Origin of the sequence: Shinella granuli (genome assembly GCF_004341885.1) — a bacterium.
Taxonomy (GTDB): Bacteria; Pseudomonadota; Alphaproteobacteria; order Rhizobiales; family Rhizobiaceae; genus Shinella; species Shinella granuli.
In genome coordinates this window covers 388,157-444,833 of the sequence record NZ_SLVX01000002.1, presented here as the reverse complement: position 1 = coordinate 444,833, position 56,677 = coordinate 388,157, and the positions used below count along the sequence as shown (strand labels likewise).

Here is a 56,677-nt window from a genome sequence, read left to right as displayed (position 1 = left end):
GTCCTCGCGGGTCAGCAGCAGAAGCGCCACGCCGACGAGCGGGAGGAAGGTGACCGCTGAAAGAATGGGCCAATCGGTCATCAGAGGGAGCTCCCGAGCATCATCCAGGTGACGAGTGCTGCAATACCGAGCAGCATCGCGAATGCGTAGTGATAGAGGTAACCGGTCTGGAGGCGGACGACGCGATCCGTGACGTCCACGACGCGGGCGGCGACACCGTTCGGGCCGAGGCCGTCGATGACGGCGCCGTCACCCTTCTTCCAGAGGAACTTGCCGATCCACATGGCGGGACGGACGAAGATGAAGTCGTACAGTTCGTCGAAGTACCACTTGTTGAGCAGGAACTGGTAGAGGCCGCGATGCTGCTCGGCGAGGTATTTCGGCGTTTCCGGCGAACGGATGTACATGTACCAGGCGGTGACGAAGCCGATGGCCATGGCCGCGAACGGGCTCCACTTCACCCACAGCGGCACGTTGTGGAACTCGTGCACGAGGTGGTTTTCGGGAAGCGTGAAGAGCGCGCCCTGCCAGAATTCGTCGTAATGGTGGCCGTAGAAATATTCGACGAAGACCACGCCTGCGACCACCGCACCGGCGGCCAGCAGATAAAGCGGCACCAGCATGACGGACGGCGATTCATGCACATGATGCATGACGTCGGCCGAGGCGCGCGGCTTGCCGAAGAAGGTCATGAAGGCCAGGCGCCAGGAGTAGAAGCTGGTGAACAGCGCGGCGACGACCAGGAGCACGAAGGCGAAGCCGGCAACCGGGCTGTGCGAGGCGAAAGCCGATTCGATGATCGCATCCTTCGAGAAGAAGCCGGCAAAGCCGATGACGGTGCCCGGAATGCCGACGCCGGTCAGCGCCAGCGTGCCGATCGTCATCATCCAGAAGGTGATCGGGATATGCTTGCGAAGGCCGCCCATGTGGCGCATGTCCTGCTCGCCGTCGACGGCATGGATCACGGAGCCGGCGCCGAGGAACAGCAGCGCCTTGAAGAAGGCGTGCGTGAACAGGTGGAAGATCGCCGCGCCATAGGCGCCGATGCCGAGCGCGACGAACATGTAGCCGAGCTGCGAGCAGGTCGAATAGGCGATGACGCGCTTGATGTCGTTCTGCACGAGGCCGACGGTCGCCGCGAAGAAGGCGGTGATGGCGCCGACGAGCGTCACGACCACGAGGGCGTCATGCGACAGTTCGAAGATCGGCGACATGCGGGCGACGAGGAAGACGCCGGCGGTGACCATGGTCGCGGCATGGATGAGCGCCGAAACCGGGGTCGGGCCTTCCATGGCGTCCGGCAGCCAGGTGTGCAGCAGGAACTGCGCCGACTTGCCCATCGCGCCCATGAAGAGCAGGAGGCAGGTGGCGGTCAGCGCATGCGACTTGTCGAGCGTCATGCCGAACAGCGTGATGACCGGGTCGGCGGCATCCGCGGCGCCCTCGGCCGGCAGATAGGTCGCGGCCGTTGCGAAGATCGTCTCCAGGTTGATCGAGCCGAAGAGCACGAACACGCTGGAAATGCCGAGGATGAAGCCGAAGTCGCCGACGCGGTTGACGATGAAGGCCTTCATGGCGGCGGCGCAGGCCGACGGCTTCTTGTACCAGAAACCGATGAGGAGGTAGGACGCAAGGCCCACGCCTTCCCAGCCGAAGAACATCTGCAGGAGGTTGTCCGACGTCACCAGCATGAGCATGGCGAAGGTGAAGAGCGACAGGTAGGCGAAGAAGCGCGGCCGATGCGGGTCATGATGCATGTAGCCGATCGAATAGACGTGCACGAGCGTCGAGACCGAGTTGACGACGACGAGCATGACGGCCGTCAGCGTATCGACGCGGAACGCCCATTCGACATCCAGGCCGCCGGACTGGATCCAGCGCAGCACGCTGACCTTGACCATCTCCGTCTCGCCCATGGCGACGTCGAAGAAGACGATCCACGACAGCACGGCCGCGATGATCATGAAGCCGGACGTGACATATTCGGACGCCTTGGCGCCGATGGCATTGCCGCTGAGCCCGGCGATCAGGAAGCCGATCAGCGGAAGGAAGACGATTGCCTTGATGATGGTATCCATGACCCGATCAGCCCTTCATCATATTGACGTCTTCGACGGCGATCGAACCGCGGTTGCGGTAGAAGACGACGAGAATTGCAAGACCGATGGCCGCTTCCGCAGCCGCGACGGTCAGAATGAACAGCGCGAAGACCTGGCCGACGATGTCGTTCAGGAAGTGCGAGAATGCGACCATGTTGATGTTGACCGACAGCAGGATGAGTTCGATCGACATCAGGATGACGATGACGTTCTTCCGGTTCAGGAAGATGCCGAAGACGCCGAGGGTGAAGAGGATGGCGCTGACGGTGAGGTAGTGGGAAATACCGATTTCCATGATGCTTTTCCTTGGTCTCGCGCTGCCTCAGATGCCCTGCCCGGGCTTCACCTTGACGATCTCGACGGCGGTCTCCGGCGTGCGGGCGACTTGGGTCGGGATATCCTGGCGCTTGATATGCGGCTTGTGGCGCAGCGTCAGCACGATCGCGCCGATCATGGCGACGAGCAGCACGAGGCCGGCAATCTGGAAGAAATAGGCGTAATGCGTATAGAGCACGTCGCCGAGGGCGGCCGTGTTCTGGCGCTCGGCGGCCGGCGGGATCGGCATCGCGGCATTGCTGGCGATTTCCGGCGAGAGCGTCGAGCCGCCGACGACGACCACGAGCTCGATCGCGAGGATCAGGCCGATCAGCGCGCCGACCGGCGCATATTCCAGTGCACCTGCCCTCAGTTCGGCGAAATCGATGTCGAGCATCATGACGACGAAGAGGAAGAGGACCGCGACCGCGCCGACATAGACGACCAGCAGGATCATCGCCAGGAACTCGGCGCCCGTCAGGAGGAAGAGGCCCGCCGAATTGAAGAAGGTGAGGATCAGGAACAGCACGGAATAGACCGGGTTCCTGGACGCGATCACCATGAAGGCGGACGCCACCGCCACGAAGGCGAACAGATAGAAGAATAGAGCCTGCAGACCCATTTTGGTGCCTTTTCGTCTTCCCCGGAGAAGGTTCCCCCTGCCCCGTCGAAGCCTGACGACCGCTCGTCAGGCACTTCACGTTCGTTATGCCTTCCGCCCGAAATCAGCGGTAAGGCGAATCCATAGCGATGTTGCGGGCGATTTCCCGCTCCCAGCGATCGCCGTTCTCGAGCAGCTTCTGCTTGTCGTAGTAGAGTTCTTCGCGCGTTTCCGTCGAGAACTCGAAGTTCGGGCCCTCGACGATGGCGTCGACCGGGCAGGCCTCTTGGCAGAAGCCGCAATAGATGCACTTCACCATGTCGATATCGTAACGCACCGTGCGGCGCGTGCCGTCGTTGCGGCGGGGGCCGGCCTCGATGGTGATGGCCTGAGCCGGACAGATGGCTTCGCACAGCTTGCAGGCGATGCAGCGTTCCTCGCCGTTCGGATAGCGGCGCAGCGCATGCTCGCCGCGGAAGCGCGGGGAGACCGGGCCCTTTTCGAAGGGATAGTTCACCGTCGCCTTCGGACGGAAGAAGTAGCGCATCGACAGGAAGAACGCGCCGACGAATTCCTTGAGGAACAGCGAATTTACGGCTTGCGAAAGACTAGCCATTTCAAGCTCCAATGCTGCTGAAATCGCGGGCGGTCATGCGGACCAGCCCGTGAGCTTCAGCACGAATGCAACGATGACGACCATGGCGAGCGAGATCGGCAGGAAGACCTTCCAGCCGAGACGCATGAGCTGGTCGTAGCGGTAGCGCGGCACGAAGGCCTTCACCATCGCGAACATGAAGAAGACGAAGGACGCCTTCAAGACGAACCAGATGATGCCCGGGACCCAGTTGAGGAACCAGACGTCGACCGGGGGCAACCAGCCGCCGAGGAAGAGGATCGTGGTCAGCGCGCACATCAGGCAGATGGCGGCATATTCACCGAGCATGAACATCATGTACGGGGTAGAGCCGTATTCGACCATGAAGCCGGCGACGAGTTCGGATTCGGCTTCCGGAAGGTCGAAGGGCGGGCGGTTCGTCTCGGCCAGCGCCGAGATGAAGAACACCACGAACATCGGGAACAGCGCCAGCCAGTGCCAGTCGAGGAAAGAACCTGGCAGGCCGATCATCGTGCCGAGGCCGTCGCGCTGCGAATTGACGATATCCGTCAGATTCAGCGAGCCGACGCAGAGCAGCACGGTGACGATGACGAAACCGATGGAGACTTCATAGGAGACCATCTGCGCGGCGGAGCGCAGCGCGCCGAGGAACGGGTACTTCGAGTTCGAAGCCCAGCCGCCCATGATGATGCCGTAGACTTCGAGCGAGGAGATCGCGAAGATGTAGAGGATGCCGACATTGATGTTGGCGATCACCCAGCCGTCGTTCAGCGGCACGACCGCCCAGGTGGCGAGCGCCAGCGTCACGGAGACGAGCGGCGCGAGCAGGAAGATCACCTTGTTGGCCGTCGCCGGGATGACCGGCTCCTTGAAGACGAACTTCAGGAGGTCGGCGAAGGACTGGAAGAGACCCCAGGGGCCGACGACGTTCGGGCCGCGGCGAAGCTGCACGGCCGCCCAGATCTTGCGGTCTGCGAGAAGCACGTAGGCGATGAAGACCAGGAGCGCGACCAGGAGCAGCAACGACTGCGCCACCATGATCACGCCGGGCCAGACATAGGTCGAAATGAAAGCGTCCATTACCGTCTATTCCTTCGCGCTCATTCCGCCGCGGCTTTGAAATTGTTGCGGGCAAGCGCCGAGCACTCGGCCATGACCGCGGAGGCGCGCGCTATCGGGTTCGTCAAATAGAAGTCTTTGATCGGAGACGCAAACCCGGAATTCGCCATCGTCCCGCCTTTTTTCGCAAGCGCGGAAAGATCGGCGATTTCACCCGCAGCAATCTCGTCGATCGCAGCGAAATGCGGGTGCGCCTCGTAGAGCTTCGCGCGCAACTGGACGAGCGAATCGAAGGGCAGCTTCTTGCCGAGCACGTCGGACAGCGCGCGCAGGATCGCCCAGTCCTCGCGGGCGTCGCCCGGCGCGAAGCCGGCGCGGTTGCCCATCTGGACGCGGCCTTCGGTGTTGACCCAGGTGCCCGACTTCTCGGTATAGGTCGCGCCCGGCAGGATGACGTCGGCGACATGCGCCGCATTGTCGCCGTGCGAGCCGATATAGACCGTGAAGGCGGTCTTCTTCGAAAAATCCATCTCGTCGGCGCCGAGCAGGAAGAGCACGTCGGTGCCGGTGAGCATGTCGGCCGCCGTCTTGCCCCCCTCGCCCGGCACGAAGCCGAGGTCGAGGCCTCCGACACGCGCGGCTGCGGTGTGGAGGACGGCAAGGCCGTTCCAGTCCGCCTTCACCGCGCCGACCTTCTCCGCCAGCGCGGAGACGGCCGAGAGGACGGCGAGGCCGTCAGGACGCGACAGCGCGCCCTGGCCGATGATGATCATCGGGCGTTCGGCCTTCTTCAGCTTGGCGGCGAACTTGACGGAACCGTCGAGGAGGCCGGAGAGCGTGTCCGTGCCGGCGCCGAGATACTCGTAGCCGTAGCGCAGCTCGCCCTCGACGCCGATCACGCCGATCGGGAAGTTGTCCATGCGCCAGCGCTTGCGGATGCGGGCGTTGAGCACGGCGGCTTCAAGGCGCGGATTGGCGCCGACGATGAGCAGCGCATCGGCCTGCTCGATGCCTTCGATGGTCGGGTTGAACAGGTAGCTGGCGCGGCCGAGCGACGGGTCGAGCACCGAACCGTCCTGGCGGCAGTCGACATTGACGGAGCCGAGGGCGGTCATGAGTTCGCGCAGCGCGTAGATCTCCTCGACCGAGGCGAGGTCGCCGGCTATCGCACCGATGCGCTCGCCCGGCTTGCCGGCGACGGCAGCCTTGATGGCGCCGAAGGCCTCGGCCCAGCTTGCGGGCTGCAGGCGGCCGTCCTTGCGGACATAGGGGCGGTCGAGGCGCTGGGTCTTCAGGCCGTCCCAGATGAAGCGGGTCTTGTCGGAGATCCACTCCTCGTTGATCTCCTCGTTGACGCGCGGCAGGATGCGCATCACCTCGCGGCCGCGGGTATCGACGCGGATGGCCGAGCCGACGGCGTCCATGACGTCGATCGATTCGGTCTTGCTCAGCTCCCACGGGCGGGCCGTGAAGGCGAAGGGCTTGGAGGTCAGCGCGCCGACCGGGCAGAGGTCGACCACGTTGCCCTGCAACTCCGAGGTCATCGCCTGTTCGAGATAGGTGGTGATCTCGGCATCCTCGCCGCGGCCGATGAGGCCGAGCTCGGTGATTCCGGCCACTTCCGTCGTGAAGCGGACGCAGCGCGTGCAGTGAATGCAGCGGTTCATGATCGTCTTGACGAGCGGACCGATATACTTGTCCTCGACCGCGCGCTTGTTCTCCGCGTAGCGCGACGAGTCGATGCCGAAGGCCATCGCCTGGTCCTGCAGGTCGCATTCGCCGCCCTGGTCGCAGATCGGGCAATCCAGCGGGTGGTTGATGAGCAGGAACTCCATCACGCCTTCGCGCGCCTTCTTGACCATCGGCGTGGTCGTGAAGACTTCCGGCGGCTCGCCGTTCGGGCCGGGACGCAGGTCCCGTACGCCCATGGCGCAGGAGGCCGCCGGCTTCGGCGGGCCGCCCTTCACCTCGACGAGGCACATGCGGCAGTTGCCGGCAACCGACAGCCGCTCGTGGAAACAGAAGCGCGGAACCTCGGCGCCGGCCTCCTCGCACGCCTGAAGCAGCGTGAAGTGATCCGGGACTTCGATTTCTTTTCCGTCGACTTTCAGCTTTGCCATATCTCAATCCCGCTTTTGACGCGGGAAAACCCCGCGTCTCGCCAGCGCCATTCTGTCCAGCCTCAGGTCCGGGTCCCGTCCCTTCGGCCTTGTTCCATCTGCCGGTTCCGGCGGGGTCTCAGCCCCTGCCCTTCGCCAGCGCCCTTGCCTGCTCCACCCAGCCATCGCGGGCGATGCGCCCTGCGAAACCGAGTTCGGCTTCGATCCTTGCGACATCGGCGGGCTTCAGGCCCGCGATGTCGGCATAGCGTCGGAAGCCCATGCCGTTCAGCACCTGCTCCAGCTTCGGCCCGATGCCCGAAATCGCTTTCAGGTCGTCGGCCTTTGCGGTCCTTGCCGCCGGAGCCTTGCGCACCGGCCTGGCCTCCGCCGTCTTCGGCGTCGCACTTTTCTCGCGCGCCACCGTCACCGTCTTCGCCACGGCGGGCTTTTCCGCCTTCGGCACCACGGTCAGCACCGGCTTCGCCTTGACCGGCTCCACCGGCTGCGGCTGCGCTTTCGCCTCCGCGGCCTCGTCCAGCGCCACCTTGGCCCGCTCCGCCGCGCTCTGCATCAGGCCCAGCATCGCACCGGCCATCTGGCCCGCAATGCCCAAGCCGATCGCGGTCGTCGCGGCCATCGCCGCCACCGGATGGGCCATCAGCGGGTGCAGTGGCACGTCCGGCATCGTTCTCAGCCAGGGCGCGAGCCCGAAAGGATCGCTCCCGCCGGCTTCCGCCGGCTGAACCCTGGTTGCATTCGCATCCTGTCCTGCCGGCGTCTTCATCACCTTACTCCGCTGCTTCGAGCACGGCGCCATGCGCCATGGCGTTGGCCGTGTACTGGTCGATGCGTGCTTCGATTTCCGGGCGGAAATTGCGGATGAGGCCCTGGATCGGCCAGGCCGCCGCATCGCCGAGCGCGCAGATCGTGTGGCCTTCGATCTGCTTCGTCACGTCGAACAGCATGTCGATTTCGCGCTTCTGCGCATTGCCCCGCACCATGCGCTCCATGACGCGCATCATCCAGCCGGTACCTTCGCGGCACGGCGTGCACTGGCCGCAGCTCTCGTGCTTGAAGAAGGCCGAGATGCGCCAGATCGCCTTGATGATGTCGGTCGAGCGGTCCATGATGATCATGCCGCCGGTGCCGAAGGAGGATTTCACCTCGCGCAGGCCGTCGAAGTCGAGCGTCACGTTCATCATGTCCTCGGCCTTGACGACCGGGCAGGATGCGCCGCCGGGGATGACGGCAAGCAGGTTGTCCCAGCCGCCGCGGATGCCGCCGCCGTGCTTTTCGACCATTTCCTTGAAGGAGATGCCCATGGCCTCCTCGACCGTGCAGGGACGATTGACGTGGCCGGACATCATGAACAGCTTGGTGCCGACATTGTTCGGGCGGCCGAACGAGGAGAACCAGCTCGCGCCGCGGCGCAGGATGGTCGGCGTCACGGCGATCGATTCGACGTTGTTGACCGTCGTCGGGCAGCCATAGAGGCCCATATTCGCCGGGAACGGCGGCTTCAGGCGCGGCTGGCCCTTCTTGCCTTCCAGGCTTTCGAGCAGCGCGGTCTCTTCCCCGCAGATATAGGCGCCGGCGCCGTGGTGGACATAGATGTCGATATCATAGCCGAGCTTGTTGTTCTTGCCGAGAAGGCCGGCGTCGTAGCACTCGTCGATCGCCGCCTGCAGCGCCTCGCGCTCGCGGATGAACTCGCCGCGCACATAGATATAGGCGGCGTTCGCGCCCATGGCGAAGGAGGCGACGACGCAGCCTTCGATCAGCGTGTGCGGATCGTGGCGCAGGATATCGCGGTCCTTGCAGGTGCCGGGCTCGGATTCGTCGGCGTTGACGACGAGATAGTGCGGACGGCCGTCGGATTCCTTCGGCATGAAGGACCACTTAAGGCCGGTCGGGAAGCCGGCGCCGCCGCGGCCGCGCAGGCCCGAGGCCTTGACCTCGTTGACGATCCAGTCACGGCCCTTTTCGAGCAGCTGCTTGGTGCCGTCCCAATGGCCGCGGGCCATGGCGCCCTTCAGCGACTTGTCCTTGGTGCCGTAGATGTTGGTGAAGATGCGATCCTGGTCCTTAAGCATGATTCACCCCTTTACCGCGGCTTCTTGCCGAAGACGCGGATGTATTCCGCTTCGCCGCCCTTGGCGAGCGCCTTGGCCTGCTTGACCCAGTCGTCGCGCTCGATGCGGCCCTTAAAATTCAGATAGGAATCGACCCATTCGCGCTCCGCCTTCTTCCAGGCCGCGACCTGCGCGAAAGTGAAGATGCCGAGCTCGTGGAGAATGCCCTCGATCTTCGGGCCGACGCCGGAGATGAGCTTCAGGTCGTCGGGCGTTTGCGGGCGGGCGATGCCGGCCGGACGGTTCTTGTCTTCCAGCGACGGCTTGCCGGTAGCGGCCGCGATCGGCTGCTTGGCGGCGTCATCGCCGCCTTCGGCGCGCGTGTCGCCGGTCACCTTGGTGTTGGCGGCCGCTTCGGCCTTGGCGGTCGCCGGCGTCTTCAGCTTGGGATCGGTCTCGACGGCATCCGTCTTCGGCTTTGCGGCATTCGACGGGGGAACGCTGACGCTCTCCTCCTCGGTCTTCCGGGCACGGGCCGGCGCCTTCTTCGCGACTGCTTCCGGCTCGTTGAGGCTGGTGAGGCCGCCGACCGGGGCGGAGAAGATGCGGTCGACCTGCGGGCCGGGCGTGATGTCGGCGCCCTTGCCGGCATCGAAACGGTCGATGATGTGCTCGAGCTGCGTCGCTGTCAGGTCCTCATAGCTGTCCTTGAAGATCATGATCATCGGCGCGTTGACGCAGGCGCCCTGACACTCGACCTCTTCCCAGGAGAGCGTGCCCGTCTCATTGAGATGGAAGGGCTCGGGATGGATGCGCTTCTTGCAGACATTGATCAGGTCTTCCGCGCCGCGCAGCATGCAGGGCGTCGTGCCGCAGACCTGGACATGGGCGCGCGTACCGACCGGCAGCAGCTGGAACTGGGTGTAGAAGGTCGCGACCTCGAGCACGCGGATATAGGCCATGCCGAGCATGTCGGCGACGGATTCGATCGCCGCCTTGGTGACCCAGCCGTCCTGCTCCTGCGCCCGCATCAGAAGCGGGATGACCGCCGACTGCTGGCGGCCCTTCGGATACTTGTTGATCGTTGCCTTGGCCCAGGCCGCGTTCTCCTTGGTGAAGGCGAAGCTGGCGGGCTGGACATTGTCATCGGCTAGTCGACGAACGGACATTCTGTAACGCCTTGTCTCAATTGATCTGCCGGCACTGCGTTTGCGTCGTGTTGACGAATTCGCAGGCGTAGGCCGACGTGTCTTTCTGCATGAATACGACGTAGCGGCTGCCGTTCGGCGCCGCCGCCTTGATCTCGTAGCCCTGGCTCGCCAGTGCACCCATGGTGGTGCCGGACGCACCGATCTGCACCTCCTGCTGCGCGTTGGCGGCAGCGGCGGTCCCCAAGAGGATCAGCGTGGCAAGGGCAACGTTCGGCATCAGCGATCGACCTCGCCGAACACGATGTCGAGCGAGCCGAGGATCGCCGAGACATCGGCGAGCTGGTGGCCGCGACAGATGAAATCCATCGCCTGCAGGTGGGCGTAACCCGGGGCGCGGATCTTGCAGCGATACGGCTTGTTGGTGCCGTCGGCGACGACGTAGACGCCGAACTCACCCTTCGGCGCCTCGACGGCCGCATACACCTCGCCGGCCGGCACGTGGTAGCCTTCGGTGTAGAGCTTGAAATGGTGGATGAGCGCTTCCATCGAGCGCTTCATCTGGCCGCGCTTCGGCGGCACCATCTTGCCGTCGATCGAGGAGACCGGGCCGACCTTGGCATCGCCGAGCAGGCGGTCGACGCACTGGCGCATGATCTTCGCCGCTTCGCGCATCTCGATCATGCGGATGACGTAACGGTCGTAGCAGTCGCCGTTCTTGCCGATCGGGATGTCGAAGTCGAGGTCGGAATAGCACTCGTAGGGCTGCGAGCGGCGCAGGTCCCAGGCCGCACCCGAGCCGCGCACCATGACGCCCGAAAAGCCCCAGGCCCAGCAGTCCTCCAGCTTCACGACGCCGATATCGACGTTGCGCTGCTTGAAGATTCGGTTGCCGGTCAAAAGTTCGTCGATATCGTCGACGGTCTTCAGGAACGGGTCGATCCACTTGCCGATGTCTTCCACCAGCTCGTGCGGCAGGTCCTGGTGCACGCCGCCGGGGCGGATATAGGCCGAGTGCATGCGCGCGCCGCAGGCCCGCTCGTAGAACACCATCAGCTTTTCGCGTTCCTCGAAGCCCCAGAGCGGCGGCGTCAGCGCGCCGACGTCCATGGCCTGCGTTGTGACGTTGAGGAGGTGCGAGAGGATACGGCCGATTTCGGAGTAGAGCACGCGGATGAGCTGGCCTCGGATCGGCACTTCCGTGCCCGTCAGCTTTTCGACGGCAAGCGCGAAGGCGTGCTCCTGGTTCATCGGCGCCACGTAGTCGAGGCGGTCGAAATAGGGCACGGCCTGGAGATAGGTCTTCGTCTCGATCAGCTTCTCGGTGCCGCGGTGCAAGAGGCCGATATGCGGATCGACGCGCTCGACGATTTCGCCGTCGAGTTCGAGCACGAGGCGCAACACGCCGTGTGCTGCCGGGTGCTGCGGCCCGAAGTTGATATTAAAGTTGCGAACGTTGTGCTCGTTCATGGGCGCGCTCCGCGCTGGGAGGAATTAGCCAATAGGCAGTAGGCAGTAGGGGTTAGTTCATTCCGTGCGTTCATTTCGTCCATCCTGCAAACTGCGGATCAGCGATCTGAGCATCCTTCCTACTTCATCACTCGACTTCATCAAGGAAATCACCTTCTCAGGCGAAGCAATTCCAACGCGGGATGAAAGTATCAGATGCGTCTCCAACTCCTTCAGCGAACCCTGGGCGAACTTGAGATGCTGGACATAGTGCCCTGTAGCATCTCGGCCATGACCTTCCGCAATGTTGGCGGCAACCGAGGCCGCCGACCGGCGTATTTGCGATACCATTCCATAAACCTCTTCACGGGGAAACCGCCGCGTCAGTTCATAGCTTTCGACCGCTAGATCCATGGCACGCTGCCAAACCTTCAGGTCCTGATAGGAATTGATCGTCGTCCGCTTGCTCCTTCCTACTGCCTATTGGCTATTGCCTACTTCCTGATTACTGCTTCGCCTTCTCATCGCCCGGCAGCACATAGTCCGTGCCTTCCCAGGGGGAGAGGAAGTCGAAGTTGCGGAATTCCTGCTTCAGTTCGACGGGCTCGTACACGACGCGCTTGACCTCGTCGTCGTAGCGCACTTCCACGAAGCCGGTCGTCGGGAAATCCTTGCGCAGCGGGTGCCCCTCGAAGCCGTAGTCGGTGAGGATGCGGCGCAGGTCCGGATGGCCGGTGAAGAGGATGCCGTACATGTCGTAGGCTTCGCGCTCGAACCAGTCGGCGCCCGGATAGACCGCGCAGGCGGAGGGAACGGGCTGGTCCTCGCCGGTCGCCACCTTGACGCGGATGCGCACGTTCTGGCGCGGCGACAGGAGGTGGTAGACCACGTCGAAACGCTCGGCACGGGCCGGCCAGTCCACGCCGCAGATATCGACGAGGTTGACGAAGCCGCACTGCACGTCGTCGCGCAGGAAGGTCAGAAGCTCGACGACGCGGGCGCCGTCCGTCTTCAGGGTGAGTTCGCCAAAGGCGATATCGGCGGCGGCGACGAGGTTGCCCGCCGCTTCGCCGATATGGGAGGAAAGCTCCTGGAGGGCTTCGCTCATATCTAAAGTCCCCTGCCCTTAACGCTCGATCGTACCGGTCCGGCGGATCTTCTTCTGCAGCAGGAGCACGCCGTAAAGGAGCGCTTCCGCCGTGGGAGGACAGCCTGGTACATAGATGTCGACCGGCACCACGCGGTCACAGCCGCGCACCACCGAATAGGAATAGTGATAGTAGCCGCCGCCGTTTGCGCAGGAACCCATCGAGATGACGTAGCGCGGCTCCGGCATCTGGTCGTAGACCTTGCGGAGCGCAGGCGCCATCTTGTTGGTCAGCGTGCCGGCGACGATCATGACGTCGGACTGGCGCGGCGAGGCGCGCGGGGCAAATCCGAAGCGCTCGACGTCGTAACGCGGCATGGAGAGCTGCATCATCTCCACCGCGCAGCAGGCGAGACCGAAGGTCATCCACATCAGCGAGCCGGTGCGGGCCCAGGTGATAAGCTCATCCGTCGAGGTGACGAGAAAGCCCTTGTCGGCGAGTTCGTTGTTGATCTCGCCGAAGAAGGCGTCGTTGCTGCCGACGGGCTTGCCGGTGTTGGGATCGATGATCCCCTTGGCCTGCGGCGCGACGAGCGTCGTGTTGGTGTGGGCTACTCCCATTCGAGCGCTCCCTTCTTCCATTCGTAGATAAAGCCGATGGTCAGCACACCGAGGAAGACCATCATCGACCAGAAGCCGAACCAGCCCATGTCGCCGAAGGAGACGGCCCAGGGAAAGAGGAAAGCGACTTCGAGGTCGAAGATGATGAAGAGGATCGACACCAGGTAGAAGCGGATATCGAATTTCATGCGCGCATCGTCAAACGCATTGAAGCCGCACTCGTAAGCGGAGAGCTTTTCCGAATCGGGGGCCTTGTATGCGACGGCAAACGGCGCGACCAGCAGCGCAAGGCCGATCACGAGCGCAATACCGATGAAGATGGCGATCGGGATATAGGAACCGAGAAGTTCAGTCATTGGCGTCCATCCTGCCTGCTCGTGGCGCCGGAGAGACGCCTGTTGGTCCAAGACCTGCAAGCCGAGAAAGTATGTTGCAACGCCCCGTCGTTAGCGCAGTGAGCGGCCCCGCGCAAGGCTTTGTCCGGCTTTCGCCCCATTCATTGTGTTGTTTTCCGGGCGGCCGCGAAACCCCGGACGCAAAGCCATTTAAATCGTTACGATTTCAGGATGGGTGCAATGCGGGACGTTTCGCCGCAGATGCGAAGAAAAAGGGCCGCAAACCGCCGGCATTGTGATCGGACACATGATCGTCCCACCGTATCGCCGCTGCGCGCGGGGAGCATCCACATCCCCAGATTTCAAGAGCTGGCCCGGAGGCGGAAGCCTCTCCCTCTCCGCATGGAATCGCCGTCCTTCATGCCCAGGGCAGGAATTCCGGAACATGCGAGTCCGTCGCAAGGAATATGGGTGAATCTTATAAAGAGAGGAACGGCGACCAGACGCAAAGCATCACGCGAAGAAACTGCGGCAACACCTTGGGGAGAAAGAAGAATGGCGCGAGTGACGGGGCTCGAACCCGCGACCTCCGGCGTGACAGGCCGGCACTCTAACCGACTGAGCTACACCCGCGCATCTTGTGACCCTGCGGCCCCCGCATGTTTCGTCCGGCCCTTCGAGTGGCGCGAGTGACGGGGCTCGAACCCGCGACCTCCGGCGTGACAGGCCGGCACTCTAACCGACTGAGCTACACCCGCATCCTCGAAAGCGACCGGAAGGCGAACCATCCGTCCCGAGCGGCCTGAGCCGTTCGATGAGCGGCTAACTAAGGGGTTCGCCTTTGGGTGTCAAGCAGGTTTCACGACAAAAGAATGACGCGTCCGAAAATGTTTCCACAGCCTCGGGCATCTTCATGGCCGCATTCAAAAAAATGCAAAAACTTTGCGATTGCCTCTTGCGGTTTGATCCGGTTCCGCATAGATCACGGCCACCAACGCGGCGGGCGATTAGCTCAGTTGGTAGAGCGCCTCGTTTACACCGAGGATGTCGGGAGTTCGAGTCTCTCATCGCCCACCATTTTCCCTCAGAAATTCAAGTTCATCTGTGATTTCAACGCGCTCTGCGCGGAGAACCGTCGCTGCGGGGCCCGCCGCCACTGACGCCTGTCCTGTGCCCACGCCCTTTCGGGCCGCGCCCTCCCGTTCGAAGATCGCGGAGAATTGTCCCGTGGCGCATCAAATTCCGATTGCAATCAGGGCCCGAGCCGCTAGTTGACTCCAGAAAGAGCGGATTTGCACCGAGAGTTCCGTCGATGATGTCCATACACCGGCAATCTGCCGACAAACCGGGCAAGACGCCGCGCCATCCTGCGGGTGGATTCTGGATCTCACGCCTATGAGGGGTTTTGCTTGAGCGGCAAGGTCGCGCCGGAGCAGCGTTTTGGCAGCGAAACCGGCGAACGCCCGGCGGTCTCCCGGGCGTTTTTGCGCCGGCTTCGGCTGTGGACGGGCCTGACCCTTTTTCTCTACGCGGCGATGCACCTTCTCAACCAGGCCTTCGGCATCCGCTCGATCGAGGCGATGGAAATGGCGAGCCGGGTGCTCTTCCAGCCGTGGCAGAGCCTGCCGGGGCGGGCCCTGCTGTACGGCGGGCTCGCCATCCACGCGGCACTCGGGCTGCGCGCCCTCTATCGGCGACGGCATCTGCGGCTTCCCGCGGTCGATGCGGTGCAGCTGGTCTTCGGGCTGGCCATTCCGGCCGTGCTCTTCGCCCATGCCGGGGCGATCGCCTATCTGAAGGGCGTCTACGGCGCGCGAATCGATTTCGACAAGACCGTCTACGCGCTCTGGGTCGCCAGTCCCGAGGTCGGCCTGCCCCGCCAGTTCCTGTTGATCGTCGTCGTGTGGATCCACGGCTGCATCGGCGTGCGCGCCTGGTTGCGCGGCAAGTCCTGGTATCCGCGTTCCGTGCCGATCCTGATGTCGCTCGCCACCCTGCTGCCCGTGCTGGCCGTGCTCGGCTTCATCAATGCGGGCCTCGACATGCGCGATCTCGCCGCCCAGGGCATGGAAGCCCTGCGGCCGGGGCTTCACGACCTGCCGGGTTCGCCTGCCGCCGTCGCCGCGGCCGAGGCCAATGCCGTCGCGAACCGTCTCACCATGGGCTATCTCGCGCTGCTGGCCGGCATCGTCATCCTGCGCATGGCACGCGGCTGGCATGCCACGCGGTTCGATTCGGTCCGGATCACCTATCCCGGCGGCCGTGTCGTCTCCGTTCCCGCCGGTTTCAGCGTGCTGGAGGCGAGCCGCTGGTCGGCCATTCCGCACGCGTCCGTCTGCGGCGGCCGGGGCCGGTGTTCGACCTGCCGCGTCGAGGTCACCGCCGGCGGCGAAACGCTGCCGGCCCCGGCGGGCGACGAGCAGCGCCTCCTGCGGCGCATCGGGGCGCCGCCATCCGTGCGGCTCGCCTGCCAGATCCGGCCGGAACACGATCTCACCGTCGTTCCGCTCGTGCATTCCGCCACCGCGGCGCAGTTGCCGAAGGGCCGGTTCGGGCCCGTGACGGCCGCCCGCCGGGAGGTGGAGGTGGCGGCACTCTTCGTCGACCTGCGCCAATCCACGCGCCTTGCCGACGATCGCCTGCCCTACGACACCTTCTTCATCGTCGAACGCTACATCAAGGCCGTGTCCTCGGCCGTGCGGGCGAGCGGCGGCCATGTCACCAACATTGCCGGCGACGGCGTCATGAGCGTCTTCGGCACCGACGGGCCGACGCATGACGCCGCGCGCGACGCCTTTCGCGCCGCGCTGCGGCTTTGGGAGGGGATCGACGCCCTGAACGAGGAGCTGCGGCAGGAACTGAGCGAGCCGCTGCGCATCGGGATCGGCCTGCATGTCGGGGTGGCGGTCGTCGGCACGGAGTGGACGGGCGGCCTCGAAGGCATGCCCTTCCTCGGCGATACCGGCAATGTCGCCGCGCGCCTGGAGGCCCAGACCAAGCAACTGGGCGCGACCCTGATCGCCTCCAGGGAGGCGGTCCTGATGGCGGCGGGCGAACCGCACACCTTCACCTTCGCCCCCGTGATGCTGGCCGGGAAGCAGGAACCGATAGAGGTCCTGTGCTTTCGCGACAGCGAGGCGCTTCGCCAGCTCGTCGGCGCCGCCGTTTCCGGGTGACGCCTCGCCGGGGCCTTTATCCCGGCATCACAGCCATGGCCTTCCCGTCTTTCCGCCGGCCGTGTTCCGCACGGGCGCCAGACGCCGCTTGACAGTTGCCGTCAAAAATAAGAACATAAAGGGAACAAATGGAGGTGCCGATGCAAAGCGATGCCATCGAACGGGCCCTGGCCGAAGTTGCTGCCTGCCGGGCCCTGCGCGAAAAGCAGCAGGCGCACCGGGCGGAGTTCCAGCGCAAGCTGGAGGCGGTCGCGCGGCCCCTCTATGTGCTGAAGTCCAAGACGCAACTGGAGCTGCGGCTGCAATGATGCACATTGTGAGACGACAGGGCGCTATCGTGCGCGAGGAAGCCGCCGAAATCCTCGCCCTTCACAATGGCGATGCCCTGGAGGCGCTGCGCACGCTGATTGCCGAGCGGGACGCCGTCGAGGAACGACTTGCCGTCGCAACGCTCATCATGCGCCGGCAATACAAGGCCGAAGGGCGACCGTGATCCACGCCGGTCCGCGCCGGAAAGCGGCGCGATCCGTCACATACGCAGCAAGACGGCCGCAGCCGGCCTAAAGAACGAAATCCGTCACCTTCAGGCTGACGCTGGTGTCGAGCAGGATGGAGAAATCGGCCTTTCCGTCGCCGTTGACATCCGCATAGATGAACGTGTCGCCGCTCTTCTTCTCATAGCGCAGTTCACCTGCCTTCTTGTGGAAGGAATCGGTGCCGATGAACGTGAAGGCCTGGTCGCCGGCGGACTTCGTGTTCGCATCGATCGCCTTGAGATCGATCTTGTCCTTCTGGGCGCGATTGAAATCCGCGATCGTGTCGCGGCCGGACGCTGACGTGGTCGAATCCCGGATCGAGGCGAAGACGAAGACATCGGCGCCGGAGCCGCCGTGGAGACTGTCGGCACCGCCGCCGCCGCTGATCCTGTCGTTGCCGGCCTCGCCCATCAGCTTGTCCTTGCCGGCGGCGCCGCTGATCGTGTCGTTGCCGGTGCCGCCCAGCACGTAATCGGCGCCGGCGCCGGCATAGATACGGTCATTGCCGCCATTGCCGAAGATCAGGTTGTCGCCGGACGTGCCCTTCAGCACATCGGCACCCGCCTCACCGAAGAAGTCGCCGGGGCTCCATTTTCCCTCGCCGTAGATCTTCTTCAGGATGGCATAGGCCTTCGGGTCGTATTTCGCGAGCTCGGTGCGGGTGTTGATCTCGTTGTGGATGCCGTCCGCGCCCTCCCGCTCGGGATTGTCGTTGAAATAGGCCTGGCTCAGCTCCGCGAAATATTCGTCGAGCGTGTCGTCCGCATAGGTGTTCTTCCACAGGCCCGCGCGCTTGGCATTGTCATAGGCGGCGGCGAAAGCATCCATCAGCCCCTTGTCGACCGTCGATACGCCGAGATTGTCGATCGCGTGCGCCCATTCGTGCAGCGCGATGCTCTCGCTGCCGCCATAGGGGTCGGTCGGATAATTGAGCAGGTTCTCCTCGCCGGACGACGAGGTCGGCCGCCCCAGCACGGCCCCCAGCCCCCGATAGATGTCCCAGGACGCACCGAGATCAGCGTAATCCGGCAGTTTGGTGATCTTGGTGCCTTCCGGGATGATGGCGAAGCGGCCGCCGGCATCGACGATCGCGGACACGTATTTTCCAGCCCCGGCGATCGAGTTGAAGACGATCTCCGCAGCCCGGTAGACCGCCTCGTCGGGAACGGCGTCGTTGGCAAGGATATAGATGCCCTTCCACTCGAACGCCTTGGTGTGAAAGCCTCGTGCATAGTCCGACGGTGGCTTCTTCAGCATCGCCCTCTCTCCCCAGCTCCCCAATCCCGGCAAGCGTAGGCTAATATTCCTCCCGCTAAAAGATGGCGTCGCGCCGTATTTGCGGCAAAGCCCGCCGCCGACGCGGAATTTTCCGGGATGAGCGGCATGGCGCCGCCGGCAGCAGGCTCAGCGCGTCGCCAGCAGCGCGACATAGGCGATGACCGTCATCAGCAGGCCGCGGAAGGCGAAGCCGACGAAGCGGTACTTGTCGCGGGCGATGGAGGCCATGGCATCGGCGTTCTGCATGTACTGCTCGAAGAGATAGCCGATATCGCGGTCGTGCGCTGCCTTGCGGAAGCCCTCGCGGTGATGCGGCCAGGCGCCCCAGAACAGCGAGGTCGCCTTGTCCACCCGGCGCGGCAGCACGACGAGGATCGCCGAGACGATGGAGAAGATCAGCGCGAAGGCGAGCAGGCCGGAAAAGACGATCGCCGCCGGGTTGCCCTCCGCATAACGCGACCAGGTGAAGACGGCGCGGCTTTCGGTGGACGTGACCAGCAGCGCGATCATGAAGGTGAAGATATAGGCGGCCTTCTGGTCGGAGATCTTCACCTGGTCGTAGAAGACGTCGTTGATGCGGCGGATATGGTCGAAATGCTCAAGGGCGATGCCCTGCGTGCCATCGAGGGCCCGTTCGAGGATGGTCTGCCGCGTTTCCAAAGCCGTCATGTCGCTTCTATCCTTCCTGCACTCATTGCGTGATAGCCGAGTGCCTTGGGAAAGCAACGGCCTGCCCGCCGCACCGCTTGACTTTTTCAGGGGGATGTCGAGTTCTGGTTGCATGCAGAACCTCGCCCCGCCCCCCGGCCCGTCGTCCCCAGCAGTCCAGCGCCGCGCCGCCCGGAGCTGCGCATGAGCGCGGCGCTGCGCCTTCCCCACCTTTGGTCGCGCCGCACCCGCCGGCTTGCCATGCTCGCCCTTGCGGTCATCGCGCTCGTCTCGGCCCTGACGCAGCTTCCGGCCTGGTCCCTCGCGGATTTGCGCGCCTTCGACTATCTTTCCACCGTCGACGATCCGCGCCCGCCGGCCGGCGGGCCGGTGGTCGTCGCGATCGACGAGCCGTCGCTGGCGGAAATCAATGCGCAATGGCCCTGGCCGCGCGAGCTGCATGGCCGGCTGGTGGAAAGCCTGCGCAAGGCCGGCGCCACGGCGATCGGCCTCGACATCATCTTCGCCGAACCCTCCAATCCCGCCTCCGATGCCGCCTTTGCCGCGACGCTCGGGCCGGATGTCGTTCTGGCCGGCGACGAGAGCGTCATCGTCACGCCGCAGGCCGAACAACTCCTGCGCACGACGCCGCTGCCGGCATTCACCGAAGCGGGCGCGGTGACGGGCATCGCCTCGATCGCGCTCGGCGGCGACGGCGTCTTTCGCGACCTGCCGCGCTATGCGGACGGCTTTGCGCTCGCGCTCGCCCGCATCGCCGGCAAGCCGGCGGTCTCGCCCGAGGGCAAGCTTCTGCAGTCCTTCGGCCCGGCACGCAGCTATCCGACGGTTTCCTATTACCAGGCGCTCGATCCGGAAAACATGCTGCCGCAAGATACGTTCAAGGGCCGCGTGGTGATCGTCGGACTCAGCCTGCAGAATGCGCCCGTCATCAATTCCGGCGGTGCGGACGCCTTCGCCACGCCCTATACGGTCCATACCGGCCGGCTGGTGGCGGGGGCGGAAATCCAGGCGACGATCCTCGACAATCTCACCGCCGGCGCCGCGATCACCCGGGCCGGCACGCCGCTCGCCATCACTGCCGTCACGCTCGCCGCCCTGCTTTCAGCGGCGATCGTGCGCCGTGCGACGCGCTGGCAGACGGTCGTGCTCAGCGTCCTTGCAAGCGCCGTGCTCGGCCTCCTCAGCTTCGCGCTGATCCGCGAGGCCAATCTCTTCGTCTCACCCATCGGCCCCACCATCGCGCTTCTCCTGGTCGCCGCCGGCCAGACGGCGCTCGACTATGCGGAGGAGCGGCGCCGGCGCCGCGAGATCGTGCGCGCCTTCTCGCAATATCTCTCGCCCGCCCTCGTCGAGCGCCTCGCGCGCGATCCTTCGCAGCTGAAGCTCGGCGGCGAGCGGCGCACGCTCTCCATCCTGTTTTGCGACGTGCGCGGCTTCACCACGATCGCCGAGACGATGAAGGACGACCCGGAACAACTGACGACGCTGATCAACCGGCTGCTGACCCCGCTCTCCGACATCGTGCTCAAGCACGGCGGCACGATCGACAAATATATCGGCGACTGCGTGATGGCCTTCTGGAACGCGCCGCTCGACGACGAGGACCATGCCCGCCATGCGGTGGCCGCCGCGCTCGACATGCTCGACGTGATGGCGACACTGAACGCAAAGCTCCAGGCGGAAGCCGCGGCGAGCGGCAGCTCCTATCATGCGCTGCGCATCGGCATCGGCATCAACACCGGCGAATGCGTGGTCGGCAACATGGGCTCCTCGCAGCGTTTCGACTATTCGGTGCTCGGCGATGCGGTGAACCTTGCCTCGCGCCTCGAAGGCGCCTCGAAGGCCTATGGCGTGCCGCTGCTCATCGGCGAAAGCACGGCAAAGCTGGCGGCGGCCGATTTCGCGGTGCTCGAACTCGACCGGATCACCGTCAAGGGCCGCAGCGTCGCCGCCCCCGTCTTCACCGCCATCCGCGGCCTACCGGAAGAGGCAAAGGCGCTGCATGCCCGGTTCGTCGAGGACAAATATGCCGGGCGCCTCACCGTCGATGACGCGGCCTTCGACACGCTGATCGAGGCCGCCCCGGCACTCGCCCCCTATTACGCGACCATCCGGACCGAACACGTCGCCGGCGGGGCTTAGGCCGGCGCGCCCTGCTTGGGATGCGAGGGGGCGAACTCGGCGACGAGCTCGTGTTTTTCGCCGGGATAGGTCAGCCGCACATGGGTGACATAGAGGCCGCCGCTCCAGGTGCGGCGCTCGACGACGAGGCAGGGCGTGCCGGGCGCGATCGCCAGGAGTTCGGCGGCGCGGACGTCGGCCCCGACGGCGCGTATGCGGTGTTCGGCGGCGCTCCAGGGCACGCGGCTGATCAGCCAGGCGCCCGGCGCGATGTCGTCGAAGCTCTCGTCGGCCGCTTCCGGCACGGCTTCGAGGTTGATCAGGCGGTCCTCCAGGCAGAACGGCTGGGCGCCGGCAAAATGCAGGGCACAGATGTCCGTCAGCCGGGCCGATTCGGAAAGCTCCATCAGCCGCCGGTCGGCGGCCTTCGCAGCACGGTTTACCCGCGTGCGCCGCTCGTAGCGATACGGCAGGCCGAGCGATTCGACCTCCAGGCGGATGTCGTGGATTTCGAGAACCGCCGACTGGGCGTGCGGGTGGGTGACATAGCTGCCGGACTTGCGCCGGCGCTCGATCAGGCCGCGCTTGACCAGCTCGGTGATCGCCTTGTTCACCGTCATGCGCGAGCACTGATACTGCTCGGTCAGTTCGTGCTCGAAGGGGATGCGGTGGCCCGGCGGCCATTCGCCCGAAAGGATCCTGCCCTCCACATCCTCCAGGATGCGGCGGTGCAGCGACGGTTCCTTGGCCTCGGCCTGCCTGTTGTCCCCGAGAGTGGAAATGGTCGCCTCCGCGCTTGCCGGGCGCAGATTCGCCCGGTCCGGAAAAGTCATAGGAAAGGCGGGGCCGCCTTTCAATACGTCCTCAGGCCTCGGCCAGGGCCCGCATGGTGGCCGTGAAGCGCCGGCCGACCGCCGCGCGCGCCACATGGCGGCCGCCCTCGACCTGCCGGCGGCCATTCACCCAGACGCAATCGACCGCCGCGCCATTGGCGAAGATCCAGCCGTCGAGCAGCGCGTCGCCGGCAAGGTCGAGGCCGTGGCGGGCCTTGAGGCTGACGAAATCGGCGGGGCTGCCGGCCGAAAGGCCCGGTTCGACGCCGAGCGCCGCCGCACCGCCGAGCAGCGCGCCGTCGAACAGCGCCCGGCCCGTCGAGCCACCGGGAGCGGCGAGCACGTTGCGGGCGCGATGGGCGAGTCGCTCAGAATATTCGAGCTGGCGCAGCTCGTCCGGCAGGCCGATCAGCACGTTGGAATCCGAACCGACGCCGAAACGGCCGCCATGGGCAAGGAAATCCGGCGCCGGGAAGGTGCCGTCGCCGAGATTGGCCTCCGTCACCGGGCAGAGGCCGGCAATCGCGCCGGCCTTCGCCATGCCGCGCGTCTCGGCCTGCGTCATGTGCGTCGCGTGGATGAAGCACCAGCGGCCGTCGACCGCCTGGTTGTCGAGCAGCCATTCCACCGGGCGGCGGCCGGACCAGGCGATGCTGTCCTCCACTTCCTTGACCTGCTCGGAAATATGGATGTGGACCGGCGCGTCGCCCGCCATACCCACGACGTCGGAAAGCTCGTCCGGGGTGACGGCGCGCAGGCTGTGCGGGGCGACGCCGGTGATGCCTCCCGGCAGCGCATCGGTCAGCGCACGGCAGCGCTCCAGCAATGCGGCATAGGACTGCCGGTCGCTGATGAAGCGGCGCTGGCCCTCGCCCGGCGCGGTGCCGCCGAAGCCGGCATGGGCGTAGAAGACGGGCAGCAGCGTCAGCGCGATTCCGGTCTTAGACGCCGCGGCGGCGATGCGCGCGGCCATCTCGGCGATATCGGCATAGTGCCCGCCGTCCTTGTCGTGGTGCAGGTAGTGGAACTCGCCGACGCGGGTGAAGCCCGCCTCCAGCATCTCGACATAAAGCTGGCCGGCGACCGCCTCCACATCGTCGGGCGTCATGGACAGCGCGAAGCGGTACATGACGTTGCGCCAGCTCCAGAACGAATCGCTGCCCGGCCCGCGCGTTTCCGCCAGTCCCGCCATGCCGCGCTGGAAGGCGTGGCTGTGCAGGTTGGGCATGCCGGCGACGATGGTGTCGTGGCGCTCGTCGCCCGGTGCCGGCGCGGCGCCGGTTTCGAGCGTGGCGATGCGGCCATCCGCGATGCCCATGCGGACATCCTTCGCCCAGCCGCCCGCAAGCAGCGCCTGCCTTGCATGAATGATCGCCATCGCCCGTTCCTTCTCCCGATTGTACATCCTGGCGCCGCGCCGGCAAATTGGCTCTTGCGCCCTCGCAATTATGTATATACATTATCCCTATCGCAGGGAAGAGGCAATCACGATGACGACACCGGAAAAGGACAGTCCCCGAGTCTGGCGCAATGCCCGGCTTGCGACGCTCAAGGAGAGCCTGCCGGACCTCGGCATCGTCGAGAACGGCGCGATCGCCGTCCGCGACGGCCGCATCGCCTTTGCCGGGCCCGAGGCCGAGCTTCCCGCCGAATTCTCCGCCGCCGAGACCATCGACTGCGAAGGCCGATGGATCACGCCGGGCCTCATCGACTGCCATACCCATCTCGTGCATGCCGGCGACCGCGCCCACGAATTCGAGCTGCGCCTTGCCGGCGCCTCCTATGAGGAGATCGCGCGGGCCGGCGGCGGCATCGTCTCCTCCGTCAAGTCGCTGCGCGCCGCGAGCGAGGACGAGCTGGTGCGCCAGACCCTGCCCCGCCTCGACGCGCTGATCGCCGAGGGCGTGACGACGGTCGAACTGAAATCCGGCTACGGCCTCGACACCGAGAACGAGGTGAAATCCCTGCGCGCCGCGCGGCGCCTCGCGGAGATGCGCGACGTTACCGTGCGCACCACCTTCCTCGGCGCCCATGCGCTGCCGCCGGAAATGAACGGCGACAAGGCGGCCTATATCGACAAGGTCATCCGTGAGATGCTGCCGGCCGTCGCGACCGAGGGGCTTGCCGATGCCGTCGACGGCTTCTGCGAGGGCATCGCCTTTTCGCCGGAGGAGATGGCGAAGGTCTTCGATGCCGCGAAGGCCCATGGCCTTCCGGTGAAGCTGCATGCCGATCAGCTTTCCAACCTCCACGGCGCGGAAATGGCCGCCCGTTACGGCGCGCTGTCGGCCGACCACCTCGAATATACCGACGATGCGGGCGCGGCCGCCATGGCGACGGCCGGCACCGTCGCCGTCATCCTGCCGGGCGCCTTCTACTTCATCCGCGAGACGAAGAAGCCGCCGGTCGATCTCTTCCGCAAGCACGGCGTCAGGATGGCCATCGCGACGGACGCCAATCCCGGCACCTCGCCGCTCACCTCGCTGCTCCTCACCATGAACATGGCCGCGACGCTCTTCGGCATGACCGTTGCGGAATGCATCGCCGGCACGACGCGCGAGGCGGCCCGTGCCCTCGGCCTCGTCGACGAGGTGGGAACGCTCGAAGCCGGGAAATGGGCCGATTTCGTCCTCTGGGACATCGGCCGGCCGGCGGAACTGGTCTATCGCATGGGCTTCAACCCCATGCATGCCCGTATCCGCAGCGGACACTGATCCATTCAATACGCAGCACAGCGCTGCATCGGGGAATGCACCATGACGATCACGCTCCATCCGGGCTCCGTGCCCCTCAAGACCCTTGAAACCATCTACTGGACCGGCGAGGCCGCCAGGCTCGACGCCTCCTTCGACGCCGGCATTCAGAAGGCCGCCGCGCGCATCGCGCAAATCGCCGGCGGCGACGAGCCGGTCTACGGCATCAATACCGGCTTCGGCAAACTCGCCTCCATCAAGATCGCGCCGGCGGACGTCGCGACGCTCCAGCGCAACCTGATCCTGTCGCATTGCTGCGGCGTCGGCAAACCGCTGGCCGAAAACATCGTGCGCCTCATCATGGCGCTGAAGCTGATCTCGCTCGGGCGCGGCGCGTCCGGCGTGCGCATCGAGGTCGTGCGCCTCATCGAGGCGATGCAGGCCAAGGGCGTCATCCCGGTCATTCCGGAACAGGGCTCCGTCGGCGCCTCCGGCGACCTCGCCCCCCTCGCCCACATGACGGCGGTGATGATCGGCGAAGGCGAGGCCTTTTACGCCGGTGAGCGCCTTTCCGGCGGCAAAGCGCTGGAAAAGGCCGGCCTGAAGCCCGTCGTCCTCGCCGCCAAGGAGGGCCTTGCCCTCATCAACGGCACGCAGGTCTCGACCGCCCTGGCGCTCGCCGGCCTCTTCCGCGCCCACCGCGCCGCCCAGGCCGCCCTTGTCACCGGGGCGCTTTCCACCGACGCCGCCATGGGTTCCTCCGCGCCGTTCCATCCGGATATCCACACGCTGCGCGGCCACAAGGGCCAGATCGACGCCGCATCCGCCCTGCGCGCCCTGCTTGCCGGCTCTGTCATCCGCGAAAGCCACATCACCGGCGACGAGCGTGTGCAGGACCCCTATTGCATCCGCTGCCAGCCGCAGGTCGACGGCGCCTGCCTCGATCTGCTGCGTGTTGCCGCCCGCACGCTCGAAATCGAAGCCAATGCCGTCACCGACAACCCGCTCGTCCTCTCCGACGACAGCGTCGTGTCGGGCGGCAACTTCCATGCCGAGCCCGTCGCCTTCGCCGCCGACCAGATCGCCATCGCGGCCTGCGAGATCGGGGCCATCGCCCAGCGCCGCATCGCGCTGCTCGTCGATCCCGCCCTCTCCTTCGGCCTGCCAGCCTTCCTCGCCAAGAAGCCGGGCCTCAATTCCGGCCTGATGATCGCCGAGGTCACCTCGGCCGCGCTGATGAGCGAGAACAAGCAGATGGCGCATCCGGCCTCGGTCGATTCGACGCCGACCTCCGCCAACCAGGAAGACCACGTCTCCATGGCCTGCCACGGCGCCCGTCGCCTGCTGCGCATGACGGAGAACCTTTCGGCCATCATCGGCATCGAGGCGCTGACGGCCGCGCAGGGCATCGAGTTCCGCGCCCCGCTCGTCACCAGCCCGGAGCTGCAGAAGGTCGTCGCCGCGCTGCGCACCGTCGTCGCGACGCTGGAAGAGGATCGCTACATGGCGCCCGACCTTGCCGCCGCCAGCACCTTCGTCTCCTCCGGCGCGCTCGCCGCCTCCGTCACCAAGGGCATCCTGCCGGTTCTGGAGGCGTAAGGTGGCGATGTTCGAACTTCACCAGGGCACCTCGCCCGTCATTCTCGCCTTCCCGCATACCGGCACGGATGTGCCGGCCGACATATGGGAACGCCTGAACGACAACGGCCGCATCCTTGCGGATACGGACTGGCACATCGAGCGCCTCTATGCCGGCCTGCTGACGGAGGCGACGACGGTGCGCGCCACGTTCCACCGCTATGTCATCGATGCCAACCGCGATCCGGCCGGCGTCAGCCTCTATCCCGGCCAGAACACGACCGGCCTCGTTCCGGAAACGGATTTCGACGGCAAGCATATCTGGAAGGACGGCGCGGCGCCGACCGAGGCGGACATCGCCTACCGGCTCGCCCATTTCCACGCGCCCTACCATGCGGCCCTTGCCGCCGAGATCGAGCGCGTCAAGGCGATCCACGGCGTGGCGATCCTCTACGATTGCCACTCGATCCGCTCGCTGATCCCCTTCCTCTTCGAAGGCCGGCTGCCGGACTTCAATGTCGGCACCGACATGGGCCGCACCTGCGCCAAGGAGATCGAAACGGCGACGTCCGAAATCTGCGCCAGGGCCGAGGGCTATACCAGCATCCTCAACGGCCGCTTCAAGGGCGGCTGGACGACGCGCCACTACGGCAGGCCGGAAACCGGCGTGCACGCCATCCAGATGGAGCTTGCGCAGGCCAGCCACCTTGCCACGGAGGCGCCGCCCTTCGCCCTCGACGAGGCGAAGGCTGCAAGACTGCGCATTCCCCTCAAAGACATCCTGAACCGTATCGAGGCCCTCGCCTCCACCCTTGCACGCTGATCCGGGAGAACCAGCCATGACCGACAATCCCCGCCACAACATCCGCGAGGTCCGCGCCGCCACCGGCACCGAGCGCACCGCCAAGAGCTGGCTGACCGAAGCGCCGCTGCGCATGCTGATGAACAACCTCGATCCCGACGTCGCGGAAAACCCGCACGAGCTCGTCGTCTACGGCGGCATCGGCCGCGCCGCCCGCACCTGGGCTGATTTCGACAGGATCGTCGCCTCGCTGCGCGACCTCGAGGACAACGAGACGCTGATCGTGCAGTCCGGCAAGCCGGTCGGCATCTTCCGCACGCACAAGGATGCGCCGCGCGTCCTCATCGCCAATTCCAACCTCGTGCCGCACTGGGCCACCTGGGACCATTTCAACGAGCTCGACAAGAAGGGCCTTGCCATGTACGGCCAGATGACGGCCGGCTCGTGGATCTATATCGGCAGCCAGGGCATCGTGCAGGGCACCTACGAAACCTTCGTTGAGGCCGGCCGCCAGCACTATGGCGGCAACCTCAAGGGCAAGTGGGTGCTGACCGGCGGCCTCGGCGGCATGGGCGGCGCCCAGCCGCTCGCCGCCGTCATGGCCGGCGCCTCGTGCCTTGCCGTCGAGTGCAACCCGGATTCGATCGATTTCCGCCTGCGTACCCGCTATATCGACGAGAAGGCCGAAACGCTCGACGAGGCCATGGCGATGATCGACCGCTGGACGAAGGCCGGCGAAGCCAAGTCCGTCGGCCTGCTCGGCAATGCCGCGGAAATCCTGCCGGAGATGATCCGCCGCGGCATCCGCCCCGACATGGTCACCGACCAGACCTCCGCCCATGACCCGATCAACGGCTACCTGCCGAAGGGCTGGACCATGGCCGAGTGGAAGGCCAAGCGCGAAAGCGACCCGAAGGCCGTCGAAAAGGCCGCCCGCGCCTCGATGCGCGAGCATGTCGAAGCGATGATCGCCTTCCAGGACATGGGCATCCCGACCTTCGACTACGGCAACAACATCCGCCAGGTCGCGAAAGACGAGGGCCTCGAAAACGCCTTCGCCTTCCCGGGCTTCGTGCCGGCCTATATCCGCCCGCTGTTCTGCAAGGGCATCGGCCCGTTCCGCTGGGCGGCGCTGTCCGGCGATCCGGAGGACATCTACAAGACCGACGCCAAGGTGAAGGAGCTCTTGCCCGACAACAAGCACCTTCACAACTGGCTGGACATGGCGAAGGAGCGCATTTCCTTCCAGGGCCTGCCGGCGCGCATCTGCTGGGTCGGCCTCGGCGACCGCCACCGCCTCGGCCTCGCCTTCAACGAAATGGTGAAGAACGGCGAGCTGAAGGCGCCGATCGTCATCGGCCGCGACCACCTCGATTCGGGCTCCGTCGCCTCGCCGAACCGCGAGACGGAAGCGATGAAGGACGGTTCGGACGCCGTGTCCGACTGGCCTCTGCTCAATGCCTTGCTGAACACCGCATCGGGCGCGACCTGGGTCTCGCTCCACCACGGCGGCGGCGTCGGCATGGGCTTCTCGCAGCATTCGGGCGTCGTCATCTGCTGCGACGGCACGGATGAAGCCGCCGAGCGCGTCGGCCGCGTCCTGTGGAACGACCCGGCGACCGGCGTCATGCGCCACGCCGACGCCGGCTACGACATCGCGCTCGACTGCGCCCGCGAAAAGGGCCTGCGCCTGCCGGGCATCCTCGGCAACTGATGACCCGCCTTTTGCGCAACGGCGACCATCGCCGCATGCCGTGGAAGAACGGCGGCGGCGAGACGGTCGAGGTGATCGTCCATCCGGAAGGCGCGAGCCTTTCGGATTTCGGCTGGCGCGTCAGCATGGCGCGCGTGGCGGGCGACGGGCCCTTCTCCGTCTTCCCCGGCATCGACCGCACGCTGGCCGTGCTTTCGGGCGACGGCATGGCGCTCTCGATCGGGGGACTTGGCGAGACGCTGCTGACGCCCGCCTCCACGCCCCTCGCCTTCCCGGCCGATGCGCCGACCACGGCGCGCCTCACGGGCGGGCCGATCACCGACCTCAACGTGATGACCCGACGCGGCGCCTTCCGACACCGGCTGACGCATCACGTCACGCGTGATGCACTGGCGCTGCCGGAAACGATGGGAGAACGTCTGCTGCTGGCGCTGGAACCGCTCGGCGTCTCCACGCCGGAAGGCCTCGTCGGGCTCCAGCCGCTCGATGCGCTCGTGCTCGACGGCGCATTGGCGGCGAAGGTCGTGCCGATCGGCGATGAGGCGACCTTCTATCTGGTGGAAATCATCCAGGACTGACCCTTTGCGGGGACGCGATTTCCTTGTCCGCGCCGGAGCGGAGTGCTACCTCCCGACACATTCATTCATTGGGCATTTGTCGGGAGAGATTTTCATGAGACATCGCAAATTCGGCCGCACGGGTTTCACCACCACGGATATCGGCTTCGGCGCCTGGCAGATCGGCGGCGCCTGGGGTGATGTCAGCGAGGCGGACGGCCGTGCCGCCCTCAACGCCGCGCTCGATGCCGGCATGTCCTTCATCGACACCGCCGACGTCTATGGCGACGGCCGATCGGAAAAGATCATCGCCGACGTCCTGAAGGACCGCGGCGGCCAGCGCCCTATGGTGGCCACCAAGGCCGGGCGTCGCCTCTCCCCGCATGTCGCCGACGGCTACACCCGGGAAAACCTCGAAGGCTTCATCGACCGCAGCCTGAAGAACCTCGGCGTCGAGCGGCTCGACCTCGTGCAGCTGCACTGCCCGCCGACGGAGGTCTACTACCGTCCGGAGGTCTTCCATGCGCTGGAAGAGATCAAGGCCGCCGGCAAGATCGCCAATTACGGCGTCAGCGTGGAGAAGGTCGAAGAGGCGCTGAAGGCGATCGAATATCCCGGCGTCGTCAGCGTGCAGATCATCTACAACATGTTCCGCCAGCGCCCGGCGCAGCTCTTCTTCAAGGAAGCCGCCCGCCGCCAGGTCGCCGTCATCGCCCGCGTGCCGCTGGCAAGCGGCCTGCTCTCGGGCAAGATCACGCGCGACACCGCCTTTGCCGCGGACGACCACCGCAACTTCAACCGCCAGGGCGATGCCTTCGATGTCGGCGAGACCTTTGCCGGCGTGCCCTTCGAGACCGGCCTTAAGGCCGTCGAGGAAATCCGTGCGCTGGTGCCGGCCGGCACCGCCATGGCCGCCTTCGCGCTGCGCTGGATCCTGATGGCCGATGCGGTCAGCGTCGTCATCCCGGGCGCGCGCAACGCCGCGCAGGCCGAGGCGAATGCCCGGGCCGCAAGCCTGCCGGCGCTCTCGGAAGACGTGATGGAGGCGACACGCGAGGTCTACTACCGGCTCGTCGCGCCGCATGTGCACGATCGCTGGTAGGGCCAGCCCCTGCGGCCTCGCGCATCAACTGAAATGATAGCCGACATCATGGCTATCTATTTCGTTTATGTGCGAGGCCGCGCTACCGTTCCCCATCGGTCACAATCACAACAGGGGAACGACCATGAAGACAATGCTGCTCGCGCTGGCTCTCGCAGGCTCCACGCTGCTTTCCGGCCCGGCTTTCGCTGAGACGCTGAAGATCGGCACGGAAGGCGCCTACCCGCCCTTCAACTTCCAGGATTCCGCGGGAAAACTCGGCGGCTTCGACGTTGAGATCGGCCTTGCGCTCTGCGAGAAGATGGAGGTCGAGTGCGAGGTGGTCGCGCAGGACTGGGACGGCATCATTCCCGGCCTCGTCGCCAAGAAGTACGACATGATCATCGCCTCGATGTTCATCACCGAGGAGCGCAAGAAGCAGGTCAACTTCACCGATCCCTACTATCTCGCCGCCATGACCCATGCCGCGCCGAAGGGCGCCGGCATCACCGACTTCACCAATGAAGGCATGAAGGGCAAGACGATCGGCGCCCAGTCCGGCACCACGCAGGCCGATTTTGCCGCCGCCGTCTATCCGGATGCGGACATCAAGCTCTACCCGACGCAGGACGAGGTGAACCTCGACATGGCGAACGGCCGCCTCGACCTGCAGGTCGGCGACATGATCCCGCTGCTCGACTGGGTCACCAAGAACGACGACGGCAAGGCCTGCTGTGAACTGATCGGCGAGCCGATCACCGATCCGAAATTCGTCGGCGACGGCGTCGGCATCGCCGTGCGCCAGGAAGACAACGACCTGCGCGAGAAGCTGAATGCCGCGCTGAAGGCGATCCGCGAGGATGGCACCTACCAGAAGATCAACGACAAATACTTCTCCATCGACATCTATACGATGAAGTAATCCCCCGACCCGATCATCCACAGCCGCGGGGGCCGCGTGGGTCCTCCGGTTGAATTCGCGGATGACGCGAGTGGTCGGGGTAATGTTGCGATCAAATCGAGGCGGCTTCGGCCGCCTTTCACCTGCCCGGGCTCAGGGATGGAAGCGGGTGCGGTTTTCACTGCGCACACCCTCGATGGGCCGCGTGAAGAAGGCCTCGCCTCTACCCTCGCTGTCAAGGCTGACCAGAAACGGGTGTGGGTCCAGCGCCCGCCGCGGGCGAAACTCCATGCGCGCCTCCACGCCGGCTGCCAGGAGCTCGTCGAGATAGGCTCCCGCGAGGCCGCTGGTGCTAAACCGTTCCCGCATAACGCATTTCCCCCTCTTTCGGCGACCGGAATGCGCCAGGCTCCTTTTTGGTTCCGCGAAAAACGGCGCGCGCGGATCACATTTCGGGCCACGCCATCCCGCCGCCTCTTGCCTTTCCCGACACCCTGGCCGTAGCTACGCGCATGCCGATCAACCGCCTCGAACGCTTCGCGCACAATCTCGACTGGAACCTCCTGCGTACCTTCGTGGTCGTGGTGGAGGAAGGCTCGATCACGCGGGCGGCGAACCGGCTGCTGCTGCAGCAGCCGGCCGTCAGCATGGCGCTGAAGCGGCTGGAGCAGTCGGTCGGCCACCGGCTGATCGACCGCAGCCCCGGCCGCTTCGAGCTGACGGAGGCCGGCGAGCGGCTGCATGCGCTCTGCCACGACATCTTCACCGCCATCGTGCGCCTGCCCGAGGCCATGCAGCCTTCCGGCGAGGATATTTCCGGCCACATCACCCTCCATTCCGTCAGCCATGCCATGAACCCGGCCTGGGACCGGGCGATCGCCGAGTTCTTCCGGCTGCATCCGCGCGTCACCATGGGTGTGACGATCGAGACGACGACGGACGTCATCCGCTCGGTGGAACGGGGCGTCGCGACGCTCGGCCTTTCCGACGGCATCATTCCGGAAGGGCTGGAGAAGACGCCCTTCTGCTACGAGCGCTACGCGCTCTATTGCGGCCGCGGGCACCGGTTGTTCGGCGTGCGGGATGCCCGGCTGGAGGACCTGCGGGGCGAGCCCTATGTCAGCTTCCTCGCCGACGTGCTCGGCGGGCCGCATATGGGGCCGGTGACGGCCGTGCGCGCCATCGGCTCCTTCGGCCAGCAGGTACGGGCGCTGGCCTTCAACGTGGAAGAGGTGTTGCGGCTGGTGGTGGCCAATGCCGGCATCGGCATGCTGCCGGTGCACCTCACCGGCGCGGCGCTGGCGGCCGGCGAGCTCTGGCAGTTGCCGCCCTATGACGACCTGCCGGTGACCGAGACCTTCCGCATCACCAATCCCGGTTCGGCGCTCAACCCGGCCGAACGCGCCTTCCTCGCCCATATGGCGGATGTGCCGCCCTGGCGCTGGGGCGAATGACATCAATCCTGATGATACCGACCTTCATCTCTATAAATTTGAAGAATGCCAACGGCTTGCTTAGGCAGGAGGAAGACGTTCATAGCGGAGGCAGGCCATGCGGACAATCGACATCGCGATCATCGGCGGCGGCATTGCCGGCCTTTCGCTCGCCTATTTCCTGAGCCCGCACCGCTCCGTCGTCGTGCTGGAGCAGGAGGGCGCGCTCGGCTATCACAGCACCGGCCGGTCGGCGGCGGAATTCACGCTGCGCGACAATGCACCACCGGTGAATGCGCTTGCCCGCGCCAGCCATGATTTCCTGATGCGGCCGCCGGAGGGGTTTGCCGCCGTGCCGCTGCTCATCGAACGGGGCAGCATCATCCTCGGCACGGCGGAGAAGGCGGCGCTGGTGCGCGAGCGCTTCGAAGCCGCCCAAGCCCTCGGCGTGGCGGTGGAATGGCTGGACGAGGCCGCGATGCTCGCCCGTGCGCCGATGCTGGACCCGGCCTATGCGGCCGCCGCCTATTTCGACCCCGACTACTGGGATATCGAGGTGGACGCCCTGCTGCAGGCCTATGCCCGCCATGCCCGCCGTCATGGCGCGCAGATCCTCGAAGGCCGGGCATTCTCCGGCGCCCGGCGGGACGCAGGCGCATGGCGGATCGAAGCCGGCGACGAGACGATCTCCGCCGGCATGCTGGTGAACGCGGCCGGTGGCTGGGCGGATACGGTCGCGACGCTTTCCGGCGTCAGACCCGTCGGCATCGTGCCACACCGCCGCACGGCCATCACCGTCGATCTGCCCGACGGCATCGATGCGAGCCGCCTGCCGGAGATCAACGAGGTCGAGGAGCTGTTCTACTTCAAGCCGGAAGGGGGCCGCCTGCTGGCCTCGCCCGCCGATGCGACGCCCTGCGAGCCGGCGGACGTGCAGCCGGAAGAGCTCGACGTCGCCTATGCCGCCCATTATGTCGAGGAGGCGACGACGCTCGCGGTGCGCCGCGTCTTCAGGAGCTGGGCCGGCATGCGCAGCTTTTCCGCGGACCGCCTGCCCGTCATCGGCCCGGCCAGGGACGAGCCGTCCTTCTTCTGGCTCGCCGGCCAGGGCGGTTACGGCATCCTGACGTCACCCGCCCTCGGCAGCCTTTCCGCCGCCCTCCTCACCGCAAGCCCGGTGCCCGAACCGCTCGCCCGCGAAGGCATAACGGCGGAAACCTTCAGTCCCCACCGCTTCTCCTGAGACGAAACGGGCGCCGCAAGGGCGCCCGTTCGTTTTCATGCTTCCGTTGCCGGTGTCGTCGCCGCGCCGCCCGCCCGCGCTGTGTCGCGATCCTTCCACCAGCGGCTGAGGAAGAGCAGGATCGGACCGCCGATATAAATCGACGAGGTCGTGGCGACGACCACGCCGAACAGCATCGGCCAGGCGAAGGGTTTCACCGTGTCGCCGCCCCAGATCGCCATCGGCAGCAGCGAGGCCGCGACGGCGACGGAGGTGAAGATGCATCGCATGACAACCTGGTTGATCGACAGGTCGATGAGGTCCGAGAAGGGCATCGACTTGTACTTGCGCAGGTTCTCGCGCATGCGGTCGTACACCACCACCTTGTCGTTGACGGAATAGCCGATCAGCGTCAGCACGGCGGCGATGGCCGTCAGGTTGAAGTCGATCTGCATCAGCGCGAAGAAACCGACCATCTTGGTGATGTCGAGGATCAGCGTCGCGATGGCGCCCACGGCGAAGTGCCATTCGAAGCGCCACCAGATGTAGATCAGGATCGCCAGCATGCCGAGGCCGACGGCCAGGAAGCCGGACCGGGCAAGCTCGGTGCTGACGGTCGGGCCGACCACTTCGGTGCGCTCGAAATTGGCGTCCGGGATCACTTCGGCAACGCCGTCGCGGACCTGCTGGAGGGCTGCGGTCTGCGCCTCTTCGCCGCCCGGCTGGCGCTGGACGCGCACGAGGACGGACGTGCCCTGGCCGAACTCCTGCAGGGCCACTTCACCGAGGTTGAGGCCTTCCATCTTCTCGCGCAGCGGGGCGAGGTCGATCGGCGTCTTGGACGTCGCCTCGACCTGGATGCCGCCGACGAAGTCGATGCCGTAGTTGAGGCCCGGCGTGAAGAACAGGATGACCGAGCTGATCGAGATGAAGGCCGACATGGCGATGGCGATGTAGCGGCCACGCATGAAGGAGAAGCTCGGAATGCTCCAGACCTTGCCGAAGATCGAGTGGATGTCGATCCGCTTCATCTTGCGGCGGATCACCACCTCGCGCATCAAGAGGCGCACGAAGGTGATCGAGGTGAACATCGAGATCGCCAGGCCGATGATCATGGTGATGGCGAAGCCGCGCACCGGGCCGGAGCCGAACATGAAGAGCAGGATCATGCCGACCATGGTCGTCATGTTGCCGTCGACGATGGTCGCATAGGCCTTGTTGAAGCCGACGTCGAGCGCCTTCATGGCCCCCGCCCCGGCCGCCGTCTCCTCTCGGATACGGGCGTTGATCAGGATGTTGGCGTCAACGGCCATGCCGATGCCGAGGATGATGCCGGCGATGCCGGGCAAGGTGAGCGTCGAGCCGAGCAGGCCGAGCGTGCCGATGGTCAGTACCGTGTGCAGCACGAGGCCGAGATTGGCGATGAGGCCCCAGGAACCGTAGAGCACCTGCATCAGCACGACGACGGCGGCAAGACCGGCAAGGCCGGTATAGAGGCCCATGCGGATCGAGTCGGAGCCGAGGTTCGGGCCGACGGTGCGCTCCTCGATGATGGTGAGCGGAGCGGGCAGCGCGCCGGAGCGCAGCAGCGCCGAGAGAACGGTGGCTTCCTGCGGGTTGAAATTGCCGGAGATCTGGCCCTGGCCGCCGATGATCGGCTCGCGGATGACCGGCGCCGTCAGCACCTTGCCGTCGAGCACGATGGCGAAGGGTTTACCGACATTCGCCTGGGTGATTTCTGCGAACTGGCGCGCGCCCGTCGAATCGAAGCTGAACGAGACGATCGGCTCGTTCGTGCGCTGGTCGAAGCCGGCCTTGGCATCGGCAAGGCGATCGCCCGAGATGGCGACGCGCTCTTCCACGGCATATTTGCCGGGGTCATTGGCGCCGGGCAAGATCATCACGCCGCGCGGGGCGACGCCGTTCGGGTCCACGGTCTGGTCGACCATGTGGAAGCTCATCTGCGCGGTCGAGCCGAGCAACTGGCGCAGGCGCGTCGGGTCCTGCAGGCCGGGAAGCTGCACGAGGATGCGGTCGCCGCCGACGCGCTGGATCAGCGGTTCGGCAACGCCCACCTGGTCGACGCGGCGGCGGATGATCTCAAGGCTCTGCTCGACGGCGGCGGACATGCGCTCGTTGATGCCGGCTTCCGTCAGCGTGACGTTGATCAGATTGCCGCTGGTCGCCACATCGATATCGGCGCTGCCGGCGGAAAAGCCGAGCGTCGTCGTCGGCGTCGCCAGCTTGCGCACTTCCGGCAGCACCTTGTCGAGCGTGGCCTGGTCGGGCAGCGTGATCGTCAGCGTCGTGCCGGCGAGGCGGGCGGCGGAGGCGCGCTCGCCGGCCGTGCGCAGGATGGCGCGGGAATCGTTCAGCAGCACGTCCATGCGCGCCTTGCGTAGCGCTGCGGAATCGACCTCCAGCACGAGATGCGAGCCGCCCTTCAGGTCGAGGCCGAGGGTGACGGGATTGGCGGGCAGGTAGCGCCCGAATTTCGCCTGCTGCTCAGGCGTCAGCACGTTGGGCACGGCCGCGAGCACCCCGAAGAGGATGATCGCGATATAGACCAACAATGCCCATTTGGAGGTTTTCATGGGTCTTTTCCATCTAGACTGCCGGACGGGCGCGACGTGAAGCCGGCGCCGTCCGCGGGAATCGGAATTTCGAATGAATGGCGCGGCGTGCAAGGACGCCACAGGGCCTCAGGCGGAAAGCGCCGGGGGCGCACGACTGCGGAAGGATGCCGGGCCCAGGCGGGCGGGCGCCGCATCGTCGACAGCGGCAAAGACCACCGCGGCGGCGGTCTCGAAGGGATAGAGCACGACACCGGCGCCCGAGGCGAGCGCCTTGCCGGCGGCATCGCCCTCCGGCAGGCCGCTCTTGGCCTTGGCGACCCGCCGCTCGGCATGGCCGCTTGCCGGGAGCCACATCTCGTCGCCGGAGGCCGAGAGCGGCGACGGCGCAACGCCGCCTTCGGCGGCGGCCCGCGGCGGATGGCCGGCGCCGTTCGCACTATCGGGCAGGGAAAACTGCGACAGGAACAGGGTGACGAGCAGCACGAGGAAGCCGACGGGCGCAAAACCCCGCTCCCAGATCGTCGCTTCTCTGCCGGTCCTCAACGTCATACCCGTCCGTTTCTTCAGGGCGGAGCGCCGCGCGAAGCAGGCTTCGCAGCAATGCCGATGGGGCGCCAAGAACCACTTACCATCGGCCAAGTCAAGTTTTGACGCCAACGCTTCCTTTACGCTTTAACGTTTCAGGCCTCACAATTCATGGATCGTGACGTCGGGGCAGGCCTTTTTCGCGAGATCGCAGAGATGCTCGTGATGGGTGAGGTAGATCACCTGCCCGCCCGTCGCCATCGCCCCCATCACCGTCAGGGCATTGAGCGCACGCCGGTCGTCGAAGGTCTCCATGATGTCGTCGGCGATGAAGGGCACGATCTCGCGGCTGGCGGCGATCTCGTGGTAGCCCGCCACGCGTAGCGCCAGATAGAGCTGGAAGCGCGTGCCCTTGGACAGATCCTTCGCCAGCTTCGAGCCGCCGGACGCGGCATTGACGACGAGATATTCGCTGTCCTTTTCGAGGATCGTCGAAAGGCCGGTATATTCGCCCGCCGTGATGTCGCGGAAGGTCCGGGACGCGCGCTCCATCATCGCGCTGCGGTGACGCTCGCGGTAGAGCCGCAGCGCCTGTTCGGCCGCCAGGATGCCGGCGCGCGTCGCCAGATAGCGCCGCGACTTCTCGGCAAGGTCGATCAGCACCGTGCGGCGCCGCTCCTCCAGCACCGCCGCCGCGTCGCTGCCGGCGACCTTCGCCAGCGCCTCCTCCGCCCGCGCCCGCAGCAGGTGCTGTTCCTGCACCGCGCGGTCGAGCTCTTCCAGCCGTGCGGAGAGGTCGTCCTTCTCCGCGGCAAGCTGGTCGTCGTCGACCGCCGAGAGCAGCGCCTCGGCCTCCTCGACCGTTTCCGTGCGCAGTTGCTGGGCAAGGTCGCGCCCGACATCGTGGACGCGCGCCAGGATCTCGTCGCGCTTGCGGTAGGCGTCGAGCATGAGGTCCGCCTCCGCGAGCGTGTCGCAGCCGAGGACGGCATAGACCTCCGAAAGCCGTGCGACGAGCACCGCGCGGCGCTCGTCCAGCGCCCTCTCCTCCTCGTCAAGGCGCAGCACTGCCTTGTCGATCGCCTCACGCCGCTGGCGCACCGCCGTTGCCGCAGCGCGCCGCCGGCCGAAAGCCGCGACGGTGGAAAGCGGGTCCTCGGCGTCGAACGGCTCGGCAAGACGCTCGGCAAGACGGCGGGCATGGCCGGCGTAATCCTGCTGGTCGCGGCGCATGCCGGCGATCCGGTGATCGAACTCCCCGCGTCGTTCGACATTCTGGGCGAGCGCTTGCAACGCCGGAAGGAAGGCGGCGATGCGGTCCAGGGCGACGGGTGCCTCCTGCCTTGCGAGCCAGGTGCCGGCGATGTCCCGGTCCCATGCCGCCTGCCATGCCGCAAGCGCCGCCGTGGCGTCTTCCGCGGCCTTGCCGCGCATATCCGCATCGGCCTTCAGCCGGGCAAGCTGCGCGGCCGCGGCAAGCCGCCGGGCTTCCGTCGCCTTCCATGTTTCCAGCCGGTCCTCGGCAAGGAACAACGCCTCCTCGAACGGGCCATCCTCGGCCGGCGCTTCGCCAAGCAGCGCCGCCAGCCGCGCCAGCACGTCGCGCCTCTCCCTGTCGACGAGATCGGCTTCGACCGTGCGCTGCGCGAGCCTGCCAAGCGCGTCCAGCACCGCCGTCCGTCGCTCCAGCCAGCCGGCAACGTCTGCCAGCGCCGTTCCTTCGGGCAGGCCGAGGCTCCCGGCAAGCGAGGATACCTGCGCTTCGATGGCCGCCCGCGCCTCTGCCAGACGCGTCACCTCACCGCGCAGGGTTTCCAGCCGCGCCATGCCTTCCGCGACCGTCCGTTCCAGAAGGCGCAGGTCCGAAAGGCGGTCGGCATTGCGCAGGCGCGCATCCGAAGCCCGGTCGTCGTCGCGCATGGCCTGCTCGAAGGCGGCGGCGGAAGCCCTGTCGAGAATCCCGAGATGCGTCTGCCAGGCCGTTTCGCGCACCGCCCGCAGATGGCTCGCCTGCTCTTCGCCGGCGGCGCCGGTCGCCTTTTGCAGCGCCGCGAGCGTCGCGCGGGCGGAGGCGACGTCCAGTTCCAGCGCGGCAACCTGCTCCCGTTGACGATGCAGGGCCTCGTCGGCCGCGTCGTATCGTTTGCGCAGGCCTTCGATTTCGGCCGGCGGCGGAACCGCCATGCCCTCGAGTGCCGCTGCGGTGCCGGACCAGGGGACGAGGCGGGCCATGGCGCCATCGGCATCCTGCCGTGCCAGCGCGACGAGGCGCCGGGCCTCGCGAAGGCGCGCAGAAAGATCGCCGGACCGGGCGGTGCGCAGGGCGGCAGCGAGCCTTGATTGCAGTGCCGCATCCGCCTGCGCATCCTCCTCGGAAACGCTACCGGACCCCTCGCCGGCGGCAGCGAGCGCCCGCTCGGCCTCGGCACGTTCGCGAAGCGCCGTCTCGGCGCGTTCGGCAAGGGTCGCGCGCCGCGACAGAAGGGATGAAAGCTTTTCGCCAAGCCCGGGAGGAAGCAGGATGCCGGCCAGGTCGGCATCCGCGGGCAGCCCGAGCGCGGCGAGGTTCGCCCCGATGGAAACGGCGACCCGCTCCCGCTCCGCCTCGCGGGAGGCAAGATCCATCGCCGCCGTGCGGAACCGGGCTTCGAGCGCGGAACCGGCCAGGGCCGTGATATCGGCCTCCGCGGCCAGCACAGCCTCGTCCTCGGGCAGCGCCGCCAGCTCCTCGGCAAGATGCAGGCGCTCCGCCTCCATGCGCGCGGCGCGGGCGGCGATTTCCGCCTCCTCGCGCGCCAGTTCGCCGGAAAGCGACCGCCAGCCGGCCGGCGGCGATTCGCCGAGGTCGAAGGCGCCGAGTTCGGCGCGCAGCGCCCGCAGGCGCCTGAGGTAGGGCAGCGCGGAGAGGCTGCGCTCGACCTGCGCCAGCGCGGCGCGCACCTCGGTCCGGGCGGCGGTCATCTCGCCGTGCCGCCCGGCGGCGGCATCGCGCTCGCGCACCAGCAGGCCGTAGTCGCGGGCGGCGACGTCGAGCGCCTTGCGCTCGGCCGCCAGTGCCTCGATATCCGCCTTGAGGGCCGAAAGCCCGTGCTTGCGGCCGGAGGGGCGGTAGAATTCGTCGGCCTCTGCCTTCAGCGCCGCAAGGCCCGTGGCCATGTCGGAAAGGCCGGAGCTGGCGGAAAAGAGCATCGCCCCGAGCTCGCCCTCGCTCTTCAGGATGTCCTCGCCGCCCTTCTCGATGCTCTCGTCGTCGAGCGAGAACATGGTGCGGTAGGCATTGCGGTCCATGCCGCCGAGCACGGCGGCAAAGAGCGTCTCCGGCAGGGGCCGGTCGTCGGCGGAAACGAGCGAGGCCTGGTTGCGCTTCAGGCGATAGGCCTCGTGACGCTCGGCCCCGACGGAGAACTGCCCGCCGACGCGCATCAGGGCATAGGGATGCAGGAAGCCGTAGGCGCTGGATTTCTCGATGCCGAAGAGCAGATCGAGATAGGCGGAGAAGAGCGTCGACTTGCCCGCCTCGTTGGGGCCGTAGACGAGATGGAAATCCGGCTTGCCCGGCATGGCCGTGCCGAAATCGAGGCTGCGGTCGGTGAATTTCCCGTAACGGACGAGGTCCAGGCGATCGAGACGCATCGGCTATGCCCCCGCGTTTTCGCCGCCGAGGCGGGCAAGGACGGCATCGGCGCCCTGGAGGGCGAGGTCGTGGAGCAGGGCTTCTTCCGCCGCCTCGTCCGCCGCCAGCAGGCCGCGCGCCTCCTTGGGGAGCTGGCGCAGGAGATCGGCCAGCGTCTCGCGCAGTTCCTCCCGGTAGGCGTGGTTGCCGACGACATCCTCGCGCACCAGGCGCGACAGCTCGGCGAGCGGGCCGGCATCGGCGCCCGCCGCCGCCAGCGGCGCGGAGACGGCAAGCTCCACCGCCTCGATCCAGCATTCGCCGAGCGAAGCGGCAAGGTTCTGCAATTCGGCGGTCAAGAGGTCCTCGTCGCGGCGCAGGCGCCAGGCGAGCGGCGTGGCGCCGGCAAGGGCGAGGCGCGCGACGAGATGGGCGCCGCCCGCCTCCGCCCGCGCCTCTGCCAGCACGGCTTCGGCGCGGTCGAGCATGCCATGCCAGTCGTCGATGCCGGAGAGATCAATGGAAAGCCGCTCGAACAGCGCGACGGCAACCGGATGCGCAGCGCAGGTGATCGTGCCGTCGTCCTCCACGGTGGCGAGCGTCACGCCCTTCGGCCCGCCCTCGTTGATGTCGCGGCCCTGCGGATTGCCGGGCATGACGATCCACGGCTTTTCGAGATGCACCCGGCGCTGGTGGATATGGCCGAGCGCCCAGTAGTCGAAGCCGTGCGCGGCAAGATCGGCTATGCCGACGGGCGCATAGGGATCGTGGCGGCTCGCGCCGGCAAGGCTGGTGTGCATGAGGCCAATATTGACGGCGTCCGGCACCGGTGCGCGGAAGCCCGGCAGCAGCGAGGCCGGGGCATGGGGATGGGCAAAGCTGATGCCGTGCACGTGGATTTCACGGCCGCTCGCCAATATGCCCGCCCTCACCGGCTTCCCGCGGCCGTCGAAGACGTGCACGTTCGGCGGAAAGGTCAGTTCGCGGGTGATCTGCGACTGGGCGTCGTGATTGCCGCGAATGAGGAAGACGCGGATGCCGGCCGCCTCCAGCCGGCGCATCTGCTCCATCAGGAAGAGCGCCGTCGCCATGGAGGTCTGCGAGCCGTCGTAGAGATCGCCGGCGATGATGAGCGCGTCGACGGCCTCCGTGATCGCAAGATCGACGATGCGCTCCAGCGCCTTGCGCGTCGCCCCGCGCACCAGTTCGCCAAGCTCGGCATTGCGCAAAGCGAGCGATGTCAGGGGCGAATCGAGATGGAGATCGGCGGTGTGGATGAAGCGGAACGACATGGTCGGACAATCGCTTTCCCCTTCCGCCGGGTCAATGCTTGGCGCTTCCTCGACAGGGTTATGCAGGAGAGAAATCGTCCCGCCCGGAAAAATCCGGAAAAGGGCGGAAATAACGTCGCTTGCCTGACCGTTCGCATTTACAGAGATCGTTCAATATATATGATCAAATTATCCGAAAAACTTCGTGATCATTTGACATGGTCCCTCATAATACCTATATTTCCCCTCATGAGTAGCACGATAGAAATCTCCCAGGGCATGTTCAAACTCTACCATCAGGTGAGTCGCCTGGTGAACGAGTGCATGATGGACGAAGGCGTGTCGCTTGCCCGCAGCAAGTTCCTGCTTCTTCTGGAATGTCAGGGCCCGCAGCGCTCGACGGACATCGCCTGCGCGCTCGGTTTCGCGCCCCGCACGGTGACGGAAGCGATCGACGGGCTGGAGCGCGACAAGCTCGTCAAGCGCGAGCCGGACCCGAAGGACCGCCGTGCCAAGATCGTCTCGATCACGGATATGGGCCGCACGGTGATCTCCGCCGCCCAGCAGCCGCAGCACAAGACGATCGAGGCGATCTTCGCGGTGCTGACCGAAGACCAGAAGCAGCACCTCAAGGAAATCGTCCGCTGCCTCAGCGAGAAGACCGAAGAATTGCAGCGGGAACGGGACAAGGCCGAGAGCGGCAGCGATACGGCGCCCGTGCGACCCTTGCGCGCCATCGGCTGAGCCGGGCGGCAATGACGAACAAAAAGGCCGGGATCCTGCGATCCCGGCCTTTTTCGTTTGAAGCGTTCGGCAGCCGGCTCCTCGTCCCGCTGCCTTCTCCCCGCAGGCGGGGGAGAAGGTTGGAGCAACGAGCCGTGACGCGGCCAGCTTACATGGCGTTCATCGGGCCGATGCCGAAGAACAGCGTCTCGCCGGAGGAATCGTCGACGCCGTCATTGTCGGTCACGACGAAGCCGTTGCCGGCGGCGTCGATGGCAAAACCTTCGACCTTGTCGACGACGAAACCGTTGGTGGCGGCCTTGAGGTCCGGGATGAGGTCGCGAACCTCTTCCTTCCTGACGACGGGCAGTTCGCCGCCGAGCGCGGCCGGCTTCAGGTCCGCGAGCGCCACGCGGTAGAGCTTCTTCAGCCTGGCGGCCTGGCCGATCAGGTTGTCACGCTCGATGATGTAGGCATGGTCGCCGTGGACGGTGATTTCGGAAAGGCCGACCCAGCCGCTTTCCGTCTTTTCGAGCGGGTAGCGCACGGCGCCCCATTCCTTCGAGGAGGGCTTGTAGGAGACGAGCTTCACGAAACCCTTCTCGTCGTCGCCCCATTCGCGCTGCATGGCCATCCACAGCACCTTGTCATCGCCTTCGCCGACACTGGTGATGCCTTCAAAGCCGAACCGCGTCTCGCCGGCGCGCAGCGCGGCGGGAATGGCGATTTCCTTCTGGATCTCGCCCTTTTCGTCCACATGGAGGATGGCGTGGCTGACGAGCTTGTCGGCATCGCCTTCATTGGCGAGCCAGAAGCCGCCTTCACCATCCGGCGTCAGGCCTTCGCTATCGAGCTTCTGGGCGGCAGCGCCGCCCCGGGTGATGCGCAGCGCATCGACGATCCTCGCCGGCTTCGCGGTGGCGTCGATCGTGAAGATCGTCGGCTGCAAGGCGTAGAAGGAATCGTTGACGGCATAGAGCATGCCCGGCTTGTCCTTGACCGGGGCGAGACCCGAGAGGGCGCCGAAGCCGATCAGTTCGCCGTCCTTGTCGTTGGAGACGATCTGCGGATAGGCAGCCTCCCCTTCCGCACGCTCGTAGATCATGACGTGCGAACGGGCGCCGCCGCCCTCGACGAGGTCGGTTTCGTTGGCGGTCACGAAGAGGTTGCGGCTAGGGATCGCGACGGCGCCTTCCGGGCCGACGCCCGAGGGCAGCAACTGGAGAAGCTCGGGCTCGCCGCCGGTATCCTTGTAGACGCCGACGATCGAAGCACGCTCGGCCAGAACGAAGAACAGGTTGTCGTCGCCGAATTTCGCGGCTTCCATGCCTTCCGGCTCGATGCCCTTCTTGTTGCGCTTGTCCGGGTAGTGGCCGATCCTGGCGATCTCGCGCTCGAAGCCGGCGCCGTTCTCGTAGAGAACCTTGCCCTGCTTGTCGAAGATGGTGAAGCCGCGCGCGCCGCCCTTCCAGTCGCCTTCATTGGCGACGACCAGTCGGTTGTCGTCCAGCCACTTCACGGCGTCGGGCTCGCGGGCGACATCCTTCATCTCGCCGGTGAACTTGAGCGCGCCGTCCTTCTTCGTGTCGATGCCTTCGAGGCTGACCGTGCCGGCGGAGAAATGGTTCTTCACCGTGCCCGTCTTGCCGTCGATGATGACGATGTGGTTGTTTTCCTGCAGCGTCAGGGCCACTTCGTCGAGGCTGTTGAAGTCGACGAACTCCGGTTCCGGGTCGTCGCCGGCGACATCGGCAAGGCCGGTCAGCGTGACGTGCTTGATCGAGCCGCAATCGACGATGCCGTCCTTGAGGGAGAGCAGCACGAGATCGCCGGCCGGCATCTGCGGGATGGCGCCGTCATTGACCTCCTCGTCGCGCTCGTTCTCGATGGCGATGGCGGCGATCGTCCTGTCCTTGTTGAGGGCGATCGAATCCGGCTGGCCGCCGAGATCGCAGGTCGCATCGATGGCCTTGGAGGCAAGATCGACCTGGGCGAGGACGCCCGACGGCTTCACGAAGCTCTCGCGCGTGTTGATCGCGACGAGCGCCTTGCCGGCCGCGATGGTGACCGAGGTCGGCTCGCCCTCGAAGGAAAGGGAGCCGCCGGCCTTCGGGGCCTTGGCGTCCGATATGTCGATGAAGCCGATCGCCTTGTTCGGGCTGTCGGAATAGACGAGCGTGTTGCCGTCTTCGGAAGCGGTGATGATTTCGGACGAGGTCGGCGTCGCCTTGTCCACGCCCTCGGGCAGGTTGTCGGCGACGGCGAAGGACGCAATACGATTGAATACAGGCTCGGCGCTGGCGGCGGAAGCCACCGATGCGGCGAGAACCGCGGCGAGCGCGGCGGTGATCGAACGGGTTTTCATGAAATCCTCCGGGATCCGGTCAAAAGGAACCCGGCGGTTCTGAGGCTTTCCTGTTACAGGCAGATGACAATTCGGCAACAGGCGGAGCCCTTCCCCCATGCAAATAAAAGGGGGCCCGGAAGAACCGGACCCCGACCCTGAACTTCAGGTTTGGCGGCGGAGTGGATAACCGCTCTGCCCGAACCAAGGATCAGCCGTTGACGGCGTCCTTCAGGCCCTTGCCGGCCGAGAACTTCGGCACGTTGCGTGCCGGAATCTCGATCTCGGCGCCGGTCGAGAGGTTGCGGCCCTTCGAAGCTTCACGGCGCGATACGGAGAAATTGCCGAAACCGACGAGACGAACGTCGCCGCCGTTCTTGAGTTCGCCCTGGATCGTCTCGAAAACGGCGTCGACAGCAGATGCTGCGTCCGTCTTGGAGAGGCCAGACTTCTCAGCCACTGCGGATACGAGTTCATTCTTGTTCATGTTTCCACCCCTTTCATACGGTTTGAAACGACTCATACAAGTCGGGGGCAGAATACGCATCGCCCCTCGCCTCGCAAGAAAATTTCGCCGCAAAACCCTGAGAATCCGGGCTTTACACACGTTTTTCAACGAAAAAGACCGGCCGAAAGGCCGGTCTTTTCCCGTTTCGCTCCAAAATGCCGGGTGTGCCACCCGGCGCTAAGGCTCAATGCGCGATCGCGCCCGTGCCCTCGTCGGTCGATTCGACCGCCGGAACCTTGGCATCCTCGACCGTGCCGTCCCACTCGATCGGCTCCGGCCGGCGGACCAGCGCATGCTTGATCACCTCGCCCATGCGCGAGACCGGGACGATCTCCATGTTGTTCTTCACGTTGTCCGGAATGTCCGCCAGGTCCTTGGCGTTCTCTTCCGGGATCAGCACCTTCTTGATGCCGCCGCGAAGCGCCGCGAGCAGCTTTTCCTTCAGGCCGCCGATCGGCAGCACCCGGCCGCGCAGCGTCACCTCGCCCGTCATCGCGATGTCCTTCGAGACCGGGATGCCGGTCATGATGGAGACGATGGCGGTCGCCATGGCGATGCCGGCCGACGGGCCGTCCTTCGGCGTCGCGCCTTCCGGCACGTGCACGTGGATGTCCGTCTTGTCGAAGCGCGGCGGCTCGATGCCGAAATCGACGGCACGCGAGCGGACATAGGAGGCCGCCGCCGAGATCGATTCCTTCATCACGTCCTTCAGGTTGCCGGTCACCGTCATGCGGCCCTTGCCACCCGGCAGGCTGACGCCTTCGATGGTGAGCAGCTCGCCGCCGACTTCCGTCCAGGCAAGGCCCGTGACGACGCCGACCTGATCCTCGCGCTCGGCTTCGCCGTGGCGGAAGCGCGGAACGCCGAGGAAGTCATGGATGTTGTCCGCCGTGACCTCGACCGTCTTCGACTTGCCCTTGATGATCTCGGTGACCGCCTTGCGGGCGAGCTTCATCAGTTCACGCTCGAAGTTACGGACGCCCGCCTCGCGGGTATACTGCTGGATGACCGCCATCAGCGCGCCGTCGGTGACCGAGAATTCCTTCGGCTGCAGCGCGTGGTCGCGGATCGCCTTGGGCAGCAGGTGCCGTTTGGCGATCTCCAGCTTTTCCTCTTCCGTGTAGCCGGCGATGCGGATCACTTCCATGCGGTCCATCAGGGGCGCGGGAATGTTCAGCGTGTTCGCCGTCGTCACGAACATGACGTTGGACAGGTCGTATTCGACTTCCAGGTAGTGGTCCATGAAGGTCGAGTTCTGTTCCGGATCGAGCACCTCCAGCAGGGCCGAGGACGGGTCGCCGCGGAAATCCATGCCCATCTTGTCGATCTCGTCGAGCAGGAAGAGCGGGTTGGACTTCTTCGCCTTCTTCATCGACTGGATGACCTTGCCGGGCATCGAGCCGATATAGGTGCGGCGGTGGCCGCGGATCTCGGCCTCGTCGCGCACGCCGCCGAGCGCCATGCGGATGTACTCACGGCCGGTCGCCTTGGCGATCGATTTCGCAAGCGAGGTCTTGCCGACGCCCGGAGGGCCGACGAGGCACAGGATCGGGCCCTTGATCTTGGTCGAGCGGGCCTGCACGGCGAGATATTCGACGATGCGCTCCTTGACCTTGTCGAGGCCGAAATGATCCTCGTCGAGGATCTTCTCCGCGGCGTTGAGGTCGGTCTTGATCTTCGACTTCTTGCCCCACGGAATGCCCGTCAGCCAGTCGAGATAGTTGCGCACGACGGTGGCTTCCGCCGACATCGGGCTCATCTGGCGCAGCTTCTTCAATTCGGCATCCGCCTTCTCGCGGGCCTCCTTGGAGAGCTTGGCCTTGGCGATCTTCTCTTCCAGTTCAGCCATCTCGTCGCGGCCATCCTCGCCGTCGCCGAGCTCCTTCTGGATCGCCTTCATCTGTTCGTTGAGGTAGTACTCGCGCTGGGTCTTCTCCATCTGGCGCTTGACACGCGAGCGGATGCGCTTTTCGACCTGCAGGACGGAAATCTCGCCTTCCATGAAGCCGAGCGCCTTTTCAAGGCGCAGCTTGACGCTGGTCGTCTCGAGCATCTCCTGCTTTTCGACGATCTTGATGGAAAGGTGCGAAGCGACGGTGTCGGCGAGCTTCGAGTAATCCTCGATCTGGCTCGCGGCGCCGACGACTTCCGGCGAAATCTTCTTGTTGAGCTTCACATAGTTCTCGAACTCGGAGACGACCGAGCGCGACAGCGCCTCGATCTCCACCGGGTCCTCTTCGGGCTCGGCCAGGACATGGGCCATCGCCTCGTAGAATTCCTCGCGGTCCGTGTAGCCGTCGATCTCGGCACGCGCGCGGCCTTCGACCAGCACCTTGACGGTGCCGTCGGGCAGCTTGAGGAGCTGGAGCACGTTGGCGACGGTGCCGATGCGGTAGATGGCGTCGACTTCCGGATCGTCGTCGGAGGCATTGATCTGGGTGGCAAGCATGATCTGCTTGTCGGTGCCCATCACCTCTTCCAGGGCGCGGATCGACTTCTCGCGGCCGACGAACAGCGGGACGATCATGTGCGGGAACACCACGATGTCGCGCAGGGGCAGGACCGGGAAGGCCGTGGAGTCGTGCGACGCAGACGTCTTTTTCGTCATGTCATTTCCTTTCAAACGTCCCGTTTCCGGGAACCGGACCATTCGGCGCTTGGGGTGCCGGGCCGGCGATCTTTTCCATCCACAAGTGGCGTGCGGTTAACACATTTTCAAGCCCGGTTGCAGAGTGCCCCACTCCACGACGGACAAGCGAACCAGCGACAGGAAGTGTAGTCTTCCGCGCTGTCGCGGAACTTGCGGCCTCCCCCCGACGGGACCGCCGGAGCATACACAGCACAGAATCGACGCCTTCCATTCTGGCCCGGCGCAGACCGTTTCGCAACGGCTCGACGAAGCAGCGGAAGCTTGCCCATCATGCCCCTTCCCGCGGCACGCGACCAGTCACGAAATGTCACCAGGTGCCTCAAACGAAAAGACCCGCCGGCGGCGGGTCCTTCCTGAACAGGTCCGGCACGATCAGGCCGAAACGTTGGCCTTCTCGTCGGAACGCTCCGAATAGATGTAGAGTGGACGGGCCGAGCCCTTGACCACCTCGTCGGAGATGACGACCTCGCGCACGCCTTCCAGCGTCGGCAGTTCGAACATCGTGTCGAGCAGGATCTTCTCCATGATCGAGCGCAGGCCGCGCGCGCCGGTCTTGCGGACGATCGCCTTGCGGGCGATCTCGCGCAGCGCGTCCTCGTGGAAGGTCAGTTCCACGTCTTCCATCTCGAACAGGCGCTGGTACTGCTTGACGAGCGCGTTCTTCGGCTCCGACAGGATCTGGATCAGCGCGTCCTCGTCGAGGTCCTCCAGCGTCGCCAGGACCGGCAGGCGACCGATGAATTCCGGGATGAGGCCGAACTTCACCAGGTCTTCCGGCTCCAGCTCGCGCAGCACCTCGCCGACGCGGCGGTCTTCCGGTGCACGCACCGTCGCGCCGAAGCCGATCGAGGTCTTCTCGCCGCGGGCGGAGATGATCTTGTCGAGGCCGGCAAAGGCGCCGCCGCAGATGAACAGGATGTTCGTCGTGTCGACCTGCAGGAATTCCTGCTGCGGATGCTTGCGGCCGCCCTGCGGCGGAACCGAGGCGACCGTGCCTTCCATGATCTTCAGAAGCGCCTGCTGCACGCCCTCGCCCGACACGTCCCGGGTGATGGACGGGTTGTCGGACTTGCGCGAGATCTTGTCGACCTCGTCGATATAGACGATGCCGCGCTGGGCGCGCTCGACATTGTAGTCGGCCGCCTGAAGCAGCTTCAGGATGATGTTCTCCACGTCCTCGCCAACGTAACCGGCTTCGGTCAGCGTCGTGGCGTCGGCCATGGTGAAGGGCACGTCGATGATGCGGGCGAGCGTCTGGGCGAGATAGGTCTTGCCGCAGCCCGTCGGGCCGACCAGCATGATGTTCGACTTCGCCAGTTCCACGTCCGAGCCCTTGGCGGCATGCGCCAGGCGCTTGTAGTGGTTGTGCACCGCCACCGACAGGATGCGTTTCGCCTGCTGCTGGCCGATGACGTATTCGTCGAGGACCTTGATGATATCCTGGGGCGTGGGAACGCCGTCGCGGGATTTCACCATCGAGGTCTTGTTCTCCTCGCGGATGATGTCCATGCACAATTCGACGCATTCATCGCAGATGAACACCGTCGGTCCGGCAATCAGTTTGCGGACCTCGTGCTGGCTCTTGCCGCAGAAGGAGCAGTAGAGGGTATTCTTGGAGTCGCCGCCGTTGCTGCCGCTGACCTTGCTCATATCACTTTCCTTCCAGCACGCCGTTCATCTCCCGGAAGATGGCCGGACAACTCAAACCGCCTTTGCCGGAGCCGCTCGCGCTTTCCTTCAAAGGCTCCAGGGGTACTGACCGGACAGGGCATCGCCCAAAACCGGTGGCAACGAATCCCCCACCGAAATACCAAATGCTAGGCCGTCACACATCAACATAGCATTAACGACCAATATTACCGGCTTTGCGGTGCGGATAAAGCCCCGTGACCCTTACAAATGTGTCACAATAGCTTCATCCGCGGCAAAACCATGACATTACACGCTTTCTGCGCCCTCGATCGCCTCGCGGCTCGTGATGACGCGATCGACAAGACCCCATTCCTTCGCCTCGTCGGCACTCATGAAATGGTCACGGTCGAGCGTCTGTTCCACTTCCTCGTAGGTGCGGCCGCAGTGCTTGACATAGACCTCGTTCAGCTTGCGCTTCATCTTGAGGATGTCCTTGGCGTGGCGCTCGATGTCCGACGCCTGGCCCTGGAAGCCGCCCGAGGGCTGGTGCACCATGATGCGGGCGTTCGGCGTCGCAAAGCGCATGTCCTTGTGGCCGGCGGCCAGCAGCAGCGAGCCCATCGACGCGGCCTGGCCGATGCAGAGCGTCGAGACGGCCGGCTTGATGAACTGCATCGTATCGTAGATCGCCATGCCCGAGGTGACGACGCCGCCCGGCGAATTGATGTAGAGCGCGATTTCCTTCTTCGGGTTTTCCGCTTCGAGGAAGAGGAGCTGCGCGCAGACGAGCGTGGCGATGTGATCCTCGACGGGACCCGTCAGGAAGATGATGCGCTCCTTCAGGAGGCGCGAATAGATGTCGTAGGAACGCTCGCCGCGGTTGGTCTGCTCGACGACCATCGGCACCAGAGCCATGGCGGTATCTACGGGATTTCTCATGTCAATCCTTCATCGGTGTGGCCCTGAAACCCCGCGCCAAGCGTTGGGAATCAGCAAGTTTCATCTTCCCTACATAGAGTGTCAGGGTGGCGGACTTCAAGACAGATGCGCGTTTTGCGGCGCTCTATGCGAGAATGCAGTTAACTCACGCAACGGGTGGCGGCGATTTCCACAACCGAACCGCCGGCAGGGTGAAGGAAGGATGAATCCCGATCCGCGCCTTGCCTCCCCCCGGCGATTGTCTGCACTATATCCTTCTCCAGCGGAGGCAGCCATGATGAAACGATCCCTCGTCGCCCTCGGGCTTCTTTTCCTGACATCGGCCGGGGCGTCCGCCCAGCAGGCCTCCGACAGCGTCGCGCCCGAGCGCTCGACAGGCCTTGCGGCGGCGAAGGTCATCACCGCGAAGACCCATATGGTGGCGGCCGCCCATCCGCTTGCGGCCGAGGCCGGCGAAAGGATCCTCGCCGGCGGCGGCAGCGCGATCGACGCCATGATCGCCGTGCAGACCGTGCTCGGCCTCGTCGAGCCGCAATCCTCCGGTCTCGGCGGCGGCGCCTTCCTCGTCTATTACGATGCCGGGACGGGCCGCCTCACCACGCTCGACGGCCGCGAGACGGCGCCGATGGAGGCGACGCCCAAACTCTTCCTCGACGACAAGGGCGCGCCGATGCAGTTCTTCGACGCCGTCGTCGGCGGGCGCTCGGTCGGCACGCCGGGCACCGTCATGCTGATGCAGGAGGCGCACAACCGCTGGGGCCAGACACCCTGGCAGGACCTTTTTGCGCCGGCGGAAAAACTCGCCCGCGACGGCTTTGCCGTCTCGCCGCGCCTTGCCGGGCTCGTCGCCGCGGAGGGCGACCGGCTGAAGACCTTCGAGGCGACCACCGCCTACTTCTTCGGCGCCGACGGCGCGCCGCTGAAGGCCGGCAGCATCCTCAGGAATCCGGCCTATGCCGAGACGCTTTCCGCCATCGCCAGAGGCGGCGCGGCGGCCTTCTATGGCGGCCCGATCGCCGAGGCGATCGTCGATACGGTGCGCACATCGGGAAGGAACGCCGGCGTGCTCTCGCTCGCCGATCTCGCCAACTACCAGGTGAAGGAGCGCCGGCCGGTCTGCGTCGCCTATCGCGCGCTCGACGTCTGCGGCATGGGGCCGCCCTCCTCCGGCGCGGTCGCCATCGGCCAGATGCTCGGCATGCTGGAGAATTTCGACCTCAAGGCGCTCGGCAGGGACAATCCGGAAAGCTGGCGGCTGATCGGCGACGCCCAGCGCCTCGCCTTCGCCGACCGCGAGCGTTACCTCGCCGACACGGATTTCGTGCCCGCCCCGATAAAGGGGCTTCTGGAGAAAACCTATCTCGGCGAGCGTGCAAGGCTGCTCGACGGCGACAGGGCGCTTGCCGACGACGCCGTGACAGCAGGCAAGCCGGAATGGGACCACGCCTTCAACTTCGGCCGCGACGCCGCGCTCGAACGGCCTTCCACCAGCCATTTCGTCATCGTCGACAAAGCGGGTAATGTCGTCTCGATGACGACCACCATCGAGAACGGCTTCGGCTCCCGGCTGATGACCGGCGGCTTCCTGCTCAACAACGAACTCACCGACTTCTCCTTCAAGACCCATGACGAGGGCCTGCCCGTCGCCAACCGCGTGGAGCCCGGAAAGCGCCCCCGTTCCTCCATGTCGCCGACCATCGTGCTGAAGGACGGCAAGCCCGTGCTGGCCATCGGCTCGCCCGGCGGCAGCCAGATCATCGGCTATGTCGCCCAGGCGCTGATCGCCCATATCGACTGGGGCATGGATGTCGGCGCGGTCGTCGCCATGCCGCACCTCGTCAACCGCTTCGGCCCCTACGACCTCGAAGCCGGAACGGACGCGGAAAAGCTCGCCGAACCGCTGAAGGCCCTCGGCTACGAGGTGAAGCTGAGCGAACTGAACTCCGGCCTGCACGCCATCACCCTCTCCGCCGACGGCCTCACTGGCGCTGCCGATCCGCGGCGAGAGGGCATTGCCATTGGAGAATAAGATCAGACGAGCCGGATCGGCCCCGGATAGGATGCCAGCCGTCGATCGGCAGTAAGCAGCAGAAGTCCCTCCGTTCGCGCCTGGGCGATAAGCATGCGGTCGAAGGGATCATTGTGAATGCCCGGAAGGTCCGCCACCGCGATTGCGTGAGCGGCGGCGATCGGCAGTTCCTCGTAGCCGCTTTCGATGAGACCGCGTCGCAGAAGCGATGCATCGACAGAGAAATCCTGCCGGTTCAAAGCCTGCTTGATCGCGACCTCCCAAATGCTCGCAGCGCTGAAGACCAGCACATTGTCCTGGTCGCCCATCAGCTTGACTGCTTCCGCGCTCAGGCGCTCGATCCCTTCGGCGGCCCAGATCAGGAGATGCGTGTCAATCAGCAGTCTCATTCTTCACCGCGGAACATCGTTTCGATCTCGTCCTGCCCCATCATGTCGAAATCGTCGGGGATCCGCAGATGTCCCGAAAGGAATCCGAAGCGACTCGGAGCCGGCTTCCTGACCGGCTCCTCCAGCGGCACGACCCGGACCATCGGCTTGCCCGCCTTGGCGATGACGAACGATTCTCCGTCCGCAGCCTGTTCGACAAGGCGCGAAAGATGGGTCTTCGCTTCGTGAATGTTGACGACACGCATGTTCGCCTCCTGTGGACTTAGTTCAATGAACTTAGTTTATTATCGCCGTTCAAGCAAATTCTGGTTTTCCTTTACGCCGGAATTCGTTACCGATGGGCCATGACGACGACACATCTCCCCTTCCTCTCCATCGATCCCGCCAGCCGCCGCGTCTCGCTCGACGGCCGCAATCCCGATTTCTACCGCGATCCGAACCCGGTTTACGCGGCGCTGCATGCGCACTGTCCCACCTTCTGGTGGGAAGAGCAGAAGATGTGGTACTTCACCGGCTACGACCATGTGAACGGCCTCCTGCGCGACCGCCGCTTCGGCCGGCAGATCCTGCATGTGGCGACGCGGGAGGAGCTGGGCCTGCCGGAGCCGCAGGCGCATCTCGCCCATTTCGACGCCGCCGAAGCCTGGTCGCTGCTGGAGCTGGAGCCGCCAGAACACACACGGCTGCGCACCCTCGTCAACCGCGCCTTCGTCTCGCGCATGATCGAGAAGCTGACGCCGGAGATTTCCGCGCTCTGCCATGAGGCGATCGATCGGTTCGAGAAGGACGGGAAAGTCGAACTGCTCTCCGCCTTCGCCGACATCCTGCCGGTGACGATGATCGCCCGCATGATCGGCATTCCCGACGAGATGGGACCGCAGCTCCTGAAATGGTCGCATGCCTATGTGCGCATGTACATGTTCGGCCGCACGCACGCGGACGAGATCGCGGCCGACAGGGCGGCCGAAGAATTCTCCGCCTATGTCCGCGGCGTCATCGCCGAGCGCCGGGCGGACCCGCGCGACGACCTGCTCTCGCACATGGTGCATACGGAGCACCGCGGCCAGCTCCTGACCGAGGACGAGCTGATCTCAACGACCATCGTGCTGCTCAATGCCGGCCACGAGGCCACGGTGCACCAGATCGGCAATGCGGTGCGCACCATCCTGGAAAACGGCGCCGATCCTTCGGTGCTCTTCGCCGGCGGGAAGGCGACGGAGCGCACGGTCGAGGAATGCCTGCGCATCTCCGCGCCGGTGCACATCTTCGACCGTTTCGCGCTGGAGGATGTCGAACTCGACGGCATCCACTTCCGCCGCGGCGACAAGGTGGCGATGATCCTCGCGGCCGCCAATCTCGACCCGAGGAAATTCACCGATCCCCTCGTCTTCATGCCGGACCGCAACGAGGGCGCCAACCTCTCCTTCGGCGCCGGCATCCACTTCTGCATCGGCGCGCCGCTCGCCCGGCTGGAGCTCAACATCGCCCTGCCGATCCTCTTCCAGCGCCTGCCGAACCTGCGGATCGCGAAGAAGCCCGTGGTGAAGGATGTCTACCACTTCCACGGGCTGGAGGCGCTGGAGCTGGAGTGGTGACGTCCTGGTAAAGTCCAGGGGCACACTTTTTCTGGCATTGCTAGACGCGGATGACGTAGTCCTTGCGAGTCGTTTCAACGACTTCCCAGGTTCCCTTGAAGCCGGGTCTCAGGATCAGGCGGTCGCCGGCCTTCAGGTGGGTGGTCTCGCCATTTTCCGAAACCACGATCGAGTGCCCCTCCAGGATGTGAAAATACTCCCACTCGTCGTACTGGATGCGCCATTTTCCCGGCGTCGACTGCCAGATGCCGGCATAGATTCTGCCGTCGGCCTCCTCGATGTTCCAGGTGGTGAAGACCGGGTCGCCCGCGATCAGCCGGTCGGCGGCCGGGCGGCCTTCCTCGGGCGTGATGCCGGAGGCGTCGAAGGGTTGCGCCTTGCTCATGCTGCTGTCCCTTTCCCGAAAGGAAACGGGCGGCTCGAAAGCCGCCCGGAGAGGTTCACGCCTTGGCCAGCGCCTGCTCGATATCCGCGATGATGTCGGCGACGTCCTCGATGCCGATCGACAGGCGCACGACGTCGGGGCCGGCGCCGGCGGCGACCTGCTGCTCCTCGCTGAGCTGGCGATGGGTGGTCGAGGCCGGGTGGATGACGAGGGAGCGCGTGTCGCCGATATTGGCGAGGTGCGAGAGCATTTCCAGGCCCTCGACGAAGCGCTTGCCCGATTCGTAGCCGCCCTTGAGGCCGAAGGTGAAGACGGCACCGGCACCCTTGGGCGAATAGCGCTGCTGGGTGGCATGGTTCGGATCGTCCTCCAGGCCCGCATAGGTGACCCAGGAGATCTTGTCGTGGCCCTTCAGCCATTTGGCGACGGCGAGCGCATTGTCGCAATGGCGCTGCATCCTCAGCGGCAGGGTTTCGATGCCGGTCAGGATCTGGAAGGCGTTGAAGGGCGAGATGGCGGGGCCGAAATCGCGCAGGCCCAGCACGCGGCAGGCGATGGCGAAGGCGAAGTTGCCGAAGGTGGCATGCAGCACGATGCCAGCATATTCCGGCCGCGGCTCGGACAGCATCGGATATTTGCCGGAGGCCGTCCAGTCGAAGGTGCCGCCGTCGACGATGACGCCGCCCATGGAATTGCCATGGCCGCCCATGAACTTGGTCAGCGAATGCACGACGATGTCGGCGCCGTGCTCCAGCGGGCGCACGAGATAGGGCGTCGCCATGGTGTTGTCGACGATGAGCGGCAGGCCGTGGCGATGGGCGATCTCGGCGATGCCGGCAATGTCGACGAAGGTGCCGCCGGGGTTTGCCAGGCTCTCGATGAAGATCGCCTTGGTCTTGTCGTCGATCTGGCTTTCGAAGGAGGAGAGGTCGGCCGTATCGGCCCAGCGCACATGCCAGTCGAAGCTCTTGAAGGCATGGCCGAACTGGTTGATCGAGCCGCCATAGAGCCGGCGCGCGGCGATGAAGTTGTCGCCCGGGCGCATGATCGTGTGGAAGACGAGGAGCTGGGCGGCATGGCCCGAGGCGACGGCGAGCGCCGCCGTGCCGCCTTCGAGCGCCGCCACACGCTCTTCCAGCACCGCCTGGGTCGGGTTCATGATGCGGGTGTAGATGTTGCCGAAGGCCTGCAGGCCGAAGAGCGATGCGGCATGGTCCGTGTCGTTGAACACGAAGCTCGTGGTCTGGTAGATCGGCGTCGCGCGCGCGCCCGTCGTCGGATCCGGCTGGGCGCCGGCGTGGATGGCGAGCGTTGAAAATCCGGGCTTGTTCTTCGTCATGAAATGGCCTCCCTGGCTAAAGTCGGGCGCACTATTTCAGAGAGCTAAGAGCCGGTCAAAG

General features: G+C 65.5%; 50 protein-coding genes and 3 tRNA genes (1 of these 53 only partly in view). 17 read left to right on the top strand and 36 right to left on the bottom strand.

Annotated elements, in window-relative coordinates:
* The 18 genes from EV665_RS05360 to EV665_RS05275 form a co-directional block, all read right to left on the bottom strand.
* Positions 1–81 carry the 5' end (the start) of an NADH-quinone oxidoreductase subunit M gene (locus EV665_RS05360; RefSeq protein ID WP_064329784.1) on the bottom strand. It extends 1,431 nt beyond the left edge of the window, so only the first 81 of its 1,512 coding nucleotides appear in the window; it begins with the start codon at positions 79–81; its stop codon lies beyond the left edge, outside the window.
* A complete protein-coding gene (gene nuoL, locus EV665_RS05355) occupies positions 81–2,078 on the bottom strand; it encodes an NADH-quinone oxidoreductase subunit L (protein WP_064329783.1) in 1,998 nt (665 codons plus the stop codon). Before nuoL ends, EV665_RS05360 begins: the two co-directional genes overlap by 1 nt.
* Positions 2,079–2,085: 7 nt before the next feature.
* A complete protein-coding gene (gene nuoK, locus EV665_RS05350) occupies positions 2,086–2,394 on the bottom strand; it encodes an NADH-quinone oxidoreductase subunit NuoK (protein ID WP_024270868.1) in 309 nt (102 codons plus the stop codon).
* Positions 2,395–2,421: 27 nt separating this feature from the next.
* Positions 2,422–3,036: an NADH-quinone oxidoreductase subunit J gene (locus EV665_RS05345; RefSeq protein ID WP_064329782.1), complete on the bottom strand. Its 615-nt coding sequence runs from the start codon at positions 3,034–3,036 to the stop codon at positions 2,422–2,424.
* 103 nt (positions 3,037–3,139) lie between these two features.
* Positions 3,140–3,631, bottom strand: a complete 492-nt coding sequence (gene nuoI / locus EV665_RS05340; RefSeq protein WP_023513863.1) for an NADH-quinone oxidoreductase subunit NuoI — start codon at positions 3,629–3,631, stop codon at positions 3,140–3,142.
* 33 nt (positions 3,632–3,664) lie between these two features.
* On the bottom strand, positions 3,665–4,711 hold the full coding sequence (gene nuoH / locus EV665_RS05335) for an NADH-quinone oxidoreductase subunit NuoH (protein ID WP_064329781.1): 1,047 nt from the start codon (positions 4,709–4,711) through the stop codon (positions 3,665–3,667).
* Positions 4,712–4,731: 20 nt separating this feature from the next.
* The gene (nuoG, locus tag EV665_RS05330) at positions 4,732–6,810 is read right to left on the bottom strand and encodes an NADH-quinone oxidoreductase subunit NuoG (protein WP_133033334.1); all 2,079 of its coding nucleotides are present in this window, start codon (positions 6,808–6,810) and stop codon (positions 4,732–4,734) included.
* A 118-nt stretch (positions 6,811–6,928) separates the two neighbouring features.
* Positions 6,929–7,576 (bottom strand): NADH:ubiquinone oxidoreductase, encoded by a 648-nt coding sequence (locus EV665_RS05325; RefSeq protein ID WP_133033333.1) that lies wholly within the window; start codon positions 7,574–7,576, stop codon positions 6,929–6,931.
* A gap of 4 nt (positions 7,577–7,580) precedes the next feature.
* Complete coding sequence (nuoF, locus tag EV665_RS05320; protein ID WP_064329778.1) at positions 7,581–8,885, bottom strand: NADH-quinone oxidoreductase subunit NuoF; 1,305 nt, start codon at positions 8,883–8,885, stop codon at positions 7,581–7,583.
* Positions 8,886–8,896: 11 nt separating this feature from the next.
* Entirely contained in the window at positions 8,897–10,033 is a 1,137-nt protein-coding gene (locus EV665_RS05315) for an NADH-quinone oxidoreductase subunit E (protein ID WP_133033332.1), read from the bottom strand.
* A 16-nt stretch (positions 10,034–10,049) separates the two neighbouring features.
* Positions 10,050–10,292 carry a hypothetical protein gene (locus EV665_RS05310; RefSeq protein WP_064329776.1) on the bottom strand — a complete coding sequence of 81 codons (243 nt, stop codon included), beginning with the start codon at positions 10,290–10,292 and terminating at the stop codon, positions 10,050–10,052.
* On the bottom strand, positions 10,292–11,482 hold the full coding sequence (locus EV665_RS05305) for an NADH-quinone oxidoreductase subunit D (RefSeq protein WP_064329775.1): 1,191 nt from the start codon (positions 11,480–11,482) through the stop codon (positions 10,292–10,294). Before EV665_RS05305 ends, EV665_RS05310 begins: the two co-directional genes overlap by 1 nt.
* A gap of 57 nt (positions 11,483–11,539) precedes the next feature.
* Positions 11,540–11,875, bottom strand: coding sequence for a four helix bundle protein (locus EV665_RS05300; RefSeq protein WP_084437831.1), 336 nt, complete (start codon positions 11,873–11,875; stop codon positions 11,540–11,542).
* A gap of 91 nt (positions 11,876–11,966) precedes the next feature.
* On the bottom strand, positions 11,967–12,569 hold the full coding sequence (locus EV665_RS05295; protein WP_133033331.1) for an NADH-quinone oxidoreductase subunit C: 603 nt from the start codon (positions 12,567–12,569) through the stop codon (positions 11,967–11,969).
* A gap of 18 nt (positions 12,570–12,587) precedes the next feature.
* The gene (locus tag EV665_RS05290; RefSeq protein ID WP_133033330.1) at positions 12,588–13,169 is read right to left on the bottom strand and encodes a NuoB/complex I 20 kDa subunit family protein; all 582 of its coding nucleotides are present in this window, start codon (positions 13,167–13,169) and stop codon (positions 12,588–12,590) included.
* Positions 13,160–13,525, bottom strand: a complete 366-nt coding sequence (locus EV665_RS05285) for an NADH-quinone oxidoreductase subunit A (RefSeq protein ID WP_064329771.1) — start codon at positions 13,523–13,525, stop codon at positions 13,160–13,162. Before EV665_RS05285 ends, EV665_RS05290 begins: the two co-directional genes overlap by 10 nt.
* A gap of 535 nt (positions 13,526–14,060) precedes the next feature.
* Positions 14,061–14,137 (bottom strand) — tRNA-Asp (locus EV665_RS05280).
* 48 nt (positions 14,138–14,185) lie between these two features.
* Positions 14,186–14,262, bottom strand: a tRNA-Asp gene (locus EV665_RS05275).
* Between the two features lie 243 nt (positions 14,263–14,505).
* Between EV665_RS05275 and EV665_RS05270 the strand changes: the two genes are divergently transcribed.
* The 4 genes from EV665_RS05270 (at position 14,506) to EV665_RS32225 (ending at position 17,173) form a co-directional block, all read left to right on the top strand.
* Positions 14,506–14,581: transfer RNA gene (locus EV665_RS05270), tRNA-Val, on the top strand.
* Positions 14,582–14,913: 332 nt separating this feature from the next.
* Complete coding sequence (locus EV665_RS05265) at positions 14,914–16,680, top strand: adenylate/guanylate cyclase domain-containing protein (RefSeq protein WP_133033329.1); 1,767 nt, start codon at positions 14,914–14,916, stop codon at positions 16,678–16,680.
* A gap of 140 nt (positions 16,681–16,820) precedes the next feature.
* The gene (locus tag EV665_RS32230; protein WP_162852974.1) at positions 16,821–16,988 is read left to right on the top strand and encodes a hypothetical protein; all 168 of its coding nucleotides are present in this window, start codon (positions 16,821–16,823) and stop codon (positions 16,986–16,988) included.
* A complete protein-coding gene (locus EV665_RS32225) occupies positions 16,985–17,173 on the top strand; it encodes a hypothetical protein (RefSeq protein WP_145925880.1) in 189 nt (62 codons plus the stop codon). Before EV665_RS32230 ends, EV665_RS32225 begins: the two co-directional genes overlap by 4 nt.
* Positions 17,174–17,240: 67 nt before the next feature.
* Here EV665_RS32225 and EV665_RS05260 read toward each other — a convergent pair whose 3' ends face one another.
* Entirely contained in the window at positions 17,241–18,473 is a 1,233-nt protein-coding gene (locus tag EV665_RS05260; protein WP_133033328.1) for a M10 family metallopeptidase C-terminal domain-containing protein, read from the bottom strand.
* 147 nt (positions 18,474–18,620) lie between these two features.
* Positions 18,621–19,163, bottom strand: coding sequence for a Pycsar system effector family protein (locus EV665_RS05255; RefSeq protein ID WP_064329767.1), 543 nt, complete (start codon positions 19,161–19,163; stop codon positions 18,621–18,623).
* Between the two features lie 183 nt (positions 19,164–19,346).
* Between EV665_RS05255 and EV665_RS05250 the strand changes: the two genes are divergently transcribed.
* Positions 19,347–21,305, top strand: a complete 1,959-nt coding sequence (locus EV665_RS05250; RefSeq protein WP_133033327.1) for a CHASE2 domain-containing protein — start codon at positions 19,347–19,349, stop codon at positions 21,303–21,305.
* Here EV665_RS05250 and hutC read toward each other — a convergent pair.
* Both hutC and EV665_RS05240 read right to left on the bottom strand, forming a co-directional pair.
* The gene (gene hutC, locus EV665_RS05245; RefSeq protein ID WP_133033326.1) at positions 21,302–22,117 is read right to left on the bottom strand and encodes a histidine utilization transcriptional repressor HutC; all 816 of its coding nucleotides are present in this window, start codon (positions 22,115–22,117) and stop codon (positions 21,302–21,304) included. The genes EV665_RS05250 and hutC overlap by 4 nt on opposite strands.
* 31 nt (positions 22,118–22,148) lie before the next feature.
* Positions 22,149–23,495, bottom strand: coding sequence for a formimidoylglutamate deiminase (locus EV665_RS05240; RefSeq protein WP_133033325.1), 1,347 nt, complete (start codon positions 23,493–23,495; stop codon positions 22,149–22,151).
* Positions 23,496–23,607: 112 nt separating this feature from the next.
* Here EV665_RS05240 and hutI point away from each other — a divergent pair, with 112 nt between their 5' ends.
* From hutI to EV665_RS05205, 7 genes are all read left to right on the top strand, one after another.
* Positions 23,608–24,831 carry an imidazolonepropionase gene (gene hutI, locus EV665_RS05235; RefSeq protein WP_133033324.1) on the top strand — a complete coding sequence of 408 codons (1,224 nt, stop codon included), beginning with the start codon at positions 23,608–23,610 and terminating at the stop codon, positions 24,829–24,831.
* Positions 24,832–24,873: 42 nt separating this feature from the next.
* The gene (gene hutH, locus EV665_RS05230) at positions 24,874–26,409 is read left to right on the top strand and encodes a histidine ammonia-lyase (RefSeq protein WP_133033323.1); all 1,536 of its coding nucleotides are present in this window, start codon (positions 24,874–24,876) and stop codon (positions 26,407–26,409) included.
* A 7-nt stretch (positions 26,410–26,416) separates the two neighbouring features.
* Entirely contained in the window at positions 26,417–27,211 is a 795-nt protein-coding gene (hutG, locus tag EV665_RS05225) for an N-formylglutamate deformylase (RefSeq protein WP_210234605.1), read from the top strand.
* Positions 27,212–27,227: 16 nt separating this feature from the next.
* Positions 27,228–28,904 carry a urocanate hydratase gene (gene hutU, locus EV665_RS05220; RefSeq protein ID WP_133033321.1) on the top strand — a complete coding sequence of 559 codons (1,677 nt, stop codon included), beginning with the start codon at positions 27,228–27,230 and terminating at the stop codon, positions 28,902–28,904.
* Complete coding sequence (locus EV665_RS05215; RefSeq protein ID WP_133033320.1) at positions 28,904–29,482, top strand: HutD/Ves family protein; 579 nt, start codon at positions 28,904–28,906, stop codon at positions 29,480–29,482. Before hutU ends, EV665_RS05215 begins: the two co-directional genes overlap by 1 nt.
* Before the next feature lie 94 nt (positions 29,483–29,576).
* Positions 29,577–30,563 carry an aldo/keto reductase gene (locus tag EV665_RS05210; protein WP_064329759.1) on the top strand — a complete coding sequence of 329 codons (987 nt, stop codon included), beginning with the start codon at positions 29,577–29,579 and terminating at the stop codon, positions 30,561–30,563.
* Between the two features lie 124 nt (positions 30,564–30,687).
* Positions 30,688–31,464: an ABC transporter substrate-binding protein gene (locus EV665_RS05205; RefSeq protein ID WP_133033319.1), complete on the top strand. Its 777-nt coding sequence runs from the start codon at positions 30,688–30,690 to the stop codon at positions 31,462–31,464.
* Positions 31,465–31,596: 132 nt separating this feature from the next.
* Here the strand turns inward: EV665_RS05205 and EV665_RS05200 are convergent, their stop codons facing one another.
* Positions 31,597–31,812, bottom strand: coding sequence for a hypothetical protein (locus EV665_RS05200; RefSeq protein ID WP_133033318.1), 216 nt, complete (start codon positions 31,810–31,812; stop codon positions 31,597–31,599).
* 143 nt (positions 31,813–31,955) lie between these two features.
* Between EV665_RS05200 and EV665_RS05195 the strand changes: the two genes are divergently transcribed.
* Both EV665_RS05195 and EV665_RS05190 read left to right on the top strand, forming a co-directional pair.
* Positions 31,956–32,897 (top strand): LysR family transcriptional regulator, encoded by a 942-nt coding sequence (locus EV665_RS05195; protein WP_133033317.1) that lies wholly within the window; start codon positions 31,956–31,958, stop codon positions 32,895–32,897.
* A 97-nt stretch (positions 32,898–32,994) separates the two neighbouring features.
* A complete protein-coding gene (locus tag EV665_RS05190; protein WP_133033316.1) occupies positions 32,995–34,119 on the top strand; it encodes an NAD(P)/FAD-dependent oxidoreductase in 1,125 nt (374 codons plus the stop codon).
* A 35-nt stretch (positions 34,120–34,154) separates the two neighbouring features.
* On the opposite strand, the gene secD is transcribed toward EV665_RS05190, so the two are convergent.
* The 4 genes from secD to EV665_RS05170 form a co-directional block, all read right to left on the bottom strand.
* Positions 34,155–36,692 carry a protein translocase subunit SecD gene (gene secD, locus EV665_RS05185; protein WP_133033315.1) on the bottom strand — a complete coding sequence of 846 codons (2,538 nt, stop codon included), beginning with the start codon at positions 36,690–36,692 and terminating at the stop codon, positions 34,155–34,157.
* A 108-nt stretch (positions 36,693–36,800) separates the two neighbouring features.
* Positions 36,801–37,223, bottom strand: coding sequence for a hypothetical protein (locus EV665_RS05180; protein WP_133033314.1), 423 nt, complete (start codon positions 37,221–37,223; stop codon positions 36,801–36,803).
* 138 nt (positions 37,224–37,361) lie between these two features.
* The gene (locus tag EV665_RS05175; RefSeq protein ID WP_133033313.1) at positions 37,362–40,832 is read right to left on the bottom strand and encodes an ATP-binding protein; all 3,471 of its coding nucleotides are present in this window, start codon (positions 40,830–40,832) and stop codon (positions 37,362–37,364) included.
* A 3-nt stretch (positions 40,833–40,835) separates the two neighbouring features.
* On the bottom strand, positions 40,836–42,104 hold the full coding sequence (locus EV665_RS05170) for a metallophosphoesterase family protein (RefSeq protein ID WP_133033312.1): 1,269 nt from the start codon (positions 42,102–42,104) through the stop codon (positions 40,836–40,838).
* A gap of 258 nt (positions 42,105–42,362) precedes the next feature.
* Here EV665_RS05170 and EV665_RS05165 point away from each other — a divergent pair, with 258 nt between their 5' ends.
* Positions 42,363–42,827, top strand: coding sequence for a MarR family winged helix-turn-helix transcriptional regulator (locus EV665_RS05165; RefSeq protein ID WP_245337376.1), 465 nt, complete (start codon positions 42,363–42,365; stop codon positions 42,825–42,827).
* 148 nt (positions 42,828–42,975) lie between these two features.
* Here the strand turns inward: EV665_RS05165 and EV665_RS05160 are convergent, their stop codons facing one another.
* The 5 genes from EV665_RS05160 to clpP all read right to left on the bottom strand — a co-directional run bounded on the left by EV665_RS05160 (position 42,976) and on the right by clpP (position 50,879).
* Entirely contained in the window at positions 42,976–45,171 is a 2,196-nt protein-coding gene (locus tag EV665_RS05160) for an esterase-like activity of phytase family protein (protein WP_133033311.1), read from the bottom strand.
* A 190-nt stretch (positions 45,172–45,361) separates the two neighbouring features.
* Positions 45,362–45,637: a DNA-binding protein HupB gene (gene hupB / locus EV665_RS05155; protein ID WP_023516583.1), complete on the bottom strand. Its 276-nt coding sequence runs from the start codon at positions 45,635–45,637 to the stop codon at positions 45,362–45,364.
* 205 nt (positions 45,638–45,842) lie between these two features.
* Positions 45,843–48,266 (bottom strand): endopeptidase La, encoded by a 2,424-nt coding sequence (gene lon / locus EV665_RS05150; RefSeq protein WP_064329748.1) that lies wholly within the window; start codon positions 48,264–48,266, stop codon positions 45,843–45,845.
* A 414-nt stretch (positions 48,267–48,680) separates the two neighbouring features.
* Entirely contained in the window at positions 48,681–49,958 is a 1,278-nt protein-coding gene (clpX, locus tag EV665_RS05145; protein WP_064329747.1) for an ATP-dependent Clp protease ATP-binding subunit ClpX, read from the bottom strand.
* Between the two features lie 288 nt (positions 49,959–50,246).
* Entirely contained in the window at positions 50,247–50,879 is a 633-nt protein-coding gene (gene clpP / locus EV665_RS05140; protein ID WP_064329746.1) for an ATP-dependent Clp endopeptidase proteolytic subunit ClpP, read from the bottom strand.
* A 274-nt stretch (positions 50,880–51,153) separates the two neighbouring features.
* Here clpP and ggt point away from each other — a divergent pair, with 274 nt between their 5' ends.
* Complete coding sequence (ggt, locus tag EV665_RS05135; RefSeq protein WP_133033310.1) at positions 51,154–52,908, top strand: gamma-glutamyltransferase; 1,755 nt, start codon at positions 51,154–51,156, stop codon at positions 52,906–52,908.
* Between the two features lie 2 nt (positions 52,909–52,910).
* Here ggt and EV665_RS05130 read toward each other — a convergent pair whose 3' ends face one another.
* Together EV665_RS05130 and EV665_RS05125 are read right to left on the bottom strand one after the other, a co-directional pair.
* Complete coding sequence (locus tag EV665_RS05130) at positions 52,911–53,297, bottom strand: type II toxin-antitoxin system VapC family toxin (RefSeq protein WP_064329744.1); 387 nt, start codon at positions 53,295–53,297, stop codon at positions 52,911–52,913.
* Positions 53,294–53,542: a type II toxin-antitoxin system Phd/YefM family antitoxin gene (locus tag EV665_RS05125; protein ID WP_133033309.1), complete on the bottom strand. Its 249-nt coding sequence runs from the start codon at positions 53,540–53,542 to the stop codon at positions 53,294–53,296. The genes EV665_RS05130 and EV665_RS05125 overlap by 4 nt, the downstream gene beginning before the upstream one ends.
* Positions 53,543–53,641: 99 nt before the next feature.
* Here EV665_RS05125 and EV665_RS05120 point away from each other — a divergent pair, with 99 nt between their 5' ends.
* Positions 53,642–54,892, top strand: a complete 1,251-nt coding sequence (locus tag EV665_RS05120) for a cytochrome P450 (RefSeq protein WP_133033308.1) — start codon at positions 53,642–53,644, stop codon at positions 54,890–54,892.
* Positions 54,893–54,932: 40 nt separating this feature from the next.
* On the opposite strand, the gene EV665_RS05115 is transcribed toward EV665_RS05120, so the two are convergent.
* Both EV665_RS05115 and EV665_RS05110 read right to left on the bottom strand, forming a co-directional pair.
* Positions 54,933–55,277, bottom strand: a complete 345-nt coding sequence (locus EV665_RS05115) for a cupin domain-containing protein (protein WP_133033307.1) — start codon at positions 55,275–55,277, stop codon at positions 54,933–54,935.
* A 55-nt stretch (positions 55,278–55,332) separates the two neighbouring features.
* Positions 55,333–56,616, bottom strand: a complete 1,284-nt coding sequence (locus tag EV665_RS05110) for an O-acetylhomoserine aminocarboxypropyltransferase (protein ID WP_064329740.1) — start codon at positions 56,614–56,616, stop codon at positions 55,333–55,335.
* Positions 56,617–56,677 lie beyond the last annotated feature (61 nt).

Excerpts from the sequence above, each read along its gene's own strand:
- nuoL (WP_064329783.1), bottom strand. The coding sequence starts at position 2,078 with ATGGATACCATCATCAAGGCAATCGTCTTCCTTCCGCTGATCGGCTTC.
- nuoK (WP_024270868.1), bottom strand. The coding sequence starts at position 2,394 with ATGGAAATCGGTATTTCCCACTACCTCACCGTCAGCGCCATCCTCTTC.
- EV665_RS05345 (WP_064329782.1), bottom strand. The coding sequence starts at position 3,036 with ATGGGTCTGCAGGCTCTATTCTTCTATCTGTTCGCCTTCGTGGCGGTG.
- nuoI (WP_023513863.1), bottom strand. The coding sequence starts at position 3,631 with ATGGCTAGTCTTTCGCAAGCCGTAAATTCGCTGTTCCTCAAGGAATTC.
- nuoH (WP_064329781.1), bottom strand. The coding sequence starts at position 4,711 with ATGGACGCTTTCATTTCGACCTATGTCTGGCCCGGCGTGATCATGGTG.
- nuoG (WP_133033334.1), bottom strand. The coding sequence starts at position 6,810 with ATGGCAAAGCTGAAAGTCGACGGAAAAGAAATCGAAGTCCCGGATCAC.
- EV665_RS05325 (WP_133033333.1), bottom strand. The coding sequence starts at position 7,576 with ATGAAGACGCCGGCAGGACAGGATGCGAATGCAACCAGGGTTCAGCCG.
- nuoF (WP_064329778.1), bottom strand. The coding sequence starts at position 8,885 with ATGCTTAAGGACCAGGATCGCATCTTCACCAACATCTACGGCACCAAG.
- EV665_RS05315 (WP_133033332.1), bottom strand. The coding sequence starts at position 10,033 with ATGTCCGTTCGTCGACTAGCCGATGACAATGTCCAGCCCGCCAGCTTC.
- EV665_RS05310 (WP_064329776.1), bottom strand. The coding sequence starts at position 10,292 with ATGCCGAACGTTGCCCTTGCCACGCTGATCCTCTTGGGGACCGCCGCT.
- EV665_RS05305 (WP_064329775.1), bottom strand. The coding sequence starts at position 11,482 with ATGAACGAGCACAACGTTCGCAACTTTAATATCAACTTCGGGCCGCAG.
- EV665_RS05300 (WP_084437831.1), bottom strand. The coding sequence starts at position 11,875 with ATGGATCTAGCGGTCGAAAGCTATGAACTGACGCGGCGGTTTCCCCGT.
- EV665_RS05295 (WP_133033331.1), bottom strand. The coding sequence starts at position 12,569 with ATGAGCGAAGCCCTCCAGGAGCTTTCCTCCCATATCGGCGAAGCGGCG.
- EV665_RS05290 (WP_133033330.1), bottom strand. The coding sequence starts at position 13,169 with ATGGGAGTAGCCCACACCAACACGACGCTCGTCGCGCCGCAGGCCAAG.
- EV665_RS05285 (WP_064329771.1), bottom strand. The coding sequence starts at position 13,525 with ATGACTGAACTTCTCGGTTCCTATATCCCGATCGCCATCTTCATCGGT.
- EV665_RS32230 (WP_162852974.1), top strand. The coding sequence starts at position 16,821 with ATGCAAAGCGATGCCATCGAACGGGCCCTGGCCGAAGTTGCTGCCTGC.
- EV665_RS32225 (WP_145925880.1), top strand. The coding sequence starts at position 16,985 with ATGATGCACATTGTGAGACGACAGGGCGCTATCGTGCGCGAGGAAGCC.
- EV665_RS05260 (WP_133033328.1), bottom strand. The coding sequence starts at position 18,473 with ATGCTGAAGAAGCCACCGTCGGACTATGCACGAGGCTTTCACACCAAG.
- EV665_RS05255 (WP_064329767.1), bottom strand. The coding sequence starts at position 19,163 with ATGACGGCTTTGGAAACGCGGCAGACCATCCTCGAACGGGCCCTCGAT.
- EV665_RS05250 (WP_133033327.1), top strand. The coding sequence starts at position 19,347 with ATGAGCGCGGCGCTGCGCCTTCCCCACCTTTGGTCGCGCCGCACCCGC.
- hutC (WP_133033326.1), bottom strand. The coding sequence starts at position 22,117 with ATGACTTTTCCGGACCGGGCGAATCTGCGCCCGGCAAGCGCGGAGGCG.
- EV665_RS05240 (WP_133033325.1), bottom strand. The coding sequence starts at position 23,495 with ATGGCGATCATTCATGCAAGGCAGGCGCTGCTTGCGGGCGGCTGGGCG.
- hutI (WP_133033324.1), top strand. The coding sequence starts at position 23,608 with ATGACGACACCGGAAAAGGACAGTCCCCGAGTCTGGCGCAATGCCCGG.
- hutH (WP_133033323.1), top strand. The coding sequence starts at position 24,874 with ATGACGATCACGCTCCATCCGGGCTCCGTGCCCCTCAAGACCCTTGAA.
- hutG (WP_210234605.1), top strand. The coding sequence starts at position 26,417 with ATGTTCGAACTTCACCAGGGCACCTCGCCCGTCATTCTCGCCTTCCCG.
- hutU (WP_133033321.1), top strand. The coding sequence starts at position 27,228 with ATGACCGACAATCCCCGCCACAACATCCGCGAGGTCCGCGCCGCCACC.
- EV665_RS05215 (WP_133033320.1), top strand. The coding sequence starts at position 28,904 with ATGACCCGCCTTTTGCGCAACGGCGACCATCGCCGCATGCCGTGGAAG.
- EV665_RS05210 (WP_064329759.1), top strand. The coding sequence starts at position 29,577 with ATGAGACATCGCAAATTCGGCCGCACGGGTTTCACCACCACGGATATC.
- EV665_RS05205 (WP_133033319.1), top strand. The coding sequence starts at position 30,688 with ATGAAGACAATGCTGCTCGCGCTGGCTCTCGCAGGCTCCACGCTGCTT.
- EV665_RS05200 (WP_133033318.1), bottom strand. The coding sequence starts at position 31,812 with ATGCGGGAACGGTTTAGCACCAGCGGCCTCGCGGGAGCCTATCTCGAC.
- EV665_RS05195 (WP_133033317.1), top strand. The coding sequence starts at position 31,956 with ATGCCGATCAACCGCCTCGAACGCTTCGCGCACAATCTCGACTGGAAC.
- EV665_RS05190 (WP_133033316.1), top strand. The coding sequence starts at position 32,995 with ATGCGGACAATCGACATCGCGATCATCGGCGGCGGCATTGCCGGCCTT.
- secD (WP_133033315.1), bottom strand. The coding sequence starts at position 36,692 with ATGAAAACCTCCAAATGGGCATTGTTGGTCTATATCGCGATCATCCTC.
- EV665_RS05180 (WP_133033314.1), bottom strand. The coding sequence starts at position 37,223 with ATGACGTTGAGGACCGGCAGAGAAGCGACGATCTGGGAGCGGGGTTTT.
- EV665_RS05175 (WP_133033313.1), bottom strand. The coding sequence starts at position 40,832 with ATGCGTCTCGATCGCCTGGACCTCGTCCGTTACGGGAAATTCACCGAC.
- EV665_RS05170 (WP_133033312.1), bottom strand. The coding sequence starts at position 42,104 with ATGTCGTTCCGCTTCATCCACACCGCCGATCTCCATCTCGATTCGCCC.
- EV665_RS05165 (WP_245337376.1), top strand. The coding sequence starts at position 42,363 with ATGTTCAAACTCTACCATCAGGTGAGTCGCCTGGTGAACGAGTGCATG.
- EV665_RS05160 (WP_133033311.1), bottom strand. The coding sequence starts at position 45,171 with ATGAAAACCCGTTCGATCACCGCCGCGCTCGCCGCGGTTCTCGCCGCA.
- hupB (WP_023516583.1), bottom strand. The coding sequence starts at position 45,637 with ATGAACAAGAATGAACTCGTATCCGCAGTGGCTGAGAAGTCTGGCCTC.
- lon (WP_064329748.1), bottom strand. The coding sequence starts at position 48,266 with ATGACGAAAAAGACGTCTGCGTCGCACGACTCCACGGCCTTCCCGGTC.
- clpX (WP_064329747.1), bottom strand. The coding sequence starts at position 49,958 with ATGAGCAAGGTCAGCGGCAGCAACGGCGGCGACTCCAAGAATACCCTC.
- clpP (WP_064329746.1), bottom strand. The coding sequence starts at position 50,879 with ATGAGAAATCCCGTAGATACCGCCATGGCTCTGGTGCCGATGGTCGTC.
- ggt (WP_133033310.1), top strand. The coding sequence starts at position 51,154 with ATGATGAAACGATCCCTCGTCGCCCTCGGGCTTCTTTTCCTGACATCG.
- EV665_RS05130 (WP_064329744.1), bottom strand. The coding sequence starts at position 53,297 with ATGAGACTGCTGATTGACACGCATCTCCTGATCTGGGCCGCCGAAGGG.
- EV665_RS05125 (WP_133033309.1), bottom strand. The coding sequence starts at position 53,542 with ATGCGTGTCGTCAACATTCACGAAGCGAAGACCCATCTTTCGCGCCTT.
- EV665_RS05120 (WP_133033308.1), top strand. The coding sequence starts at position 53,642 with ATGACGACGACACATCTCCCCTTCCTCTCCATCGATCCCGCCAGCCGC.
- EV665_RS05115 (WP_133033307.1), bottom strand. The coding sequence starts at position 55,277 with ATGAGCAAGGCGCAACCCTTCGACGCCTCCGGCATCACGCCCGAGGAA.
- EV665_RS05110 (WP_064329740.1), bottom strand. The coding sequence starts at position 56,616 with ATGACGAAGAACAAGCCCGGATTTTCAACGCTCGCCATCCACGCCGGC.